Here is a 57,671-nt window from a genome sequence, read left to right as displayed (position 1 = left end):
TCGGCCCCTCCCGCATCCGCCGGCTCGGCGTCGTCTCGGGAGGCGGCTCGATGCTCCTCGAAGCGGCGTCCGCGGCCGGATGCGACGCTCTTCTCACCGGCGAACCGGCCCACAGCGCGTGGCACGTGGCGCGCGAGGCGCGGATCAACCTTCTCTGCGGCGGGCACTACGCCACCGAGACCCTCGGCGTCCGCGCGCTGGGGGATCGCATCGCCGCGTCCTTCGGCCTTCCCGTCTTTTTCATCGATGTCCCCACGGGGCTCTGAGCTGCCGCCCGCGCCAATGCGACGGCCGGCGCCCCGTTCGGGACGCCGGCCGTTTTCGTTCCCGGGATCTGTACCGGCTACTTCCGCTTCGGGTAGGGCGGATGCTCGGGCCACGGTCGCGGATCGTCCTCGATCTTCTTCATGAGGACCTCGACGGCCTTCATCAGCTGCGCGTCGTGCCCGTTCGACATCTCGACCGGGTCGAGATCGACGATGATGTCCGGGGTGACCCCCTCGTTCTCCACGACCCACGATCCGTCGGGGGAGTAGATGCGGTAGTCGGGGGCAGACAGCCCGCCGCCGTCGATCAGCGAGATCCACTGCGAGACGCCCACGAGACCGCCCCACGTACGGGTGCCGATGACGGGGCCGAGCTTCATCATCTGGAACTCCATCGGGAACATGTCGCCGCCCGAGCCGGCCTGGCGGTTGGTCAGGCAGGCGAGGTGCGCCATCGTGATCGTCGACGGGTTCGTCTGGTCGTGCGAGTAGCGCCGCGTCCAGAAGCCGAGCGGCTGCTTGGCGAGGCGGTTGAGGAAGATCGCCGGGTCGAGCCCGCCGCCGTTGAAGCGGGCGTCGACGACGAGCCCCTTCTTGCGCGTCTGGCCGTAGTAGTAGCGGGGGAACTCGCGGCAGGAGCCGAGATAGGTGTCGGGGAAGTACAGGTAGCCGATTTGGCCGTTCGACGCCTCGTCGACCACGGCGCGGTTGTGCTCGAGCCAGTCGTTGTAGCGGAAGACGTAGCCGTTGCCGGCCGGCTCGACGGTGTACTCGCGGGCCCCCTTCATCGCGGGCTTGTCGTTGACGAGGATCGTCACCTGCTTGCGGGCGAGCCCCTCGAACCAGCTGTAGAAATTGCGGTCGGTCGTGATCTCCTCGCCGTTCACGGCGAGCAGGTAGTCCCCCTCGCTCACGTCGACGCCCGGCACCGCCAGGGGCGGCACCGTCCCGCGCGTCCAGTCGGTCGCGCGGTAGATCTTCGTGATGCGGAACCGGCCGGCCTTCGCGTCGGCCTCCCAGTCGATGCCGAGGACGCCGACGCCCACGTGGTAGTCGTTCTCGCGGCGAACGTCGCCCCCGAAAACGTACGTGTGGGAGGTGGCCAGTTCGCCGATCAGCTCGCCGATGACGAACTGGACGTCCTGGCGGCAGGACGCGCTCTCGATGAGGGGCGCGTACTTCTCGCGCATCGCGTTCCAGTCGAGGCCGTGCATCGTCGGCTCGTAGTAGAAATCGCGCTCCATCCGCCAGGCCTCGTCGAAGATCTGGCGCCATTCGCGGATCGGATCGATCCGGAGCACGACGTCGTCGAGATCAAGCGCCTCGCCCTTCGTGTCCTTCGCCGTCGCGTCGGCGGTGGCGACGAAGCGGTGGCGGCCGAACATCACCTTCTTGCCGTCGGCGGAGATGCGGTAGTCGCGGACCCGCTCGGCCACCTTCACCGCCTCCTTCTTCTCGAAGTCGAAGCGGTAGAGGTCCATCGGGCCCGGATCGCGGAACTCGAAGCGGTTGAAGTCGCCCTCGTCCTTGTCGAGAAAGAAGAGGTTGCCGCCTGACGTCCTGAGCCAGCGATAGTTGCCGCGCTCGATCGGCAGGGCCTCGATGCGCGAAGCGATGCCGTCGAAATCGATTTCGACGACGACGCCACCCTCCTCCTTCTTCTCCTCCTTCTTCTCGTTCTTCTTCTCCTCCGGCTCGGCGACCGTCATGGCCGCCTCGTCGCTTTTCGGCGGGAAGAGGGAGCCGGCGCCCGGCGTGAGGGCCAGGGAGTAGATGCCGGCCATCTTCTTGTAGACCATCTCCCATTCGAAATCGCAGAGGGTGGGATCGAATCTGCGGTTGGAGACGAAGAAGAGCCGCTTCCCGTCGGTCGAGAAGGCCGGCATGAAGTCGTTGAAGAGCCCGTCGCTCACGCACGCGGTCTTCGCGGTCTCGAGCGAGTACACCCAGACCTGCGTGACGAGGTCGGCGTTCATCTTCGAGTAGGCGATCCAACGGCTGTCGGGCGACCACGCGAAGTCGTAGATCGGCTTCAGGTCGATCGCGACATCGATGTTCTCGTACTCGGCGCGGTCGACCTTCGTCAGCTTCTTCGATGCGACGTCGATGTACCACAGCGTCAGAGCCTGGTCGGTGAATGCGATGCGCTTCGAGTCGGGCGACCAGCGGAGCGTGTGGCGGTAGCCGCTCTCGAAGGAGGTGAGCTTGCGGGGCTCGCCCGTCCCCTTCGGGTCGACCACGTAGAGGTTGTACTCGCCGTCGCGGTCGGAGAAGAAGGCGATCAGGGCGCCGTCGGGCGACCAGGCGGGATCCTTGTCGTTCGCGCCGCAGTCGTTCGAGAGGTTGCGCGTGGGGCCTTCCTCCTTGGGCACGGTGAATATCTCGCCGCGCGCGGAGAGGACCACGCGGTTCCCCGAGGGCGAGATGTCGCCGCCGGAGATGTAGCCGTCGACCTTCTTGTAGTAGGGGCGCAGCTCGGGGGCGTCGGCGCGGATCTCGACCGGCACCTGCGCGGCCTGGCCCGATTCCGTGTCGAGCGTCCAGAGGGCGCCGCCCAGCTCGTAGACGATCCTCGTTCCGCCCTCGCTCGGCCGGCGGACGTCGTAGTCGGTGTGGTTCGTGTATTTCTTCACGTCGCCGGTCGCCGTGTCGTAGCCGAATATGTTGAGCGCGCCGTCGCGGTCGGAGGCGAAGAAGATCCGGTCGCCGATCCACATCGGCAGGCGGTCGGTCCCGTCGAAGGAGGTGATCCTCGTGTCCGCCATCTTCTCGAAGTCGAAGACGAAGAGGTCCTGCGCCGTCCCGCCGTAGTAGCGCTTCCACGTGCGGTCCTCGCGGGCGATGCGGTTGTAGGCGATCTTCGAGCCGTCAGGCGAGAAGCAGCCGCGGGCCGCCTCGTGCATGATCAGTTCCTCGAGCCCCGTGCCGTCGGGGTTGATCAGGTAGAGCCGTGAGAACCGGTTGAAGGACCTGCGGGCCGAGCTGAACATGATCTTGCCCGAGGTCGGGTGCCAGCCGATCACCTCGTCGCGGCCGGGATGCCAGGTGACGCGTGTGATGTCGCCGCCGTCGACGTTCATCAGGTAGACGTCGGTGTTGCCGTCGTACTCGCCGGTGAAGGCGATCCACTCGCCGTCGGGGGAGAATTTCGGGTACCGTTCCGCGCCGTCGTGGATCGTGAGGCGGGTGGCCGTTCCGCCGGAGGCGGGCACGGTCCAGATGTCCTCGCCGTAGACGAAGACGATGCGGTCGCCGTGGATGTCGGGAAAGCGCATGAGGGGGCGCTTCGCCGGCGCGGCCGCCGCGGGAAGGGCCGCCGCCGCGAGGACGGCCGCGCCGAGGACCGCCGCGAGGACGATCCGGAACGGATTCACGTGTCTGTGCGCCATGGGGCACTCCTTTCTGGTTTGTCTGCGTGTACGAGCTTCGCGGGCGCCGTGTTTCGCCGGCGGTGGGTGGCGGTGGCAGCGCGCGTGCCCGGCCCCGCGGCCGGGCCGGAGCATCATAGCAGAGCGGGCGGCCGGGCGGCAAGGGGCAGGATCCGCTATACGATCGGCGGAGAGGAGAGCACGCCGAATTCCCCGCCCGATTCGCGCTTTTTCCTCACGCTCCGCGCGACGCGCTCGTAGAGGGCCTGCGAGAGACTCGGGCTGTCCTTGTCGATCTCGTCCCACCGCATCCGGATATCGGCGAGATATCCCTCGGGCAGCACGGTCAGATCCGTGCATGTGTGGAGGACCTCCTCCAACTCGCGCCGGAGGGCCCCGTAGCGCTGGGCCGCCACCCGGTGGGTCTCGGCGCGATCGGCGTGCCCGAGAAAGGTCTGCAGGCCCGCCAACACTCCGGCGGTCACCGAAACGAGGCCGACGGCGATCCGTATGCGGACATCGGGCGAGCTCTCGATCGTCGCGAAGACCGACGCGCCCGTCACCGTCGAGAGGATGACCACTGGCACGCCGAACCGACGGTTGCTCCGGTGCAGGAAAGCGGCGGCCTTGATGTGGGCCTTGTGGCAGATGCGTATCGCCAGGTGCCAGTTCCACAGGAGCCGGCGGCACGTGTCGTCCGTATCGGGTACCGTGTACATCGCGCTGTCTCCTTCCGGGATGACGACACGCTCCGCCACGGCGCGCGTTCGGCGCCTGCGTCGGTGTCTCGCGAACAGGAGCAGTAGTTACCCGTGGATCCGTCGTGGTGCGTATCGATGCGCATCCATGCTACCACCAAGTCGCCATGAATGCAACAACAGATTGCATGTCAACATGTTATGACACTGTAGCGGCCTATTTACAGTCCGAACTCCGTCACCGCCTGCTCGAACGCGGATTCCGGTACATGGATGCGTGTCGGCGAGCATCAGATCGTCCCCGTCACGCGCGGCCCTGACGGCCAGACGACGCTGACGCCGCCGTCCGTTCGCATCTGCGGACCGGTCAGGCTGGAAGATCGAGCGATTCGAGGATCTTCGCGGGATCGGGATCCGACCGGATGAACGCGACGTCGCACCGATCGGCCGTGAGGGTCACCGCGGGCTCGATCGCTCCCCAGAAGAGCAGCTGCGCGCGGAGAGGATCCGCCTCCGACACCGGCATCGAGCCACGCATCCTTTCGTCCCACGCGGATAGCGCGGTCGCGGCTCCATCCATCCCGTCGAGGAGGTTCCAAACCTTCTTCACCGTCGTCTGAACGAACGGATGATCGTCGTTCAACCGCACCTCGACCTGCCTCGATGCGCGCAGGACGAGCATCCGCTCCGCCACCGCGGTCTCGAGTTCCCGGTGCCCGCGTTTCAGGAAATCGAAACGATAGCCGGACGGCCAGCTGATCCTGCTTAGGAACATCGTCGCCATGATAATTCTTTCGAGCCCCTTGGCACGTTGCGACCGCCTCCCCCGGAGCAGGGCACGCATCGCGTCGCCGACGTCGCGCGCGTTCCAGTGCCGGTCGAACCGCGCCATCGAGATGACGACCGACGGTGGCAGATCCTTCGCCCGCGCGCACACGCGATCGTACGGTCCGCTCCCCGGCCGTCCACGGAACCTCCTGTTCATGTCGTACAGTCCCGCGAGGACCTGTATCGGCATCTTCCCCTCGATCGCCGGATCGCGATCGTCCTCGTCCCCGAAGGTTGCGTCGACGTCGATCCCGCAGAGCGCCAGGGCCCCGAGCGCGACGTGCCGGTCGAACCCGTCGCCATCGCCGACGAGTTCGCGAAGCCGCTCGGCCGTGAATCCCCCGAGCACCCGCGCCAGCGAATCGCGCGCGAAGAGGGCGAGCGGGACGATGACGTCATCGATGCCCCGGCCGCCAGGACGCACGAGACCGTTTTCGAGACCCTTCTCGTCCTCGGCAACCCAGCGGTTCACGCAGCCCGGCTGCGCCTTCTCCATCGCGACGAGCATCCTGGCGCACGCGTCGGGAGCATCGGAGAAGAATTCCCCGAATCTCATCGCGCAGATGTAATCGACGATGTCCTCGGCGGCCTGCGGATCCGCGGAATAGGTGTTGTTGAGGAGATAGGACCATCCCTTCGCCCGTCCCCTGAATCCGAGCCTGGACAGCACCGTCGGCACGAATCCCGCGATCCGCCGCGCCTCGTCGGGAGACAGCCAGATCGCCGCCTGCATGAACTGCTGGAGCATCTGGGCCCGCTTGTTGCTCTTCTCCGCCAGTTCGACGAAATAGGACTCGTCGATCATGCGCAGCGACGCGATCTTCTCGTCGCGTGATCGACCCGTCGCGAGAACACCGTAGCGCAACCCCCCAACATATTCCTCGAATTCGCACTTTTTCTTGTCGTCGGGCTTGAGATGGACCCGTCGGCGGATCTCTTCGCAGAGATCGGGCTCGAAGTACTTCAGCAGATACAGCATGCGCCGCTGGCTTCTTCCGGACGACGCGGCGTCGATCCGATCGATCACATCCTGCGGGCCGTACCCGTCGATATAGCCGTGAATGAAGTCCTTGAACCGGTCTGCGCGCTTCCTGAAGAAGACCAGCATCCAGTACAGGATGAACAGTCCCCTCCCCCGGGCGCTCCGCCCCACCGGCAAGCCCAATTCCTTTGGAATAATCGCATTCAGGATGTCCAGGCGCCGATTCGCCGCCGCCTCGTCATCGGGAAAATCCCGCATGACCGCGTAGATGATACGGTACACGTCCGGGGCGCCGATCGAGCCGTTCTCCACGCCTTCCGCGACGGCATGCTTCACGTGGCCGATCGTGGCGTCGTCATGCAGCAGGGCGGTCACCAGTTCGGTCATCGCGGCCCATCGGGCCTGCCGGAGGATCGTCTCGACGACCGAATACACCCGGGCGGGATGACGACCCAGGTACCGGAGCAGCATGCGTTCGGTCGTTTGCAACCACTCGTTTCCGCTCTGGGAGAGGAGGAACAGGTACGCGTCGGTCGAATCCATCCGCCACGCCGTACCCTGCTCGACCGGCACGATCAGTCCCGCTCCCTCGAGGACATCGACGCCGTCCGGGGGATTCTCGCCCCCCACGCGCCGGAAGGGGATCTCCCACTGCGCGACGGATGCGATCTGCTCGATCGTCCCCAGGTGGGCGGCGTTCGGCCCGACCACCTCGCGCCTGAACGTCTCGATGACATCCTCGACGCATACGTCGCGCAGGTTCCCTTCGGCGGGATTCCACGAAGCGAGGCGCCAGCGGAGGAATCGCAGGTTGCCGCGGATCTTCTTGTGGGCGGAAGGGGCATTGAGGGCCTGTTCGTAATCCTCCTCCTCGACCGGCCGCACGGCGTCATGATCGCGATCCCCACCCGCGCCGCTCCCTCCCCGTCGGGACCGGGCGAAAAGCGTGTCGACCCGGCGGTCGATCATGCCCCTTGCGACCTCCGACTCGAATTCATCCGTATCGAGGACGGGGATCGACCTGGCCTGAGACCGGTAGACACGCGGCAGGTCGGTCGCCGAATCGTCCGCACCGAAGCGGGTGAAGCAATAGAGGACCCGCGCGCCGCGTTCCCACTCGGCATCGATCAGCCTGTCGAGATGGCCGTGCCATCCTGGCCGCGCGGCATGCCAGTTGTCCAGGATCAATAGCCAGTTCGAGGAAAAACAGGCCTCGGGAAAGAAGGTGATCTCATCCGACGAATCGTCGATGTTCGCGATGTCGAGATATCTCACCAGTTCGATGCCGGGCACCCTGCCGTTCAGGACGTCGTTCGCCACGCAGAACGCGACGGTCGTCTTGCCGCTTCTCGGCCTCCCGGCGAGCACGCAGATCCGATGCCTCGCAAGGTGATCGATGACCGTGTCGACGACCGACGGTTTCACCACCTCGTGCTCGAAGTCATCCCGGGAAGGAACGCCCTTCCCGTACATATCCTCGAAGGAGACGGAATGGTCGACCATCGAACGTACCTCACAAAACCAGTTTCAGGATCACGGCGAACAGTGCGACGATGATGACGGCGAGCCCCCGTGCAAGACGGCGATGAGACCACGAATCGAACTGCAGGGCCTTCTCGCCCCCGCTCTCCCGATCCTTCCCCCTCGATACGAGGAAATCGAGGAATCCCTGCGCGAGCCAGGCCAGCCCCGATATCAGCATCGAGGCGACGATGCACAAAATCCCGATCGTGTGCCGCCGTTCCCAGCCGGACGCGGGCCTGTCGATGACGCCGAGGACCAAACCGGTCCCCGCGGACAGGAGGATGCCGGATGCGGTGGCGTACAGAATCTGCGCCACCCGTGGCTCGAGAAAGGGAAGATTGCGGCCGACAGTATACATCCGCCGCGCCTTCATGCCGAACAACCGAAGAAATGGCCGTCCATTACTCATGATGGAACCCCCGGAATGAACGCGTTTCGGAACGGTTCACATTCGCCGCGCCTCCAGAGAAAACCGGGATCCCGTGCAGTATATATGAAGGTAACGCTTCGATAAAGGATAATCTCCTCCGGCGGCCCGGGGGAAGGAGGGGCACGATCGCATCGTGCGGGGGTTATTCAATCGACAACGATCCGCGGGATCTCCTCGGGGATGCGGGCGAGGACCTCGTAGTTGAGGAAGGGCGTGAGGTCGCTGAAGGAGCCGACGGTGATCTGCTGCTTCTTCTGCGTGCCGATGATGACCACCTCGTCGCCGACGGCCACCTGCGGAAAGTCGGTGACGTCCACGGTCATCATGTTCATGTTGACGATCCCCACCACCTGGGCGCGACGGCCGTTCACCAGCACGTAGCCGCGGTTGCTCAGCTGTCGCGCGAACCCGTGGTAGTAGCCGATCGGCACGGCGGCGATCTTCTGGTCGCGGCCGGTCATGTAGGTGTTGCCGTAGCCGACGAACTCGCCCCGCCGGACCGGCTTTATGTTCATGATGCGGCTCTTCCACGTCATCACGCGGCGCAGGGGATTCGTTTGCTTCTTCGCGGGGGCGCAGTTTTTCTCGCCCTGCATCATGAAGTGCATATGCGTTTCCTTGTTCGGCCAGAAACCGTACTGCGCGATGCCGAAACGCACCATGTCCATGATCGTCTCGGGATAGCGCAGGGCCGCGGCCGAACATGCGGAATGGCGCATCCGGAACTTCAGCCCGCGGCGGACGAGGTCGGCCGTGATCTCGTCGAACCGCCGGATCTGCTCCTGGACGCGCACGAAGTTGCTGATGCACTCGGCGCCCGCGTAGTGGGTGAAGACGCCGTCGACGACGAAAAGATCCGGATTGGCTTCGAGGATGTCGATCGCCGCGTCGAGGTCGGCGCCTTCGAGGCCGGTGCGATGCATCCCCGTTTCCACCTCGAGATGGACGCGGGCCGGCTTGCCGATCTTCCTGGCCTCGCCGAGCGTCTTGCGGAGCCAGTCGACGTTGAAGATGCTGAAGGAGACGCCCTTCTCGATCGCCCAGCCGATCGCGTCGCGGACGATGTCGCCCATGATCATGATGTGACTGTCCCCGGTGAGGCTGCGACTGGCGATGAGGGCCTCGTAGGCGCTGTAGACCGAGAAGTGCCGCACGCCGCAACGCTCGGCGAGGGGGACGAACGTGGCGATATTGTGACCGTATGCGTTCCCCTTGATCACCGAGGAGAAGACGGGCCCGGGACCGATCACCTCGCGGAGAAAACGGATATTACGTCGCAGGGCGGATTCGCTGAGCTCGATGTGCGCCGTGTGGAAGAGGTCCTGCCGGCGGCTGAATGTCCTTGTTCGTTCCCGTTCGTCGATAGGTATCACCCCGCCGTGATCGATTGGACGATTTCGCCGAAGATCGAGATTCCTGCTCGCAGGATCTCGTCGGGAAAATCGTACGTGGGATGGTGGAGCGCCGGGTGGTCGCGACCCGCGCCGAGGCCGAAGAGGGCGCCGGGGATCCGCCTCGTGACATTCCCGAAGTCCTCCGACCAGGGGAAGGGCGCCGGCGCCTCGATCGTCTCGAGGCCGAGTTCACCGGCCGCCCGAACGACGAGACGGACCGCCCCGGGATCGTTCTCCGTCGATGGAAAGACCTCGTCCCAGCGGATCTCCACCTCGAGGCCGTGGCTCCGTGCGATACCGATGGCGAGCTTTTCGCAACGCGCGGAGAGCTCGTCCATGACCGCCTGATCGTGGGCGCGAAGGGTGGCCATCACCGTCCCCTCGCCGGGGGAGGTGCCGAAGGCGATCTCGCCGACGCGCGCGTGGATGACGGTGACCTTCGCCGCCCTGTCGAGCGCCGTTCCAAATTGCGGCAGGGCGCTGAATGCGTTGATCAGCTCGGCGACGGCGAGGGCGGGGCTCCGGCCGTGCTGCGGCTCGGCGGCGTGGGCCGTCCTGCCGTGCAGATCGACGATGAGGCCGCTCGATGCCGCGGCGAAGACGCCGTTTCGCCAGACGACCGCCCGTCGCCGGTAGCCGGGGAGGTTGTGGAGGGCGAATGCCATGTCGGGGGCGAGCGACGCGAAGGCGCCGTCGGCGAGGACAAGGTCCGCTCCCGTGCCGGTCTCCTCTCCCGGCTGGAAGAGGAGGATGATCGCGCCGCGCGCGGGAGGCGACGCGCGAAGGAGCGGCGCGAGCCCCGAGACGATCGCCATGTGCCCATCGTGCCCGCACTTGTGGGAAACGCCGGGCGTGTCCGAGGCGTGCGGGATGTCGAGCGTCTCGGGGATCGGGAGGGCGTCGAGCTCGCAGCGGATGAGAACGCGCGGCCCCGGGGCCCCTCCCTCCCAGACGGCGGCGAGCCCATGGCCGCCGATGCCGTCGACGATGCGGTCCGGCGCGTAACCCTCGATCCACTCGCGGACGATCGCCGCGGTCCGCTTCTCGGCCCCCGAGGGTTCGGCGGCGCGGTGGAGCCTGTGGCGGAGATCGATGAGCGCCCTGTCGATGCGAGGCATGTCGTCCCCTCTGTCGCGGTGTCGTGCGGATACGTCCTCGGCGTCAAGGCATCGTAGCGCAGGCCGGCGCGGGAATCAACCACGTTCCCGGCGAGACCCGCCCGCGTGCCGCCCGATTCTTCGCCGAGGACCGTGTCGCGCCGTCCCGGTCAGATGTTCCGGAGACGGGCGGCAAACCACGGCGAGAGGAAGGTCGCGATGAGAACGAAGGACCAGACGCGCCCGCGCAGCACGTTGTAGTCGGCGAAAAGGCGCGACCACGGGTGGCCGAAGAGGTAGTGCCCGGCGAGGAATTCGAAGGCGACGGTGAAGGCGAGCCAGGCGAACCCGACGAAAAGCGCCCGCCGGGCTCTTCCCGGCGCGATCCAGCGTATCGTGAGGAGCGAGACGAGGAAGATCAGCCCGCAGAGGGTGATCGTGCTGACGACGTGCCCCGCGTGCTCACCAGCCAGGGGCGTGATCAACGCGTTCCGCGCGATCCCGTTCAGGACCGCCACGACGGACAAAAGAAGCCAGACGAGCAGCATCCTCCCGATCACCGGTTCTCCTTCCTGCAGTCGCGTTCCCCTCGTTTCCGCCATTCTCACGCGCCCGACACCGGCCTGTCAACGCGCATGTCCGCCGGAACCGGTGATCGGCCGTTCCCCGAAACACGGTCACGTGCGTGTCGACCGTCTTCCCCGTTGCCACGGTGCTGCCCGCCGTGAGACAATCCCCACGGCGCCGGGTGGGCCGGCGCCGTGACGAGGAGAGTCTCCCGGTGCCGAAAAAGGACCTCGAATCGATCCGCAAGGAGATCAGGGTCCGCCGCCTGACGGTGGACGACTACGACGAGATCGCCGCCCTGCAGAAGAAGTGCTTTCCCGGGATGCAGACCTGGCGCCGCGACGACATCCGCAGCCACGTGGAGCAGTTCCCCCAGGGACAACTCTGCGTCGAATACGAAGGAAAGATCATCGGCTCGTCGAGCAGCCTCATTATCGAGTTCGACGAGTTCAGCGTCGAGCACAGCTTCAGCGACGTCACCGGCGGCGGAGGGATCGCCACGCACGATCCCGAGGGAGACACCCTCTACGGGATCGAGGTGATGGTCGACCCCGACTTTCGCGGCATGAAAATCGGCCGCCGCATCTACGACGAACGCAAGGAGATCGCCCGGCAGCTCAACCTCAAGCGGATCGTCGTCGGCGGGCGCGTGCCCAACTATCACAAGTACCACGAGAACCACACGATCCAGGAGTACGTGGAGCAGGTGATGGCGAAGAATCTCTACGATCCGGTCCTCACCTTCCAGATCTCGAACGGGTTCGTCCTCAAGCGGATCCTCCCCGACTATCTCGAGCATGACGACGAGTCCCGCGGCTACGCGCTGCTCCTCGAATGGGTGAATCTCAACTATACTCCGAACCCCGCCACGCGCGCGCGCACCACCTTCCCCGTACGGATCTGCTCGGTGCAGTACCGGATGCGGAAGATCCACACCTTCGACGACTTCCGCAACCAGTGCGAATACTTCGTCGACGTCGCCTCGGGCTACAAGAGCGACTTCGTCGTCTTCCCCGAGATCCTCACCCTGCAGCTTCTCTCCTTCCTGCCGCAGGAGCGCCCGGGAAAATCGGTGCGAAAGCTGGCCGACTTCACCGACGACTACATCGACGCCTTCCAGGAAATGGCCATCCGCTATGCGATAAACATCATCGGCGGCTCGCACTACACCCTCGAGGACGACCGGATCTACAACGTCTCCTACCTCTTCCGCCGCGACGGGAGCATCGACCGCCAGTACAAGATACACATCACGCCGAACGAGCGGCACTGGTGGGGGGTGCAGGCGGGCGACCGCATCCGCGTCTTCGATACCGACCGCGGCCGCATCGCGATCATGGTCTGCTACGACGTGGAATTCCCCGAGCTGGGACGGATCGCGGTCGAGGAGGGAGCGCGTATCATCTTCGTGCCTTTCGCCACCGACACCCGGCAGAGCTACCTGCGGGTACGCTACTGCGCGCAGGCGCGGGCCGTCGAGAACCAGGTATTCGTCGTCACCTCGGGGTGCATCGGCAACCTGCCGTCGGTGGAGAACATGGACATCAATTACGCCCGCTCGGGCATCTTCACTCCGCTCGATTTCCCCTTCGCCCGCGACGGGATCGCCGGCGACTGCCAGCCGAACGTCGAAACGGTGGTGATCGCCGACGTCGACCTCGAGGTGCTGCGCCGCGCCCGCCATGCAGGCACGGTGGTCAACTGGAAGGACCGCCGCCTCGACCTCTACGAGACGCGGCTGAAGAATCAACCGGAGTGAGCGCGGACGATGCGTCGCCGCGGATCGCATCGGCGAAGCGATCCGCGACCGATCACTCGGAGAGGAAATCCGGCTTCGTGATGCCCGGGAGGTGATCCCTGTACTGCTTGTGACTCGCCTCGATCCGGAAACCGCGCCGCGTGGCCTCCGCCCGCTCCTCCTCCGGCATCCCTCCGAGCCAGGCGTCCAGCATCGCCCGCAGCCGGGGATGCCCCTCCTCCTCGAAAACGAACCGGAAGGACTCGAGCTCGCCGATCGGCACGCGCAACTCTTCGCCGCCGAAGAATTGGCCGCACGTGAAGGAGTCGGGGATCGCCAGGAGAACGGGGACGTGATCGAGCAGTTCGTAGCGGTCCCGAAGCTCGTAGGTGTACGTGCAGGTCGTGCTGACGCCGGCTTTGTCGATCGTCGTGGCGCGGCTCGCGCGGGGATCGCGTCTCTCGCAGTCGTGCGTGACGTCGCGCATGAACCAGACCCGCGTATCGTCGACCCACATGATCGCCGAAGGGGCGACATACTCCCGCGGCCTGTCCCGCAGGCCGAGCCACTCGACCACCTGCCCGCGCGAGAGTTCCTTCCCCGACGCGAGGCTCAGCCTCGTGTAGACGGGAACGGGTTCCCCGCCCGGCTCTCCCCGACGGTCGTTGACCAGAAGAAACCCGTTCGTGCAGGAGAGGTCGCCCTTCGCGTACCGGGTCGCGACGTGGACCAGGCCGAACAGGGTCCGTCCCGAAGTGTCCCGGATCTCGCAGAAGGCGAGAGAGGCCATGCCGTCATCGTCCGATGCCGCCGCCCGGGCCGGCGGCAGAACGAGAACGAGCGCCAGTATCGCGGCGATCCTCATGACGGTCTTTCTTCGCCCCCATCGTGCCACGCCGACGGCCAGAGCGCGATCCCTCCCGCCGTCCCGCCGGCGCTTACCTGAGCAGCACCATCTTCTTCGTGCCCCTGAAGCCGTTTGCGTCGAGCCTGTAGAAGTAGATCCCGCTCGCCGCCTCGCCGCCGGCATCGTTCAGGCCATCCCACCGGTCCCGGTGGAGGCCGGCCTCGCGCACCTCGTCGACGAGCGTGCGGATCCGCCGCCCGTCCACCGTGTAGATCGCGAGCCGCACCCGTCCCTTCTTCCTGATCGTGAACTCGATCGTGGTGACGGGATTGAAGGGGTTCGGGAAACACTGCGCGAGGCGGCTTTTGAGCGGCGGCGCATCCTCCCCGGTGACGTCCGCCTTGACCGCGTGCCCCATCCACGACAAAACGTCCCGCATGATGCCGTTGCGCGTCAGCATGCCGTCGATCTCCACGTCGACGATCTGCGGGAGGCTGAATCCGAGCCACATCGTCCGCATCTCGTATCCGTGCCCGTTGAGATCCGTACTCCACACGCCGGCGCAATGCTCGCCGGCCCCGAGATCGGGGTATTCGAGCGCCGGCTGGCCGATGACGCCGTCGGGATCGATGACATCGAACCAGTTGCGGGGTTGGAAGGACGGCTGGATGTGGAAGGTGCCGACGTCGACGATGCCGCCCGGCGTCGCAGCGAGCATCGGCGCCTGCACGCCGCCGGACAGCTCGTAGTAGCTGCTGTCCACGAGCGTGACGCCGCAGGCCTGGAGCAGCGCCTCCCCGTCCGGGGAATACGAGACGTCGGTCGCCGCCCCCGCCCCCATGACGAACAGCCCCGCGCCGGTCTCGCGGCCCTCGAGCCAGTCGAGGAGCAGGGCGCAGTCGTTGTCCGCCTCGATTCCCGGCACCCCGTCCGAAACGGTCTGGCGCAGGAGATTCCCCGAGTCCCACACGATCGTCCGGTAGGCCGCCGCCAGGTGCGCGAGGCGCGCGCGGCTCGACAGGCCGTTCGAGCATCTGTCGAGGGGCGCGAGCACGTCGTAGCGGTCGGGAAGATCCCCGGGGGCCAGGACGGCCTCGAAGGTCGCGTCCATGCACATCTGCTCGAAATCGTAGACGCCGTCGCAGTCGTCGACGTAGAGGATGTCGCTCGCGAGGGTGGGCAGGCAGGTCCACTCGAAGTATCCTTCGCCCTCGTCGCAGTTTGGAGGAAAGACGACGTGCCCGCCGAGCGTGTCGTAGGCCTCGAAGTAGTACTCGATGACGTAGCCCCGCGTGAAGAGCGAATCGTTGAGATCGAACATGTACCGGTCGGGGGCGGCCGGTCCCGAGCCGGCACGGGCCGAGTCCCCTTGGATGGCGGTCCACGTGCCGTCGGTGGAGTAGTAGCTGCCGTACGTCCCCTCGAGCTCGAGGCCGTAGAGGGGCGGTTTCGTGCCCGGCCCGGCGTACGTGCACTTCACGTTCATGAAGATCGCCGGGCGGCCGTCGAGCGTGGTCTCGAGGGCGCCTGCGTCGACCGCGACGCACTCGACGACGATCGAGTCCCCGGGCACGACAAGGTTGTTCTCCGGAGGCGCGATGGTTCCGGCCATGTCGGCGCGGACGTAGCTTTCCATGTCACTCGCAGAGGGGAAATTGTCCTGATACCTTTCCCACGGCGGCACGTTCACCGCGATCGGCTCGAACTCGCTGCGATAGAATGAACCGTTGTCCTCCAAGGTCTTCTTCTTCAGAGGATGCGGATACGGATCGTTCGGCGTGTACCATACATGCACGCTATAGGTGCCGATCACGTGATCGCCGGGGAAACTGACCTCTTTCGAGAAGTGACCGCTGTTGACGCTTGCCCATCTCGTGTACGGGGATCCGACCGGGGGAGTAACGGTGATGGTGACGGGCGGTCCCGGAATATCGGTGACGAGGGCGCCGCACCCCATGTCGATCACGAGCCCGCTTACGGTGAAGGTCTCGTCCTCGGTGGTCTTGTTGCTCAAAGAGTGACACATGAATTCGAAATCGCAGGGCGGTCTGCTCAGGTAGAAATTCTTCTCGCAAATCGAATAGTCGCATGAAAACCCGCTGCCGTTATCGACGTAGATGCCGATTTGCATGCGAAGCGTATCCAGACCGCGATCCACATGGAACGTCACCTCTTCCGAGAATTGGTCGAACCCGCTGCCCGAGCACTCCCATATATCCGGGGCGGCCACCAGCGAATCGTTGCAGTGCCACTTGAACATGACTCTCGCGTCGTCCGTCGAGTAGACATCCCACCTCACGGAGAGCGTCAGATTGCCGTAATAGTCTGTATCGTAGACACATACGTTCTCGAATCCGCAATCGGCGTTGCACCGGTCTCCGCTTTCCGTCCCTCCTTCCGCCCAACCGATCTGGATGCCCGCACGAACGACGACGGACGACACGCTCACCAGCAACGCCGCGGTCGCGCACGGAAACAAGACACGCATCGCCCGTTTTGCGGCTCGCGACAGACGTTTTACACGGAATCGCTCCATGCCTCGACCTCCGGTTCGATTTTGGTGGGATGGTTCCCCGTGCCGCACATTGTACAGGAGAATATCAGAACATTCAATTGAAATGCGGCGCATCGGGGAATCCGCCTGCTCTCGATCGCCGCGTCCGTCAGAACTCCCTGAGCGACTCCTGGATCCCCTTGTGCATCTCGTACCAGAAGTCCAGGCCGGCCTCCTGCTTGTTTTTCTCGAAGCGATCGAGCCAGTGGCCGAGCTCGGGGGCGGTCTCCCCGTCCACGTCGCGCTTGCGGCGCAGGAAGGAGTAAACGAAGTCGAGGCTGCGCTCGCTCTCCCAGTAGACGCCGGCGTTGCGGCTGTTGATGCGGCTCGCCGTCATCGCCACGTTCCCGAGGAACGCATCCTTCATTTCGAAGAGCCGCTCGACGATCTCGGGGAGCATCTCCTCGGCCCAGCCGCGATGGAAGCGGCAGATCCCGAGGTTGTCCATGACGAGCTCCGTGCGGAAACGTTCCGCGCAGATCCGTCCGAGGACGCGGGGCGGGGCGAAGTCGGCGCCGTAGTACATGTAATACTTTCCCATGATCGCCATCGGCGAGAGGGCCCCGGGGGTCCAGTACTGGTTGGGGACCATCCAGCCCCGCCGGCCGAAGGCCGTGTAGACGAACCGGTCGAGCACCCCCTGCCCCTTCACGCGCGAGAGGCGCCGCCCGAACTTGCGCGCCCCCTCGGAGAGGTCGAGGATGCCCCGCTTCCCGATGATGCCGTCCAGCAGGGCGACGCCGATCTCCGCGTTGCGCATCGAATCGGCGACGACGTCGAACCCGTCGGGCGAGAAGACCGGCGCCGCGGGAATCCCGAGCTCTTCGGGGGTGAAAAGCCCGTCGGCGCAGCACTCCATGAGCCATGAGACGACGCCGCCGGCCGAGATGGCGTCGAAGCCGTAGCTGTCGGCCCGGTGGTTGAGCATCTCGGCGGCGCGCTGGTCGAAGACGCCGGCCAGCGGCCCCATCGTCTGGTAGGGCTCGTAGTCCTTCTTGTAGATCCCGTGCATCTTCTTGCAGACCGCCGCGCAGGGCTCGCCGCAGGTCTTCTGCTCTTTCGGCTCGATCGTCTCCTGGTTGAACTGCGCGAGGTAGTGACCGAGGACAAGCCGCTCGTGGAGATCGACCCGCTCCTGTTCGCCCATGAACACGCTGCGGTAGTTGAAGGCGAGCATCCGCCCGCCGATCGTGGCGAAGTTCACCCCGAAGGTGCCCCCCGTTTTGAAGGACGGATCGAAGCGGTACTTCGTCGTCGACTCGAAATCCTTCGCGGCGAGCTTCTTCTCGTAGGCGTCGACGAACCACCTGTCGGCGACGGCGCGATCGCGGAAATCCTCCTCGATGTGGGTGCCCCCGTAGCAGACGGCCGCGATCCCGTGCCGTCGGTAGAGCTTCGTGCCGAGCCCGCCGCGCCCCGCCCAGGTGTCGACGTGGGTGAGCTCGCCCTTCACGATCGGCGCCGAGCAGATCGCGCCGAAGTCGGTGGCCGCGGCGGCCGGGCCGACGGCGAGGATGCGCGGATCGTTCTCGTAGCGATCGCCGAAGCGCTCGAAGACGTGGTCCATCATCGCGTAGACGCCCCCGCGTCCCCCTCCCCACACCGACGGGGCGTCGACCGGGTCGAACGTCACCTCGACCTCCTCGCCGTGCGAGCGGTTGAGCACGAGGACCGAGGGGCTGCAGGCCGTGCCGACGATCGCGAGGAGATCGATCCCGAGGTTGTGGAAGACGAGCCCCGCCCCGCCCATCGAGGAGACGAAGAACCCGCCCCAGCAGGGGGAGAACCCCGAGAAGACGAGACGGTTGGAGCCGGGGATGATCGAGCCGGCCAGGAGCCCCGTGCCGATGTTGAGGCTGTCGAGCCGGCCGGCGAGGTGCAGGCCGAGATCGACCGGGCCGAAGAAGTCCCCGAGCGGGTAGCGGTCGACCCGGTAGAATGACGACGACGCGTCGACGAGCAGCACTTTCAGGTGATGAGCCACGGAGAGACTATAGCAGGACCGGCGCGTCGGGGCAACGACTGGCCGGCGCGTCCCGCGGGAACCTTCCGGGCCTGTTACACATTCTTACAATTCCGGCGGGACGCCCCCGGCGGCAGGGGTGTATATTGACCCAGACGGGCCGCCGCGCGCGGCGGCCCGAACGACACACGGACACGACACGGGAGAAGAGAGCATGAGCAGACGCAACGCCGCCCTGGTCGCGGCACTGATCATCGTCGTGGGGATCGTCCTCGCCACCGTGCTGAAGAGCCAGCGTCAGCCGCCGCAACGGCGCGAGCGCCCGGCGACGGCGATGCGGATCGAGGCGCTCGCCGTCGATCCCGGCGAGGTCCGCACGACCCTGCTTCTGACGGGCCCGCTTCGCGCCCTCGACCGGGTCGACGTCTACGCCGAGGTCTCCGGCCTCCTCGTCGAGACGCCGATGCGTTTCCTGCCCGGCACGTATTTCAGGAAGGGCGAGACGCTCATCCGGATCGACGACGCCGTCTACCGCAACAACGTGCTCGCGCAGAAGAGCAGCCTCCTCAATACGCTCACATTGCTTTTGCCCGACCTCTCCATCGACTTCCCCGAAAGCGAGCCCCGCTGGCGCGACTACCTCGCCGGGTTCGTCCTCGATCGGCCCCTCGCCCCCCTCCCCGAGCCGGGAAGCGAGACCGAGCGCTACTACATCGCCTCGCGGAACATCTACACGCAGTTCTATACCGTGAAGAGCATGGAGGCCACGCTCGACAAGTACACGATCAACGCCCCCTACGACGGGATCGTGACGGATGCGGCGATCAACCCCGGCACCCTCGTCCGGCAGGGGCAGATGCTCGGCTCCTTCGTCTCCACGGCCGTCTACGAGATGGAGGCATTCGCCGACATCGACGAGGTGAGGCTTCTCGAGACGGGGATGCCCGTGGTTCTCACCACGCGGGACCTTCCCGGCGAGTTCGCAGGCTCGATCAGCCGCATCAACGAATCGATCGACGCCTCCACGCAGCTCATCGGGGTCTACGTCACGACCACCGACGGGCGACTCCGCGACGGCCTCTACATGACCGCCCGGATCGAGAGCATGCCGATCGCCGGGGCCGTCCGCATCCCGCGGAGCGCCCTCGTGGACGACCACACCGTCTGGGTCGCCCGCGACTCGGTCCTCTCGCGCGAGACGGTGGAGGTGGCGCTCCTGGAGGACAAGCACGCGATCGTGCGGGGCCTTGACGGCGACCTGCTCGTCGTCGACTCGCCTCCCGAGGAGATCGAGGAAGGCATGCGGATCCCCGCCCCGGCGCCGGCGCGGCAGCCCGCCGCGAAGGTGCGCGGATCGGGAGGACACTGACCCGGCGCCGGTGACGGACGCGTAACGATCTGAGAAAGCGAGCGAGCGTGAGAAACCTGATCCGACCCTTCATCAAGTACCCGCTCCTGGGGAACGTCATCATCGTCGCCCTCATCCTCTTCGGCTGGGTGGGATTCTCGAGCCTCAACACCACCTTCTTCCCGCCGCAGCCGAGCCGGACGATCATGGTCACCGCCTCCTACCCCGGGGCCTCCCCCGAGGAGATCGAGGAGGGGATCGTCACCAAGATCGAGGACAACCTGAAGGGCGTCACCGGCATCGAGCGGATCACGTCGGTGTCGAGCGAGAACGCCTGTTCGATCTCCATCCAGGTGCTGGCGAACTACGATGCCGCCTTCGTCCTCGACGACGTCAAGGACGCGGTCAACCAGATCTCATCCTTCCCCGTGGGGATGGAGCGGATCTCGGTCTATCGCCGCGAGCCGCGCACCTTCGCCATCGACATCATGGTCACCGGCGACGTCGACCTCAAGACCCTCAAGTGGCACGCCCGGCAGATCGAGCGCGACCTGCTCTCGGTGGACGGGATCTCCAAGGTCGATCTCTCCGGCTTTCCCGACGAGGAGATCGAGATCGCCATCCGGGAAAACGACCTGCGCGCCTACGGGATGACCTTCGCCGAGATCGTCTCGGCCGTCCAGGCGGCCAACATCCGCTCGACCGGCGGCACGATCAAGGGCGAGGAGGAGGAACTCCTCATCCGCGCCAACCTCAAGGGCTACTATGCCGAGGAGCTGGCCAACCACGTCCTCCGCTCGAGCCCGGACGGCGCCGTCGTGCGGCTCGGGGACGTGGCGACGCTCAGCGACCGCTGGTCGGAGGATCCGAACCGGATCTACTACAACGGCAAGCGGGCGGTCCGCGTCTCGGTGGACAACACGAACGAGGAGGACCTCTTCTTCATCGCGAAGAACGTCAAGGCCCACGCAGAGGAATACAACGCCGCGCACGACGACGTCGAGCTCGTCGTCTTCCGGGACGGCTCGGAGATCATCGGCGAGCGCGTCGACATCCTCGTCACCAACGGCCTGCTCGGCATCCTGCTCGTCGTGCTCCTGCTCGGGCTGTCCCTCAACCCGCAGATCTCCTTCTGGGTGGCGATCGGCATCCCGATCTCCTTCGCGGGGATGTTGATGCTCGCCCCCTTCTACGGCCTCACGATCAACGTGATGTCGCTTTTGGCGATGATCCTCATCCTCGGGATCCTCGTCGACGACGGGATCGTGATCGCCGAGAGCATCTACCAGCATCACGAACAGGGCGCCCGGCCGATCCAGGCGGCCATCGAGGGGACGATCGAGGTCCTCCCGTCGGTCATCGCCTCGGTCTTGACGACGGTGGTGATCTTCATCACCTTCTTCTTCCTGCAGGGGGGCATGGGGGACCATTCCCGCGACCTCGCCTTCGTCGTCATCGTCGTGCTCCTCGTCTCGCTGATCGAGGCCACCTTCGTCCTTCCGGCCCACATCGCCCACTCGCGGGCCCTGTGCAAGCGGAACAAGAACCGCCTGGAGAAGCGGAGCGAGGCGGTCCTCGGCTGGCTGCGCGACCGCGTCTACGCGCCCATCCTCCATTTCTCCGTGAGGCGGCCGCTCATCCCGATCGCCACGGTGATCGCCATCTTCATCGTCACGATCGGCGCGTTGCAGGGCGGCATCCTCCGCACCACATTCTTCCCCTACATCGAGGGACGCGCCGTCTCGATCACGCTGACCCTCCCGGCCGGCACGCCCGCGTCGATCACCGACAGCCTCACCGCCTTCATCGAGAGCAAGGTCTACGAGGTCGACGGACAGTACCGCCGGCAATACGACGGGAAGGAGCTCGTCACCAGCGTCTACCGCCGCGTCGGCAGGGGAACGAACAACGGACAGATCTACGCCCTGCTCATCAGCAGCGAGAAGCGCGAGTGGTCCAACCTCGAGGCGGCCGTCGCCTTCTCCAGGGCCGTCGGCCCGATCCCCGAGGCGGAGGAGCTCTCCTTCGCGGGCAGCCGCCGCTGGGGGATGCCGGTGACCGTCGCCCTCAAGAGCAACAACTTCGAGCAGCTCCGCGGGGCCACCGAGATGCTCAAGGCCGAGCTCGAGAAGATGGACGGGCTCAAGGACATCAGCGACGACGATCCCCCCGGCCTCCGGGAGGTGAACGTCACGCTGCGCGAGAAGGCATACGCCCTCGGGCTGACGACCATGGACGTTGTCAACCAGGTGCGCATGGGGTTCTTCGGCGGGCAGGCCCAGCGGATCCTCCGCGGGATCGACGAGGTGAAGATCTGGGTACGCTACGACCTCGAGGACCGCTCCACCCTCGCCAAGCTCGAGGACATGCGGATCCGCACGGCCGACGGCGGCGCCTTCCCCCTCGGCGAGATCGCCGACCTCGCGATCAGCCGCGGCGTGATGGCGGTCAACCACATCGACGGCCAGCGGGTGATCAACGTCGTCGCCGACCTCACCAGCGAGAAGGCCTCGGTGCCCGACATCCTCGCCGACATCGGGGCGAACATCATGCCCGGGGTGCGCGAACGCTTCCCCGAGGTGCGCTTCTCCTTCGAGGGGGAGAGCTACGAGAACCAGAAGACGATGGACGCGATGAAGCGTGTCGTGCCCGCGATCCTCATCCTGATGTTCCTCATCATCGCCGTGACCTTCCGCTCGTTCGGACAGGCGATCATCGTCTTCCTGCTGATCCCCTTCAGCCTCGTCGGGGTGCTCTGGGGGCATTACATCCAGGGGTACATCACGAGCATCCTATCGCTTTTCGGCGCCATCGCGCTGATGGGGATCGTGGTGAACGACTCCCTCGTCCTCGTGAGCGCCTTCAACAACCGTCTCAAGCGGGGGATGGCCTTCCGCGAGGCCCTCTACGACGCGGGACTCTCCCGTTTCCGGCCGGTCCTGCTGACATCGCTGACGACGATCGGGGGACTCGGGCCCCTCGTCTTCGAGCGGAGCCGCCAGGCGCAGTTCCTCTCGCCGATGGCGATCTCGATCGCATACGGGCTCCTCTTCGGGACGATCCTGACCCTGATCATGCTTCCCTCGATGCTCGTTCTGCTCAACCGGGCGAAGTTGTACCTCTACCGGGCGATTCTGCGCAAAAAGCTGAGCGCAGAGGAGATCGAGCCCGCCGTGCGCGAGGAGGAGTTCGTGCGGCGCGAGAACGAACCCGATTCCTCCGACGAAGGATGCAACCGATGAAACGACTGACGATCGCAGGAACCCTGCTGGTGCTGGCCGCCGCCTCCGCCGCGGCCGAGACGCTGACCTTCGAGGAGGCGGTGGCGCTCGCCATCGCGCGCAACCCGCTCATCGCCGTGGCGCGGAACAGCGCCGAGATCGCGGACAACAGCGCGCATATCGGGGGAGCGGGCCTTCTGCCGAGGATCGATCTCACCGGCTCGTCGAACTACATCGACACCGACCCGGCCGCGGGGCCGGAGTCGCGGATGACGATGAACAGCGCCGACGTGACGGCCTCCTGGACCCTCTTCGACGGTTTCGGCAACGTCTACCGCTACCGGCGCCTCGCCTCCGCCGGACGGCAGGGGGAGCTCGACGCGCGCGACCAGATCGAACGGATTCTCGTCCAGGTCGCCGGCGCCTACTACGGCGCCGCCGCCGCGCGGGAGAACCTCCGGATCGCCGAGCAACTCCTCGGGATCTCGAGCGAGCGCGTGGAGCGCGCCCGCAAGCGCGCCGACTACGGCCAGGGTGGCACGATCGACGTTCTCGCCGCCGAGGTCGACTTCAACAGCGATACCGTCACGGTCGTCCAGGCCGCCTACGCCTGGGACGAGGCGAAACGGCGCCTCAACGTCCTCCTCGACCGCGACGTCCACGCCGACGTCGAGATCGACACCGCCGTCGAGTTCGCCGAACCGGCCGACTACGAGACGCTGCGCGCCGAGGCGACGGAACGCAACGCCGCCTACCTCTCGAGCATCGAATCCCTCGATCAGGCGAGACACGGCAAGGCGATCGCGCGAGCCGCCTGGCTGCCGCGGCTCGACCTCTCCGCCTCGTACGGTTACGATCGCACGGCGCCGGACTACGATGTGACGCTCGACGAGAACGACCGGAGCTGGAACGTGCGCGCCGCGGTGAGTCTCAACCTCTTCGACGGCTTCCAGAAGCGCGTGGACTCGAAGAACGCCTCGCTCCTCGTCCGCACGGGCGAACTTCTCGAGAAGCAGGCGCGCCTCGAGCTCGAGGAGGCCCTCGCGGGCGCGTACGAGTCGTACCGGAACAGCCGGACGGTGCTCGCCCTCGAGAAACGCAACCTCGAGTCGGCCCGTGTGAACTTCTCGCAGACGAGCAAGCTCTACGACCTTGGCCAGGTGACCTCCACGCAGTTCCGCGAGGCCCAGCTCAACCTCATACGCGCCGAAACGAACGTCTCGACGGCTCGCTACGACGCGCGGCTCGGCGAGATCGAGCTCGACCGCATCGCCGGCCGGCTCGTCACCACGGCCAAAGCGGCCTCGAACTGACGGGGGAAAAGCGGTACGCGATGGATGCGACGATCCTCATCATCGACGACGACGCGAAGCTGAACGAACGCCTCGGGCGGTACCTCGACGCGTTCGGCCTCGCCGTCGTCTCGGCGACGCGGCCGACAGAGGGGCTGCGCCTGCTCGAGACAGAACGACCCGACCTCGTCATCCTCGACGTGATGATGCCGGAAATGGACGGCTTCGAGGCCCTTCGCGAGATGCGCGGCCGGGGCGACGTCCCCGTCATCATGCTCACCGCGCGCGGGGACGTCGACGACCGGATCGCCGGCCTCGAGCTCGGCGCCGACGACTACCTTCCCAAGCCCTTCGATCCCCGCGAGCTCGTCGCCCGCATCCAGACCGTCCTGCGGCGCCACCGGGCCGTCCCCGGCGAGGGCACCGGCGGCGTGCGGCGGTTCGGCGACCTCGCCGTCGACACGGACCGCGGCTCGGTCGAGCTCGCCGGCGAACCGGTCGCCCTCACCGACCTCGAGTTCGGCATCCTCGCCGCGCTCGTCAGCCGCGCCGGCGAGGCCGTCGGCCGCGACACGCTGGCTGGCGAGATCAGGGGGATCGAGCGGAGCGCCGTCGACCGATCCCTCGACGTCGCCGTCTCCCGGCTGCGCCAGAAGCTCGGCGACGACCCGAAGCGGCCGCGGTTCATCAAGACGGCATGGGGCACCGGCTACTCGTTCATCGGGGAGGAGTCGCCGTGATCCGCCACCCGCTCGACTGGATCCGCCGCTCCCTCAACGCCAAGATCCTCATCATCATCCTGGCGAGCTACATCCTCGTCTCCTGGGCAACGGTCGAGACGCACATGCGCATCCTCCATCCCCACCGGCACGGGCGGAAGACCGACAACATCGTCAACCTCTGCAACTACGTCATCGACGACATCGGCTCGCCCCCCGACACGCTCCGCGCTGCGACGATCGCCGACCGGCTCGGATTCGGAATCCGCATCGTCACCGGCGGCTACACGTGGGAGAGCGCGGCCGGCATCCCGCGGCTCGTCGACGATGAGCTCGAGCAGCACGGCCTGCCGAACGTCCGGGTCGGCTTCGACCGCGGCCTGCAGGTGGCCGTTCTCCGCGAGGGCGTCCGCTACGAGTTCCTCCTGCAGCGCCGGGAGGAGAGCATCCCGTACATCGGCGAGCTCCTGCTCGCCTTCCAGCTCCTCTACACGACGCTCATGCTGGTCGTCATCTACCTGGGGTTGCGCTGGCAGCAGCGTCCCCTCGCCGTGCTGCACGACGCCGTCACCCGGGTGGCCGCCGGGGAGCTCGATTTCGAGATCGACTCGCGCCGCCATGACGAGCTCGGCTTGATGGTCCGCTCCTTCAACGGGATGCGCCAGGCGATCGCCGGGATGATCGAGAGCCGCGACCAGCTCCTGCTCGACGTGAGCCACGAGTTCCGCTCGCCGCTCACCAGGATGCGCGTGTCGCTCGAGATGATGGAGGAGAGCGGGGAACGGAACAACCTCATCGCCGACATCGGCGAACTCGAGGCGATGGTCACCGAGATCCTCGAGAGCGCCCGCCTCCAGAGCGCCCACGGCGCGCTCGATCTGCGCGAGACGGATCTCCGCGATCTGCTCGAAAACGTCGTCGCCGGGTACGCGGAGCGGGCACCCGGCATAAGGCTCGACCTGCCCGACGCCGCGGCGGTCGTTACCGCCGACGCGGCGCGCGTGCGGATGGTTCTCGCCAACATCGTCGCCAACGCGATCAAGTACTCACCCGCGGAGAACCGGCCTGTCGAGGTGGGTCTCGCCGATACCCCAAACGGCTGGACCGTCACCGTCCGCGACCACGGCTGCGGGATCCCCGAGAAGGAGCTCTCCTTCGTTTTCGAGCCGTTCTACCGGGTGGACAAGTCGCGCACGAAGGGCACGGGGGGCTACGGGCTCGGCCTGCACCTCGCCCGCCGGATCATGGAGGCCCACGGCGGCTCGATCGAGATGGAGAGCCGCGAGGGCGAGGGAACGACGGTGACGCTGCGGTTCGACCGACAGGCGGACTGAGCCCGGAGGGTGGATAACTCCGGTTGTACGCCTATCCCCGTTGTTCTGCCGGTTTGTGACCTACACGGTCATGGCACATTGGATATCTTCCTGAATACCGATCGATTACGTGCAGGGGGCTCGCCCTCAGGGACTAGCTCTTTTTTCATTCCTGTGGGCGATTTTCCGGTGAATGCTTTGTGCGTATATTTATTACGAGGGTAACTTCACCGGACAAATATCACATTCTCCTCTGCACGTGGTGCTGCACGGTGAAAGCAGTTTCTAAAGAACACATGGTTCTCTGGAGGGATGGAGGGACAGGGAATGAAAAAGCTGTTAATCAGTATTATGATCCTTCTGTTTTCGGCCTCAGCCGACGCAGGCACGATCATCGATCACAGGCACACGAATCTGGATATAAACCTGGAAAAGGTGCACGCCGCAGCGAACAGCGTAAAATGGCTCTATATCAGGCTTTCCCATGGCAGGCAGCTCAATGTCGGGCTCGGGAGGATTGAGGACAGTGACTTCGCCGTCTGTATGACTTACCTCTACCTGTGCGAAGAAGACGAGGCGCTCTGCTCTTCCAACGGGCTTACCGAACCGTACGCTTTCTGGAAGCTGGGAGGGGCAGATATAGTACGTGCCAAACTCGATGCCGATCCACGCTTCAACTTGTTCATGTTCTGCTGGTGCACGCATCTCAACGCATATACGACGGCAGACGTCGATGTGTACCTGAGTGAGATGGAACAGCTGGAACAAGAATATCCGGACGTGACCTTTGTCTACGCCACCGGGACGGCGGAGGAGCAGGGATCCTACGGATTCAACAGATACATGCGGAACCTCCAGATACGGGACTATTGCACCGTTCACGGAAAGGCGCTCTACGATTTTGCCGACATAGAAAGCTGGTACGCGGGAAACCAGGCGACTTACCTGTACGACGGAATTCAGGTTCCCTACCTTCATCCGGAACTTTACGGAAACGACGCCGAGCACGCATCGTATCTCAACTGCGAATACAAGGGGATGGCTTTCTGGAACCTGGCGGTCCAGGACGTTGTCATTACCGGCAATGATCACGTTCCAGCAGCTACGGGTCTCGGAGAGATTTATCCGAATCCCTTCAATCCAAGCACGACCATATCGTTCAGCCTTGACGCCCGGATGCGTGTCGCCCTCCGCATCTACGACGTCTCGGGCAGGCTTGCCCGGGAGCTGTTGAATGAAGATCGCGAAGCGGGGGCACACAGAGAACACTGGGATGGCCGAGATTCTTCCGGCCGTGAAGCTGCCAGCGGCATGTATTTCTGCTGCTTCGACGCCGGCAACCTGCACCAGACGAAGAAGATCGTCCTGATAAGATAATTGACGAATCATGAATCGGCCGCTATAATCTCCAATCGAACCCATTACGGTGGAACAGCGTCATAGCTCCGTGATGCGGTTTAAAGCGAACCCTTTAGCAAATCTCCTACGGCATACGAATAATCCTTCACTGAGGGGGGGATTACATTGGCAAAAATTCGAATCCTGCTTATCGAAGACAACCGTCTCCTGAGGGAAGGCATCGCCGCGATGCTCGAAAGCCAGAGCGATTTCCAAGTCATCGCGCGATCTGAAGACGGCAATGTGCTGAACCAGTTGAAAACGACCGATTCCCTCCCCGACGTCATTCTTCTGGATCTGGGGCTGGAAAAAGCGGACAGCCTGGGGTTGATGAAAACGCTGATTGCGGAAGTTCCGACCGCAAAGCTCATCGCAATGGATATATTTCCTGAACAGCTCGATATAGTCGAGTTCGTGAAAGCCGGCGGAAGCGGCTTCATCCTCAAGAGCGCCACGCCGGAAGATTACATTGATACCATCAGGGCCGTTCTGGCGGGTTCAAAAGTGCTTCCACCGGGTTTGACCAATTCACTCTTCGCGCAGATCGTCGAATCCGCGCTCAAAACCGGCACCCACTTCTCTGACAATTCAATAAAGTTGACCAGCCGTGAACGAGATGTCATCGCCCTGATTTACGAGGGCATGAGCAACAAGGAAATCGCCGAGAGCCTGCATATCGCCACCTATACCGTCAAAAGCCATGTACACAATATATTGGAAAAACTGTCGCTCAATACACGCCTGCAAATAGCAGCCTACCCCCGCAAGGACAGACCATAGATCCGATTTGGCGGATTCAGATTTCTATTCCCCGCTCGAACATGAAAAGACTCGTGCCTAGGAACTAGCTCCTTTTTCATCCCCTTGGCCGATTTACGCTTACGCAATCTACAGGTATATTTCATACAAAGGGCATCCAAATAAACAATGTCGTGAAAGGAGGGTGGACAGGCCGTTGAGGTAGAGCAGGTAAATCCTTTCCATATTGTATTTCGAAAGGGGTCATGATGTTCAAACGAATGGTTTTGGGAGTATTTGTACTCACATTTGTCCTGGCTTACGCGGGAATCGCGATGGGACAGGAAAGAGTGCAGGGATATTTCAACGACACCGTCTGCAAAGTGAAAGCGACAGACGATCCATCACAGAAGCGTGAGATTCTCAACATCGAACTGCAGAGAATGTCCAAGGCGCTGGAAAGGGTCGAGAACTCATCCCTTGTTTCCGAGGCCGATCGCGAAAACATGGGTCACTTCAGGACCTCGATCCAGGAGAAAACAGACGAGCTCGCGGGCAACAACGGGTATGAACGTGTTCCCGATGACCAACTCGACACTTTCTCCGATTACGTCATGCAGGATATGGAACAGGCCGACAAGACGATTACCATGGGTGTCGTCACGGCACTCCTGATAGTCATCCTGATAATTCTTGTTACTTGATAGTCGTCAAAATGGTCGTTGTTGCGGGCTAGTCGCACATCGAGGGCAAATCAGGAACTTTGCATGAGAAGCCAATCCTATAAACCTTTCGCGAGCACCACGCATACATACTCATGCGCCATGAAGAACATCACATGCGTGGCGCTCGCGTTGATCCTCTTTTCGTGCAGCTCCATTCCTCCAGCTCAACGCCCCAGCCTGACGGGCGATGATGGCAGTCTTCCTCCACGCTATTCAATTGTATTCATAATCCACGGGGACGGCAGCTACCTCTATCATGATTCAGACGGCAACGCGCACAGAGCAGACGAGGTGACACTCGCGAAGGCGAAAGCGGTTGCGGAAAAGAACAAACAAGCCGAGGTGTTCATTTTTCACGAGAAACACAGGAGACATTTCCTGATTTTCTTCCCCCGACGTGACGGAAATCTGTACTACTACCGGAATGGCCGCCTTCTCGCAGAAGAATCCTACTGGCGCGACCAGGGACAATCTCGTTTCGCCCCCGAGATAGAACTATATAACAGTTTTCACGCGAAGGAATCGCCTGATCTGGTGAGATTGTTCCTGTACTTCGGGCACGAGATCCCCGAATTCAGCGTGGCCGGATACGACGCGTCCTACAGGAAAAAGATGTTTACGGTGGATGATCTTGCGGAGGGGCTCGATCGCATCACGAATGATTCAGGGAAAGTCGATCTCGTTGTTCTTTCCACTTGTTTCGGCGGCACTCCTCATACTATCGGCGCGCTTGCTCCTTACGCTCGCTACATCGTCGCTTCGCCTGACAATCTTCACCTGTCGTACTTCGATCTCCACTCTTTTGAGCAATTGGATATCGGCCTTGATGAAGGAGATGTCCTCTCGTTCGCGAACACCTTCGCACAAGATGCGTTCGGCAGGCTGGCTGAAAAGATTCAGACCGCCGTTACCGTGGCAGTTTACGATGTGGATCGCGTCGAGCGATATTTGAGCGCCGTCGACAGTATCTATGATCGTTCGTTGACTGCATTGAAAGATAAGCCACAGTCATCCATTGAACACTGTGATTGCGCCGACGATCCTGCCTATGCCCTGCAGGACATGAACACAGGAATGACGGTGCTCTATCGTCCGCCGCGTTTCGGGCGTTCAAAGCACAAAACAAGTCATTCCGGCTGGGAATGCTTGAGGCTATTGAAGCGGTAAGTCGTTACGCGAATTATTCGCGCAACCTCTTGATATATTACCGGTAAGGGAATGGATCATGAGACTGTCCACACATTATTACGTCCTCTCCTTGAGCGGTTCTGCCAGCAGGCTTTATGAGGCTTTTCGTGACGGTCTCACCGATATCCAGAACGAGCTGTTCCCTATCAGTTCCTCGCCGGGCATAAAGGACGACGCGGCTCCGCCTGTTACAGACAGCGAATTGAAGGAATTTATCACGAAGGCGGATCAGCACTTTGATCACTATCTATTGCAAGACCCTCTTCAATTCATCGTTGTCGGAAGCAGGAGCGACCTTTCCATCTTTGACGAGGTGACATCTCATCGGGACGTTTTACTGGGCAGGGTCGAAGGAGATTATATCGCGGCTTCTCCATCCGATCTGGGGAAGATCACATGGGCTATCGTCAAGAGGGCAATGGCAGGTTCGCGGGCACAATCAGCATACAACCTGGAGACTGCGGAAAGGGCAAAGAACGTCGTTTCCGGTATCAATGCGGTGGCAAAATCAATCAGATCAACGGCTGGAGACACCTTGTTCGTAGAAGAAGATTATTCTTTGAAGGGCGCTATCCGTAAAGCGGGTTCATATTTTTTCGTCTCAGAAGAGTTGGATATTCAGGATGAATTCGATGATGCGGTCGATTCAGTTGTAGAAAAGGTGCTGGAAAATGACGGCAGAGTAGTGTTCCTGAAAAACGGTTCGTTGGAAAGGTTCAAGAAGATCGTTCTCGTCAAGGGTAGCTGAGCGACACTCTCATGAATACGAGGTCACGGATTCGCAGGCTTCGGAGGAAAGAGGGAGTTCAATTCATGATGCACTCATGCGGCAGAAGGAGGTGATTCCGAAATGCTTTGGACTATAGGGATAATTCTGTTGATCCTTTGGCTGGTCGGATTGCTCACAGCGCATACTTTTGGGGGAGTTCTTCACGTTCTCCTGGCTATCGCGCTTGTGGTGATAATCATACGACTCATCCAGGGAAGGCGAGTATAGCCTCCCCGTGATGTTTCTGCGGGAAGAGGTATCGGGGTCGTACGCGCCGTATTCTACGGGGTGTATCGATAACGCTGAACCCGGCCGCGCGACTCGTATCGGCGAACACGGTGGTATTTTCAGAGGAGGTGATATTGTGAGCGCTTTCAAGATTCTGGCGATAGTGCTGATCATAGCAGGTGTCTTAGGCCTCGTTTATGGCAAATTCGTCTATGCCGGGGATACGCATGAAGCCAAATTGGGTTCGCTCGAGCTGTCGGTTCAGGAAAAGCACACAGTCAATGTACCCCTCTGGGCAGGAGTGGCATCGATACTGGTTGGCGGCATTCTTTTCTTTGTGCCGTCGTTCAAGAAGAGTTGATTCTTCTTTTCCTGATGATGCTTCGATTGACTGGAAACTTGTCCCATGGGTTCTATTGGAAAGAGTAGAACGAGGAGGGCGCCGGATGAAATTACCACACAGTCTGTTCAACGTGATGTTTGTTTTTATATTATTATTCTTGCCGGTCAATCCGCTTCAAGGAGCGGATACGGACGGGAAAATCGGAATAGGTCTCCATGGAGGAGGCTACAAGCTCGTTCTTACTGACCACTCCGATATGTGGACGCCGGGATGGTTCCTCAATGCCGACCTCAAGTACCGATTGACTCCCAGATTCGCGATTGGCGTCGAGGGCAGCTGGATGCAGACCTACCTGGCCGATTTGAGCGTGGGTACCAGGCAGAATGATGGAGCGAGACTGACATTTGACAACGTGGCTGACGGCCCGCGGCAGCGAGCCTATGTGGCAGGAATGTTTGCGGAATATCATTTTCTCCCCGACAGCAGATGGTCACCTTACGTTTCTGCCGGCTCCGGGATTTATATCTGGAAATGGACCGATAAGGATTGGAACACCTTGTCTTCCGACGATCCGGCTCTGGCGGACATAAATTACCCCAAGGTCGATATGGTCGGAGCCCCGTATGATCTTAAAGACCAGGAACTGTATATGATGGCCGGATTGGGGCTGGAAGTCTTCGCCACCCCGTCACTTTCTTTTGAACTGGGAGCCAAGTTTCGCTATCTGACACATCTTCTGACCAGCTTTAAAGGCGATCAGGACATCGTTGGATCAGATCCTGGTCAATTGGACTTGCCCAAGGGCATTGCCGAATTGTACGCCGGCCTGACCTTCCATTTCGGCGGGAAGAAGTGTCCGCCATTGACCAGTACCATATCCGGAGATCCCATGAGCGGGCCCGCTCCGTTGATGGTGCAGTTTGCCGGTACCAGCGCTGGAGGGTGTCCGGACTATACGTACGTATGGAATTTCGGTGACGGGGGCACGAGCAGCGAGAAGGATCCCTACCATACCTATCAGACAGATGGAGACTATCAAGCCTCCCTGATAGTCAGCGATTCCAAGGGGACCATCTCTGAGAACAGCTTATTCATAAAGGTCAAATGTCCGAAGTTGACCGGAATCGTTTCGGCAGATCCCGCGAGCGGGACCGTTCCGTTGACAGTGAAGTTCTCGGGTTCCGCCACCGGAGGATGTCCGGGCTACACGTACATGTGGAATTTCGGTGACGGTGGCACGAGCAGCGAGAATATCGCGAGCCATACATATCAGACCGAGGGAGAATATTCAGTCTCTCTGACCGTCACTGATTCAAAAGGAAACAAGGCCCAGAAAATGATTTCCATAGTCAGTTCGGCCGAGAAATACATCCCGACACCGGAAAAGCCGATAATACTCCACGGCGTAAATTTTGGATTCGACAAATCCAAGCTTACGATTGCAGCCGATGATATCCTCGACCAGGTGGCGGCCAGCTTGAAAATAAGGCCGGATGTCAAGGTGGATGTTGTCGGACATTGCGACTGGACCGGGACGGAAGCATACAACCAGAAGCTCTCCGTCCGTAGAGCCGAGGCGGTGCGGGACTACCTGATCAGCAAGGGCGTCAAGGCCGAGAACCTGACCTTCAAGGGTTACGGCGAGACCAAGCCGATGGCTGACAACAATACCGCGGAGGGCAGAGCCCTGAACCGGAGGGTGGAATTGATAAGGATCAAGTAACGTTTAAAATCAGGGAAGAGGTGTTCCGCCGACTTGTACGCTCATCTTCGGGGCATCAAGCCGGCGGATGGATCCTCTCATCCCAAGCCTCAATACTTGTAGACCTTGAAAGAATGATCGGATGATGAAAATAACGCAGCGTTTCAGTTCGACAGTGCTTGCCTTCATGGGAGCGGATATTTGGCGGATAATCGCCGGTGCTGGACAAGCCCGATTCGGCGTTGAACATCCTTCGCTTTCAATCGGCCCGATGATCATGTGACTTTAACTCCAAAACAAGGAGCAAATCATATTGAACAAAAACACGTTTGTAAATCAGTTGGGGGTTCGTCAAGTATCCTGATCCAAGGAGGGATCTCCGTGAAGAAGATATTGATTCTGATGTTAAGCCTGGTTCTTCTCTTCACGATCTACGCCGGGTGCGCCTGGAATAGAAAAGCAACGGGCGGCGTGATCGGCGGAGCCACCGGAGGAGCTGTTGGAGGCATTATCGGGCACGCGGCTGGAAACACGGCCCTTGGCGCCATAATCGGTGCGACGGTCGGAGGAGCGGCGGGTGTCATTATCGGCAATGAGATGGACAAGCGAGCCGAGGAGATGAGGGCGGACCTGCAGGGAGCACGAATCGAGCGGATCGGCGAAGGGATCAAGATCACGTTCGATTCGGGTCTTCTGTTCGATGTGGCTAAATCGGACTTGCGAGCGCAGGCTAAAACAAACATCGAGAGTCTGGCCAGGATCCTGAACAAGTACCCCGACACGAACATCCTTGTCGAAGGAGACACGGACAATACGGGCACCGAAGAATATAACTTGGGATTGTCAGAACGCCGCGCTCAATCTGTATCGAACTATTTGATGGGCCTAGGCGTTCCCAGTTCAAGGATCTCCATGGTGGGATTGGGCGAGTCGAACCCGATCGCCTCGAACGATTCGGATTCTGGTCGTCAGATGAACCGGCGGGTCGAAGTCGCCATCTTTGCCAACGACAAGCTGAAGAAGGCGGCGGAAAATCAGGCGGGGTTGTAAGGTCCAAAAAATCCTTGCTGGACGACATTATATAGTCCGTTTGCAAGAGAAACGCTGCCAAAGGGTTAATATTAGACAGGGAGCACATGATGGATGAACATACCGTAAAAAGACCGATGATTATAAAATGGGCCATATTGGTCGGCCTGTTTGTGCTTGCGCTGGGTATCGCGGCTTGCGGTGATAAGACGCCATCGGAACAAGCCAAGGCCACAGGCGAAGCCGTGGGTGATGCCATGAAGACCGCGGGCGATGCCGCGGGCGATGCCGCGAAAACCTCGGGAGATGCCGTAGGTGGAGCCATTCAGGCCACGAGCGACTACCTGACGCAGTCGAAGGACGAAGGCGTAAAGGCCGCCCAGGAGGAACTCGACGAGATCGAGAAGAATTGGCAGGACTTGCTTGCCAGGGCCGATCCGGCCACAAGCGAGGCCAAGGTAGAACTGCAGGAAGCCAGGGAACAGATGGCCATGGCCCTCGCCGATGCCAAGGTAAAGCTCATGAAGGCGAAAGCCGCCAGCGAGGAAAGCTGGAAGCAGGACGCCAAGCCAGCGCTCGAAGACGCCCTGCAGAAGATCAAGAAACTCTATGAGGATACTTCAGCCAGGTTCGGCGGCAAGTAGGCTGGGTCACAAAGGCTGTATTTCGGCATCAAAGATGCGGCCGGCGGCAGATATATTACGATATGCCGATCGATTGCATGCAGGGAGCTCTCCCTTTGGGACGAGCTCCTTCTCTTCGATCCCAGGTCAGATCGCCTCGATCGTCGACGGCGGCTTGGCGGCGATGTTGTAGGTCACGCTCACCACACCCGGCACCTCGCGCGTGATCTCCTCACCGAGCGCCTCGAGGGTATCGAAGGAGAGCCGCGTCGGGGTCGCAGTCCGCGCATCGACGCTGTCCCAGCAGCGGACCTCGATCTGCATGCCGAATTCCCGCCTGCCGCCCCGCATGCCGGTCACCCGGTCCTCGTGCAGGATCGCCAGGTACTGGAAAGCTTTCGATTCCCCCAGTAGGCGTTCCACGATCACCGTGGCTTTGCGAACCGTCTCTATCCGCTCCGGGGTCACCGCCCCGATCACTCGGGCTGCGAGCGCGGGGCCCGGGAAGGGGATGCGGTCGAAGAGTTCGCCGGGGAGACCGAGCGCCTTGCCCACCTTCCGCACGCCGTCCTTGCGGAGCTGGATCAGCGGCTCGATGATGTTGTAGCCGAAGACTTCTTTCGGATCGATGCCGAGCTGCTCGAATACGTTGTGCTGGCGCTTGATGCCGGCGACCGTCTCGTCGACGTCGGTCAGTATCGTTCCCTGCAGCAGATGCTTCGCGCCGCTCTCCTTGACGAGGCGGCCGAACACATGCTTGTAGAAAGTCTGCGTGATCGCCTCGCGCTTCTCCTCGGGATCCGTGACGCCGCTCAGGGCGGCGAAGAACTCGTCCCGCGCGTCGATCAGCTCCACCGTCACGCCGAGGTCGCGGAACAGCGCCACGACGTGCTCCGGCTCCCCCTCGCGCATGAGACCGTTCTCGATGATGACCGTCCGCAGACGGTCGCCGAGGGCACGGTGCCCCAGCATGGTGACGACCGAGGAATCGACGCCTCCCGAGAGCGCGTTGATCGCCGTGTTGTCGCCGACGGCCTCCCTGATCTCCTCTACCTTCTCATCGATGAACAGTGTCGCGTCGAGATCGCGAGCGGACATCCCGGTGGTCATTCCAAAGCCTCCTCGAACAGAGATCGTGTTTCGGGAAACAACCCGGGATCGAGTATACACGCCCCGGGCGGGCGGAAGAAGGAATGATTGCGTTTCGTGGAGGGGGACCCGGCGGACAGTTCCCGGCGAGCCGATCGACGGCGGTGCATGCCGGGACACGGCGCGGCTCGCGAAAAACCCGCCCGGTCGGCCGGGCGGGTCGGATCGTCATGACTGGTGGGAGCTACAGGATTTGAACCTGTGACTTCTACCGTGTGAAGGTAGCACTCTGACCACTGAGTTAAGCTCCCACTCCGTGGCAGGCATCTATAATAATCGGCCCCGCGGCGCCATGCAAGGGTTTCGTGGCACCGAAGACGCCGCGCCGCTCACTCCTCCCCCGCCTCGTATTCCCGGAGAGCGACCCGCGCGGCGACGAGGTCGCCGCGGCGGACGTAAATCCGCACCTCGCCCATCCCGTCGACGGTGAAGGGAAGCGCGCCGCCGGCCATCTGGTCCTTGACGAGCGTCTCTATCCCCTCGCTCTCGAGAACACCGGTGATGATCTTAGCGAACTCGGCACCCTGCGCGGAGGTCAGCTCGACGAGTTCCTCGTTCCGTTCCGTCATATTTTCACCTCGTTCCGGAGACCGATCCTTGATTATAATACCCCACCAGGGCTGCGCGGGAAAGCGAAAGGATGATTTGGTGAATCTCGGCGCGCACATGTCGACGGCAGGCGGCGTCCACCTCGCCCTCGAGCGGGGACGCTCGATCGGGTGCAACGCCGTCCAGCTCTTCGTCAAGAGCAACACGCAGTGGTCGGCGCGCCCCCTCGAGGACGGCGAGATCGCCGCCTTCCGCGCGCTGCGCCGCACCTTCCGCGCCGGCCACGTCATCGCCCACACGAGCTATCTCATCAACATCGCCTCGCCCGTTTCCGCGCTCCTCGAGAAGTCGCGCGAGAGCCTCGCGCTCGAGATCGAGCGGTGCGCGGCGCTCGGGATTCCATCGCTCGTCCTCCATCCCGGCAGCCACCGCGGCGAGGGGCTCGGGGAAGGGATCGAGCGCGCGGCGGAAAGCCTGAACGCCGTCTTCGCCGCCACGCCGAAGGCGAAGGTCGCCGTGCTCCTCGAGAACACGGCCGGGGCGGGCCACACGATCGGGAGCCGCTTCGCCGATATCGCCGCCATCATCCGCGGCGTGCGCCGGAAGAGCCGCGTCGGCGTCCTCTACGACACATGCCACGGCTTCGCCGCCGGCTACGACATCCGAACGACCCGCGCGTACGACCGCACCTTCGCCGAATTCGACGCCCTGATCGGACTCGATTGGCTGAAGGCCTTCCATCTCAACGATTCCCTGCGCGGGCTCGGCGAGCACCTCGACCGGCACGTGCACATCGGCGCGGGCGAGATCGGCCTCGCCGGTTTCCGGCGCCTCGTCAACGACCCGCGCTTCTTCGACCGCCCGATGATCCTCGAGACCCCGAAGGGGGAGGACATGGCAGAGGATGTCGAGAACCTCGCCCGGTTGCGGGGCCTGCGACGGGGCGAGGCCCGGCACATGAATCCGCCCGGCTGATCGCCGCGCCCGGGCGGGGCGGCCGGCCCCGGGACCGCGCCGTACGCCGCCGTCGCGGGGCGCCCGCGCCGCGACCCGCGGAAAAATCGTTGCGCCGCCTCCCTCGCTGCGGGATAATGTCCTTCCCGGGAACATCCTCGCTCTTTCGGGGTTTTCCGTCTACAGGCGACGATCACGACCAGGAGGAACACATGCACGACGTCATCATCATCGGATCGGGACCGGCCGGCCTGACCGCGGCGATCTACACGGCCCGCGCGGGGCTCGACACCGTCGTCGTCGAGGGGATGTCGGCCGGCGGCCAGCTCACGATCACCTCCGAGGTGGAGAACTTCCCCGGCTTCCCCGACGGCATCCAGGGCCCCGAGCTGATGCAGCGGATGAGGCGGCAGGCCGAGAAGTTCGGCGCGGCCATCACGGCGGGCGAGGTCACCGCCGTCTCCTTCACGGCTGAGACGCGATCGGTGACGATCGGGAGCGAAACGATCGAGGCGAAGGCGGTCATCATCGCCACCGGCTCCTCCTCGCGCTGGCTCGGCCTCGAATCGGAGACGGCCCTGCGCGGCCGCGGGGTTTCCGGCTGCGCCACCTGCGACGGATTCTTCTTCACCGGCAAGGAGATCGCCGTGATCGGGGGCGGGGACGCCGCGATCGAGGAAGCGACATTCCTCACCCGCTTCGCGAGCAAGGTGACCGTCATCCATCGCCGCGACGAGCTCAGGGCCTCGAAGGCGATGCAGGACAAGGTCTTCGCCATGGAGAAGATCGTCTTCGAGTGGGACTCGGTCGTCGAGGACATCCTCGGCGTCGACGAGGGGAAGGTCACGGGGATCCTCCTCAGGAACGTCAAGACCGGCGAGACGAAGACGCTCGCCGTGGAGGGGGTCTTCGTCGCCATCGGCCACGAGCCGGCGACCGCCGCCTTCGCCGGGGCGCTCGATCTCGACGAGAAGGGCTACGTCGTCGTCACGAACGGCACGCGCACGTCCGCTCCCGGCGTCTTCGCCGCCGGCGACGTGAAGGACACGCGGTACAAGCAGGCCATCTCGGCCGCCGGCAGCGGCTGCATGGCCGCCATCGACGCCTTCAAGTTCATCGAGGGCGAACAGGCCTCGGTCGGCTGGTGACCGCAAAGGAGACGGGATGACGGGGATGAACCGCTTCGAGGGAAAACGGGCGCTCGTCACGGGGGGCTCGCGGGGAATCGGCCGGGCGATCTCGCTGCGGCTCGCCGCCGAGGGCGCCGACGTCGCGATCAACTTCGTCAAGGACGAGACGGCCGCGGCGGAGACGGCCGCCGAGGTGGAGAAGCTCGGCCGCCGCGCCGTGACGATCAGGGCGGACGTCTCCGAGCCGAAGGAGGTCAAGCGCCTCTTCGCGGAAACGAACGACGCGCTCGGCGGGCTCGATCTCTTCGTCTCCAACGCCGTCTCGGGCGTTGTCGGCCCGGCGACGAGGATCGGGCGGTTCGGCTTCGACCGGGCGATGAACACCAACGCGCGGGCCTTCATGCTCTGCGCGCAGCAGGCCGCGAAGCTCTTCGGCGCGAAGGGCGGACGGATCGTCGCCGTCACCTCGATCGGCAGCGTCCGGGTGCTTCCCGGCTACGCGGCCGTCGGGGCGAGCAAGGCGGCGCTCGAGGCGATCGTCCGGTACTTCGCCAGCGAACTGGCTCCGTCGGGAATCGCGGTGAACGCCGTCTCGGGCGGACCGGTCGACACGGCCTCCCTCGACTTCTTCCCCGACAGGGAGGCCCTCGTCGCCGAATGGACGCGGCGCACCCCGGCGGGCCGCATCGCGCGCCCCGAGGAGATCGCCGCCGTCGCCCTCTTCCTTCTCTCAGAGGACGCCGGATGGATCACCGGGCAGACGGTCGTCGCCGACGGCGGGCTGACACTGTGACCGCGGCGCCTTGACACGGCCGTGAGCGCGGCGTATCGTATGACCTGTAACGATTATCATCTGAACGAGGGGGCGCAAGACGGCCGCCCCGCTGTTTCCGACGACGAAAGGTGCATGCGATGAATCGCGAACGCGACCTGACGACACTCGAGCTGATCAGCATCGGGATCAAGGCCGAGAGCTCGGCGGTGGAACTGTACGAGCGCATGAAGGGGATGTGTTTCTCGGCGAAGGACGTCTGCGCCAAGTTCGATTTCCTCATCGGACAGGAACAGATGCACGAGCGGATCCTCCGCGCGGCCTTCGAGAAGAAGTTCCCCGGGCAGGAGATCATGCTCCCGCCGAAGAACCTCGTGCCGATGATCAGCGGCGAGATCCCCGAGGAAGCCAGCCTCAAGGAACTCTTCGCCGAGGCGATGAAGGCCGAGGAGATCGCCGAGAAATTCTACAACGACCTCGCCGACAAGACCCGCGACGGCAGCGCCAAGAGCCTGCTCCACTACCTCGCCAGCATGGAGCGGAGCCACTACGGGCTCCTGAAGGTCGAGTACGACGCGATGGAGGCGGGCGCCTACATGGACTCCGAGGACGCCCTCGAGGGCCAGCACCTGATGAACCTCGGGCCCTAGGCCCGGCAGGCCGGCACGGACACGAAGCGGGCCGTTCCCAGGGGGAACGGCCCGTTTCCTTTTCCAATTCCCGCCGCGGCTTGCCGCGCCATGCAGGCGCGGCGCACGGTCACTTCGTGTGGAAATCGATCATCCGCTCGATCGCCCGCCGGCAGACGGGGCAGAAGGGCGTGAGACCCTTCGAGAACATCCGGCAGTCGAGACAGGGCCGGTAGAGCCCCTTCGCGGAGTACCCCGCTCCCTCGAAGGCGCCCACGACGCCGACGAGCGTGGAATCCGCCGGCGTGGGGATCGCCGCGCCCGGCGTCGCGAGATCGCGCCACTTGAGCTGCCCGGGATCGAGCAGCGCCGTGATGTTGGGCTCCCACGGCTCGACGCCGCGCGGATACATCTCGTTGTAGGTGACCTGCGAGGAATAGTACTCGTCGGCGAGCCCCGCGAAGGCGTGTCCGAACTCGTGGACGAAGACGTACACGTCCCACTCGTTGTCCGAGATGCAGTTGGAGTAGAGGCGGAAGATACCCCCTCCCCCGTACTTCTCCTCGTTCGCGAGGAGCATGACGAGATCGTAGGGAGCGGCGGCGGCGATGTCGCGGATCGTCCGGTTGTGCGTCGAGATCATGTAGCGGTCGATCCCGAGGGAATTGAAGGAGAGCCCGAGGATGTTGCTCACGTACTTCCCCGCGCGCGGATCGTCGACCCCGCTGTCCTCCGAGACGCACTCGACGTACCGGACGTTGAAATCCTTGCGGCGGCTCCTGAAGGGCTCGGTGTCGAAAAAGGCGCCCACGAAACGCTCGACGTCGCCCCGGAGCTTGTGCAGCTGGTCGCGCCGGTACCCATCGCCGAGGATGAGCAGGTCGACGCGGCTCCCCGGGGGGCCGGTCTCCTGGACGGTACGCACCTTGAAATCGCGGAACCGCCGGTCGTTCCTGATCGAGACGTCCGACGGGTCGACGACGATATCCCAGACAGTGCGAAAGACGTTTTCCCGGTCGCGCCGGTCGATGCGCACCTGGATGCGACCCTTCGGGAAGGGGACGATCACCGACTCGTGGAAGGTCCGGGTGAAGCCCGCGTCCGCCTCGTCGGTGGTCACCCACTCGCCGAAGACCGTGCAGTAGCCCCGCGAGAAGATCTGCCGGTTCGTTTCGACGTCGAGAACCCGGACGAGATAGCCGCCGAGGTTCATCGTGTCGACGAGGGCGCGGGGATTCCCCGCCCAGACCGCCTCGCGCACGAGTTCGTCGAGCGAGAAGATCTCGGTGTCGGCCGTGCCGGTGTGGTAGAAGTCGATCCGGAGCGCCTCGCCGGTGAAGAACCGGTCGTAGCCGGAGCCGGCGGCGGCCGGAACGGCGAAGGTCAGCATGAGTGCGGCCAAGAGCAGGCGGCGCATCTGTTCTCCTCTCGTGGGACGGTGTCCGTGTGCGTTCATCGCAATATAACCGTTCCTGCCGGACCGGGGCAACGGCTCCGGTCAACGCGAGCGCGTCACGCCGACGCGGCCGCAGAAGGCGGCGAGCCCGCAGATCGAGCAGCGCGGCGAAACCGGCGCGCAGACGGCCTTGCCGAACATCACGAGCAGGTCGTTGATCTCGATCCAGTGCCGCCGGGGAAGCGCCCGCCTGAGCGCGTACTCCGTCTCGGCCGGGTTCCTCGTGCGCACCGCCCCGAGACGGTTCGAGACCCGGTGGACGTGCGTGTCCACGCAGATTCCGGGCAGCTTGAATCCCTGCGTGAGGACGAGGTTGGCCGTCTTGCGTCCCACGCCGGGGAGACGGACGAGTTCCTCGATCGTGCGCGGCACATCGCCGCCGTACTCGTCGACGAGCATCCGGGCGAGGGCGCGGATCGCGCGGGCCTTCGTGCGGTAGAACCCGGCGGGGTAGATCAGCTGCCCGATCCTCGACTCGGGCAGCGCGGCGAGGGAGACGGGATCGGCCGCCTCGGCGAAGAGCCGTTCGCTCGCCGCGCCGGTCACCTCGTCCTTCGTGCGGGCGCTGATCACCGTGCCGACGAGCACGCGGAAGGGCGAGCGGGACCGCTTGGCGATCTTCGTCACCGACGGATCCTCGTGGCCCCGGACCGCCTCGCGCACGATAGGCACGGCGCGGGACAGGAGGGCGCGCGCGCGCTTCTCGCCCTCGGGAAACCACTCGTTGTTCACGGGATAGTTCGTCATGACGCGGTCCTCCGCTCGCGCGGAGGCGGCGTCCTCCGGCGACGAAGGGCTACGGTAGCACACGCGGCCCAGCCGAACAAGCTTTCCCTTGACAGGGCGGCAAAGCGCTTCCTATTCTTCTCCGTCCGCGGCGACCGGCCGGTTGCCGCGGCATCGACCCGGAATCACACAATCCCCGATAACTACACGGGAACCGGCGGGCAGACCGGAGAGAGAGGAGTTTTCATGGACTGGACGTTCACCGACGAGCAGGAGATGCTCCGTGAGATGGTCCGCAAGTTCGTCGACAACGAACTCAAGCCGCGCGCGGAGGAGATCGACCGCGAGAAGCGCATCCCCCGGGAACTGATCGACAAGATGGCCGAACTCGGCTTTCTCGGCATCTCCTTCCCGCCCGAGTACGGCGGCGCGGGGATGGGCGAGATGGGCTACTGCATCATGCAGGAGGAGATCGGCCGCGGCTGCGCGTCGACGGCCACGTTCATCGGCGCCCACCAATCGATCGGCGCCTCGGGCATCTACATGTTCGGCACCGAGGAGCAGAAGCAGAAGTACCTCGTTCCCCTCGCCGAGGGCCGGAAGATCGCGGCGTACGCGCTGACCGAGCCGAACGCCGGGTCCGACGCGTTCAACTCGGAAACGACCGCCGAGGAGAAGGAGGATCACTGGCTGCTCAACGGCCGGAAGATCTTCATCACGAACGGCTCCTTCGCCGACGTCATCTCGCTCTTCGCCAAGGTCAAGGGTGGGCCGGCCGACGGCAAGTCGACCGCCTTCATCGTCGAGAAGGAATTCGACGGTTTCAGCGTCGGCAAGATCGAGGACAAGATGGGCATCCGCGGCTCGGAGACGGCCGAGCTGATCCTCGAGGACGTCAAGGTGCCCAAGGAGAACGTCCTCGGCCGCATCGGTCGCGGGGTCATGGTCGGCATGAAGGTTCTCATGACGGGGCGCCTCGGTCTCGGAGCGGCCGCCCTCGGATCGGCCAAGGAAGCCCTCAGGCTCTCCTCGGAATACGCCAAGGAGCGGAAGCAGTTCGGGAAGAAGATATCCCAGAACCAGGCCATCCAGTGGATGCTGGCCGACATGGCCACCGAGATCTACAACATGGAGTCGATCCTCTACCGCACCGCCTGGCTCTACGACCAGGGCAAGAACGTCACGAAGGAATCCTCCATCGTGAAGCTCTACTGTTCGGAAGCCCTCGACCGGATCGTCGACAGGGCCATGCAGATCTACGGCGGCTACGGCTTCATCAACGACTTCCCCATCGAGCGGATGTACCGCGATTCGCGGATCAACCGGATCTTCGAGGGGACGAACGAGATCCAGCGCATGATCCTCGCGCGCGACGTCCTGCACGACCGCAACCTGTAGCGGCGGCCGGCATCGTTCTCTCGCATCGCACGGGCGGGGCCGCGATCGGCCCCGCCCGTTCCTCGTTCGCTGGGCGTCCCGCGGCGGGGTTCTTCCTCGAGCGTCCCGCGGCGCGACTCGTTCCCCGTTTCTTTTCCGGCGGCGCTCACGTTCCGGGCGCGAGAGACATCCGGTACTGTACCGCCTCGCCGACATGCCGGGCCCCGATCAATTCGGCCTCGTCGAGGTCGGCGATGGTGCGCGCCACCCGGAGGATGTGGGCCACGCTCCTCGCCGACAGGGACAGATGGCGGGACGCCTCCTCGACGAGCCGCGATGCCGCGGGCTCCATCGCGCAGGTTTGCGCGAGCGCCGCCGCCGGGATGTCGGCGTTCCGCCGCGTTCTTTCCGCGTCCCGGAACCGACGCTTCTGCCGCTCGTATGCCGAAAGAACGAGAGCGGCCATACGTGCCGAGCCAACACCCGGTCTCGCGCCGGCCAACCGCATGTCGACGGCCCGCACCCGGACGTGGATCGCGATCCGGTCGAGCAGCGGACCGGATATGCGGGAGCGGTACCGCTTCGCCTGGAGCGGCGTGCACGTGCAGGGCCGGCGCCCGTCGCCGTCGTACCCGCACGGACAGGGATTCATCGCGGCCACGAGCTGGAACCTCGCCGGGTAGGTGCAGACAGCCCGTGCGCGGGAGATCGTGATCCGCCCCTCCTCGAGAGGCTGGCGGAGCGTCTCGAGCACGTTCCGCCGGAACTCGGTCAGCTCGTCGAGAAAGAGAACGCCGTTGTGCGCGAGCGTGATCTCCCCCGGCGAGGCGAGCCGGCCGCCGCCGACGAGCCCGGCGTCGCTGGCCGAGTGGTGCGGCGCCCGGAAGGGCCGACGACGGGGGAGTTCCCTGAGCCTGCCGCCGGCGGTCACGCTCCTGATCTTCGCGTTCTCGAGCGCCTCGCTCTTTTCGAGCGCCGGCAGGATGGACGGGATCCGCCGGGCGAGCATCGTCTTGCCGGCGCCGGGCGGACCGACCATCAGCAGGTGATGCCCACCCGCTGCCGCGACGAGAACGGCCCGTGTCGCCGCCTCCTGCCCGCGCACCTGCGAGAAATCGAGCCCGTCGTCGGTCTCGTCGGCGGAGGGCGCCGGGTCGACGCTCCGCGGCCGGAGACGCCCCTCGATGACGCCGATCGCCTCGCGGAGATCGCGGCACGCGGCGATCTCCACGCCGCCGACCGCCGCGGCCTCCGCCGCGTTCCCCTCGGGAATGACCAGCCTGTCGCATCCATCGTCGCGGGCGAAGCAGGCGACCGGCAGCGCCCCGCGCACGGGCGCGAGAGTCCCGTCCAGGGCGAGTTCCCCGAGAACGAGCGTTCCGGCGGGAACGGACCGCGACACCTGGCCGCCCGCCGCGAGTATGCCGACGGCGATCGGCAGATCGAAGGCCGCCCCCTCCTTGCGTACGTCCGCCGGCGCGAGGTTGACCGTGATCTTTTTGAGCGGGAATTCGAAACCGCTGTTGCGTATCGCGGCGGCAACGCGTTCGCGGCTTTCGCGCACGGCGGCGTTAGGCAGCCCGACGATCGTGAACGCGGGAAGCCCGCGCGCGAGATCGACCTCGACGCGGACGGCGTACCCGTCGATCCCGACGACGGCGCCAGAACGGATCCCGGCGATCATCGCCTCCTCCCTTCATCCCCCCGTCACCGGAACGCGGACGGGCGCCGGGGAACGCGCCCCCCGACGCCCGTCTCGCATATCCGCCATTCTTCCCGCGCCGGCGTCTACCGGCCGGGCCGTTTCCTTCCCTGCCGCCTCGTCAGCACGGCCGTCGCCACGATCGGCAGGGCGATCGTCGCGTCGCACAGAACGTTCACCATGCGCGCGTCGACGGCGATCTTGCCCCAGGAGATCGCCTCCTCGAAGGTGCAGCCGCTGAGCCCTCCCCACTGCGGCGCGTCGACGACGAACTGGATCGCGTACTTGTGACCCTCGACGTCGATACCCTGGACGATGTTGGTGACCTCGGTCTGCTGGATGAAGTTCTTTGGTGTGCCTCCGCCGACATAGATCACCATCGACGTCTTGCGGGCCGCGATATCCGCCGTCTCTCGCACATCCTCGATCACGTCGAAGAGGACCGGCTTGCGATCCTTCTCCGCGAGACCGATGCCGATCGAGGAGTCGCCGATCGCCGGGCAGTAGATCGGCTTGCCGAGCCGGGCCGCCGTCGACAGGATCCCTTCCTCGCCCGTCGATCGCCTCCCCGCCTCCTCGCCGAGCAGATGCAGGAACTCGCGGGTCGTGTAGGGACGGTCCTCGAGCGACTCGTGCGCCCACGCGCCGATGATCTTGTCGACGTTGAAGAAGAGATCCTCGTCGGCGTACGTGTCGTAGACGCGGTCGATCCGCTCGTCGCGCAGCTGGCAGTCGTCGACAACCGGGGAACCGATGTAGTGCGCGTGGCCGACCGTCTCGAAGAAATCGTGGTAGAGGTTCGCGCCGGTCGAGACGATGACGTCGACGAGATCCTCCTCGAGGAGCGTCGTGACGACCTTGCGCATGCCGGCGGGCACCATCGCGCCTGCCAGGCCGAGCCAGACGGTGACGTCGTCATCGAGACCCTCCGTCCAGACCCTCGCGGCGCGCGCGAGCTGCCGCCCCTGGAAACTGCACCCCTCGAGGCGTTCGAGCAGTTCGCTGCAGCTCATGCCCGGCTCGGGCACGAGCGGCCGCGTGGGCGTGTGCAGCAGTTTCTTATGCATCCGTCCCCTCCTTCCGTAGATATCTGGAGATCGCTTCGTAGACCGTCCGGGCGGCGGCGAAGTTCGACGCCTCGTCGTGCGGATCGGGGCACAGCTCGACCGCGTCCATCGCGACGACCGTCTTCTCAGCGAAAACGAGATCCAGGACGGAGAGGACCTCCCGCCAGTTGAGTCCGCCGGGTTCGGGCGTGCCGAGCGCGCGGACGACCGACGGATCGAACGCGTCGAAATCGAACGAGAGGTAGATCCTCTCCGGCAGGCGACGGATCGCGTCCGCCGCCTCCCCGCACCACCGGGGAAACACCTCGACGTCTTTCGACGCCGCGATGAAGTCGTGCTCCCCTCGCGAACAGCTCCGCACGCCGATCTCGACGATGGGTCCGAAGGGAAGCGTGTTGCGCGCGGCGCAGGCGTGGCTGTGAGGATCGCCCTCGTAGGATTCCCGCATGTCGGCGTGGGCGTCGAGCCAGACGAACCCCGCGTCCCCGATTCCCAGGCCCTCGACGATCCACGGCGTGATCGAGTGCTCGCCCCCGAGGAAGACGGGAAAGGATTCCAGGAGCGCGCTCCGCTCGCGATCGAGGAATGCGCGAAGCGCCTCGCGGGAGTCGGGACGCTCGCCGGAGGTGACGATCCCCGCGTTCTCGAGGTCGACGCCGAGACCGGCGTTGAAGAGCTCGATCTGCATCGAGGCCTCGAGGATCGCTGCCGGCGCGCCGGCCGTCCCCTGGATGTACGAGGTGCTCCGTTCGATCGGCACCGGGACGACGACGACCCGGTCGCGCGAAGCGGACGCTTCCTCGCCGAGGAAATCGTATCGCCTGATCATAGGTTATATTTCGTAACTGCAGAAGACGGCGACCGCGATCACCGTCGTCCAGACGTTCGCCTGGCCGAGAGCGGTCTGCGTACTGTTCCGGGAGCGGACGATCCTGCCGCCGATCTTGTACTCCTGCTTCCGTTCGTCCCACGCCCGGTCGAGATCGATCTCGATGCCGAGAGTCGACGCGAGCATCGTGGCGGCGAGGTCCTCGGCGTGATCGCCGAGGGGCTTCTGCCTGATGCCGAAATCGTGATGCTCCGAGATGTACCCGTACCGGGCTCGATTCTTCGGAACGGCGACACCGATCGAGGCGCCGATGAGCCGCCGCGGCTCGTTCGTCTCGTTGGTGCTGAGCACGCAGTGCGTGATCGCGCCCGCGTCGAGCATGGCGATGCCGCGCTCGCGCGAAACGAGTTTGCATTGCGGCGGAAAGATGCTCGAGACGCGAACGAGGTTGAGTTGCGCGATTCCCGCGTTCCGCAGGGCGAGCTCGAAGCTGGTGAGCTTGTGCCGGTGACGACCGACACCGCGAGTCAGGAAGACCTTGCTTGGCACGTTCCCGTCCATCCGTTCCCTCTCCATTCCAGAGCCGTGGTACCCGACGTCCCTCGAGCCCGCCCGGGGCGGGATCTCGCTGACCCGATTATCCGCAGCCCGGCCATGAAAAGTCAACACACAAAAACGGGAAGGGGCCATCCCCTTCCCGTGGAATCGTCGGAAGATTCGATATGTCGACAGGTGAGCGGACTACTTCCGCTTCGCCTTGGTCTTGACCTTCTTCTTGGTCTTGGCCTTCGCCTTGGTCTTGACCTTCTTCTTGGCCTTCGCCTTGGTCTTGGCCTTCGCCTTGACCTTCTTCTTCGCCTTGGCCTTGACCTTCTTCTTGGCCTTCGCCTTGACCTTCTTCTTCGCCTTGGCCTTCACCTTCTTCTTGGCCTTCGCCTTGACCGTGCGTTTGGTCTTGGCCTTGACCTTCCGCTTGGCTTTCGCCTTGGTCTTGGCTTTGACCTTGCGCTTGGCCTTCGCCTTGGTCTTGGCCTTGACCTTCCGTTTCGTCTTGGCCTTAGCCTTTACTGCCATCGTGCCCACCCCTTTGAAAAGGTTGAAAGCCGACGAGGCGTTTCCGCTCCCCGCCCGATGTCGTCCCCCGGTCGATGTCATGCAGCGGTGAAAGCGCACTATTGAAATTCACAGCATGGTATGCACTTGCAAAAAATCGTGTCAAGAATATTTTATCGTTTCGATGCACATTGATGCACACTTTCTTCGACGCGTTCTTCGGCGGTCGCCGGTTCGTTGACACGCGACGGCCGCATTGCTATCATCGATCACGCACCGACCGGCCCGCGCCTGCCGTGATCGCGCGGGAACGGGCGCGTTGGAAACGCTGCCCCGCATTGCATTCATCCGCAGAACGGAGACGGAAGGACGATGAAAAAGCACACCGCGTACTTCACTCCCGACGAGACGGTGCTTTCCTATTATCTGACGCGCCGCATGCGGGACGTCTTCTCGGAAGGCGACCGCGTCATCGTCAAGCTGCACATGGGAGAACCGGGAAACAGGCATCACATCGCGTCCGGGTTCGCCGCGCGCGTCGTCGCCGCGCTGACCGGCGCGGGATGCGAAGCGGTCGTCTTCGACACGCCCGTCGTCTACCGGAGTCCGCGGAGCGAGACCGCAAGCTATCTCGCCGCCGCGGCGGAACACGGCTTCACGCGCGAGGCGATCGGCGCGCCGATCGTCGTGTCCGACCGGAGCGAAGCGGTCGACGGAACGCACATGACCTACGAGCTCGCGCTCGATCCGATCGAGGCCGACGGCGTTCTGCTGCTCACGCACGTGAAGGGACACATGTGCTGCGGCATGGGCGGCGCGATAAAGAACGTCGGGATGGGCTGCATGTCGAAGAAAACGAAGGGCGCGATCCACGCGGGAGCCGAGCCGTCCTACACCGGCGGCTGCACGTCGTGCGGAACGTGCGTGGAGAACTGCCCCACCGGCAACATACGTCTCGTCGACGGGGAGCCGCGATTCGACGTCACATGGTGCCCCGGCTGCAGCAACTGCGTCAATGTCTGCCCGGCCGCCTGCATCGAGGCGAAGACCGCCGAGTTCAACACGCTTCTCGCCGAGGCGGCCGTACTCGCCCACCGGCGCTACCGGAAGACCTTCGCGCTGAACGTCATCCGGGGCATCACGAAACTCTGCGATTGCGTCGCCGACGCCGGCCCCCTCCTCGCCGACGACGTCGGGTACGTGTGCGCGGACGACATGCTCACCGCCGACGTCGCCTCTCTCGCGTTGATACGGGAACACACCGGACGAAACGACCTCTTCCTCGAACACAACCTGATCTCGCCGTGGCGGCACGTCGAGGCCGCGGCGCGGATGATGGGCAGGACGACCGATGTCGATGTCGAGACGATCGACTGATCGCGCATGGCTCTCCCTCTCCCTCGCCGCCGTTTTCGCCGCGGCGATGCTGCTGACGGCGACCGCCGCGAGCGCGAGAACGGTGGTGCTCTCCGGCCTTCCCCGTCGTATCGAGGTGCCGGACACGTGCGCGTCGTGCGCCGTCGAGATCGCGCTCGACAACCGGCTGCTCTTCGCGGGCGACGCGGCCGACCTTCCCGCCGGCGGATTCGAGACGGCGATCCCGGCGGGTCGCCACGTCGTCACCGTCACCGCGGGACGGTGGATCGGGCGCACCGAGTTCCTCGCCATTCCCGGCGTTCTCTCCCTTCTTCCCCCCGTCGTCGCGATCCTCTTCGCCCTCATCTTCCGCCAGGTCGTCGTCGCCCTGCTCGTCGGCATCTGGCTCGGCTCCTTCCTCGTGACGGGATTCAGTCCGGTCGCATCGATCCTCCGCATCGCCGACCACTACGTCATAGGCACGCTCGCCCGCCAGGGGAGCGACCACGCCTCGATCGTCGTCTTCACGCTGCTCCTCGGGGGCATGGTCGGCATCACCTCGCGAATGGGGGGGATGAAGGGCATCGTCGACCGCGTCTCGCGCATCGCGACGACACCGCGCCGCGGGCAGCTCGCCGTCTGGCTGATGGGCGTTTTGATCTTCTTCGATGATTACACCAACACGCTGATCGTGGGGAATGCCACCCGCCCCCTCACCGACCGCCTCCGCATCTCCCGCGAGAAGCTCTCCTACATCGTCGATTCGACGGCGGCGCCGATAACCGTCCTGGCCGTCGTGACGAGCTGGATCGGATTCGAGATCTCCCTCATCGCGCAGTCATTCGACTCCCTCGGGATCGACCGCAACCCGCTGGCGACCTTCGTCGCCTCGATCCCCTACAGCTTCTACCCGATCTTCGCGATCCTCTTCGTTCTCTTCGTCATCCTCACCGGCCGCGACTTCTCGCTGATGCTCGCCGCGGAGCGCAGGGCGAGAACGACCGGCAAGGTGTCGAGCGACCACGCCCTGCCCCTCTCCAACATCGACGGGCTGGCCGTCGCGCCCGCGCCGAACGTCCGGCCACGATTCGTCAACGGCATCCTGCCCATCGCCGTCGTCGTTCTCGCGAGCTTCGTCGGGCTCGTCGCGACCGGGCGCGCGTCGCTCGCCGGGGCGGGCGTCGTCGGGGGCGGTTTTCTCGATGCCCTGAAGGAATCCGATTCCTTCCGCGCGCTGCTCTGGGGTTCGTCCGCCGGCTGCATCGTCGCGGCGGTCCTCGCCCTTTCCCAGCGGCTGCTCGATCTCCGCGGCACGATCGAGGCGTGGATGAACGGCATCAAGTCGATGATGACCGCGATCGTGATACTCGTGCTCGCCTGGTGCATCGGCCAGGTCTGTGTCGAGCTGCAGACCGCCGACTACCTGGTGCACCACCTCGCCGGCGTCCTCTCGCCCGGCATCCTGCCGACGATCGTCTTCCTCCTCGCGATGGGGATCTCGTTCTCGACGGGAACCTCCTGGGGAACGATGTCGATCCTCATCCCGATCGTCATCCCCCTCGTCGTGGGCACGACGCGCGCGGCGGGCCTCGACGCGGCGGCCTCCGAGCCGGTGCTGCTCGGATCGATCGCCTCGATCCTCTCCGGGGCGGTCTTCGGCGACCACTGCTCGCCGATATCGGACACGACGATCATGTCGTCGATGGCTTCGGCCGCCGACCACGTCGACCACGTCCGGACGCAGCTCCCCTACGCGCTCGTCGTGGGAGCCGCGGCGCTCCTCCTCGGCTGCGTGCCGACCGCGCTCGGTGTCCATCCCGCCGCCGCGCTCGCCGCCGGATGCGGCGCGCTCCTCCTCGTGCTCCGCTTCGCCGGCACGCCCGTCGATCGCCACCCGGACGGGGCGTATTGACCCCCCGCGCGGCGATGTGCTATCATCGGGCGGTATCCGGACGTGCATGAGAGGGGTACCCGTGTTCCGCGTCGCCTGTATCCTCGTAGCGCTTCTTCTGCCGGCCTCATCGTCCCCCGTGTCGGCGAAGGACGTCCTCGTCCAGTCGGAGAACTTCGAACACTCCCTCAACATCGCCTTCCTGAATTTCGTCACGGTGAACGGATGGCTGCAGGGCCTCGACTACCCGGGGGAATGGCTCACCTATTCGTTCGAGACCGACGAGTACGGCTCGGTCGCCGCCGAGCTCCACTGCATGGGCGAGGAGAACGTCGACTATCACCTCCGCCTCACCTTGACGCCGGTCGATTTCGTCGGCCAGCAGACGATCGACTTCGTCTTCACGGGGCACGGCTGCTCGGGGTGAGGCGCCGACCTCTACGCCGCCGGGAGCGGCGAGCTCAACGTCTACATGCCGGCTTACACGATCCAGATCGCCTTCGTGGAGGGAGGAGCGGGACTCCAGCTCGACTGGCTCACGCTCAGCAACGTCACCGCCGCCGGCGAATCCACCTGGGGCGAAATCAAGTCCTTCTACCGGAAATAGGAAGGGCGGGATCGAACGACCCCGCCCGGAGACCCCGTGACGCGACCGGCCGAGCCGGTTCGCTTTCCGCTAGAACCTCGACACGAGATAGAAACTGAAGAGCGACGTGACCGCATCGAGGAAATCGGGCACGTCCGTCTCGTACTCGATCCGCTGGTACTGCGCCTGCACGCTCGTCATGCGATCGAACCGGTATCTCACGCTCGCCGTCAGCGCGGTCCGCGACTCGTCGTAGCCCGCGCCGGGATCGTCGTTCCACGAGCCTCGGTCGAGCCAGCCGATCCCGCCGCCGAGACCGCTCTCGAGATCGACGTCGGCCGCGGCGCCGAAAAAGGAGACCTCGTCGGGCCAGGACGTGTCCGCGTGGCTCTCCAGGCGTTTCCAGAAGAGGGAGAGCGCGGAGAAACCGCCGGGAAGCACGGCCCTCGCCGAGACGCGCCACCCCTTGCGGTCCTGCTCCCATGAGACCGCGGCGAAGGGGGAATCGAACCCGTCGTCGATCGAGATGTAATCGACGGCCACGTCGAGGCGGCCCGGCAGGTCGACGACGAGCCCGCCGTATCCCCCCGCCCCATCCGTGTCGGCCGTCTCGCCCTCGACGCGGCCGGCGTTGTGCACGGAGACGTCGTTGAGCGCGATCAGTTCGCCGCGCAGACGCGCCCAGGGAAGGATCGGCGCCTCGCCGGTCGCCGTGAGCATCGAGGTTTCCGTCCATTCGAAGGGGACGAAATAGCCGAGACGCGGTCCGTCGAGCGACCGCTCGTCCTCCCAGGTGCCGATGTAGTGCAGCCCGGCACGCCAGTGCCCGCCGGTGCGCGCGTCGAACCGGCGCCAGGCGGCCTCGGCGCCCCAGATCTCCAGCGAGAGGTCGGCCGGCTCGCCGAGCCCCATGCTCGATGCGATCGATCCGGTCTCGATCGCGCGCCGCGGGATCGCGTAGAAGGCGACGCATTCGAATCCGCGTCCGTTCCACGCCAGTCGACCGCCCTCGACGGTGAGATCGGGGCCGAGCTCCTCGAGGCTCTCGAGGAGCAGGACGCCCGCCGCGTTTCCGCAGCCGCATCCCGCGTCGCCGCCCGTGCGCGGATTGTCGTCCCAGTCCCAGCGCATCATCGTGAGCGGCGTCATGTGCATCGTGTAGTACCCGACGCGGAGCGACGCGCCGGCGGCGTGGATATCGGCGAAAGCGCTTCCCCGTTCGTTGTCGAGATACTGCGGGCCCGACCGGAGGACCTCGATACTCTCGTTCCCCGCGCGGACAAGCCCTCCCACGGTGAGGTGGCGCCCGATGGGTTTGATTGCCTCGAGTTCGAAGCGCATGAGCAGGTCGTTCCCCGGGGTGACCGCCTCGCCGTAGGGGCCGACGGCCCGGCTGCCCCGCGAATCGATCGAGAAGAACCGCATGCGCGCGTCGCCGTGCAACGCGATGCCGGCGGTCGTCTCCAGCAGCCCCGGGAGATCGGGCGTCGAGTGGATAGACTTCCCTTCCGCTTCGATCGGTTCCGGCGCCCCGCCCCCGGCGAGCATCCGCTCCATGAGCTCCGCCACGTCTCCCGCCGGATCGACGCGCATCGACAGGATGCTGCCGCCGGCGTCGACGAGGACGACGGCGAAGGCCTCGAGGGGCACGCCGTAGGCCGCCGCCGCCGCGCCGTCCCTGTCGAGGAGCTGCAGGAAGCCGATTTCCTCCGCCTCGACGCGATCGAGGGCGCGCCCCGGCTCGCTCCAGTCGCCGTTGACGCCGACGACGGCGACGCCGGACCCGGCGTAGTCCTCAGCGAAACGCTGGCTCGCCCGGAGCCCCTCGACGCAGCGGGGACAGCCGCTTTCCCAGAAGACGAGGAAGAGCGCATCCCGGCCCTCGAGGAGTTCGTCGAGGCGATGGTATGCACCGCCGCCAAGGAGCGGGAGATCGAACGACGGAGCGTTCCGGGCTTCCGCGCTCGTTCCCGCGAGGAGGATCACGACGGCCAGACACGAGAGCAGACGGCGGCAGGACATCATCTCGGCACCCCTTTTCCCCGGCTTTTCCGCGTTGAACGAAATTCAGCCGTCCATTATATTAGATTCTTTCCTCATGGCCAGGGACTTTTTTACGAATGATCAGGGCTGACCGAATGAACCGCGAGATCATACGGCTCTCCTCGCCGGTGATCGTCGGCATGATCTCGACGACGATCCTGAACATCGTCGACACGGCGATGGTCGGACGCCTCGGCGACGCGCCCCTCGCGGCCGTCGGCCTCGGCTCCTTCATCACGCTCGTCGCGGTCCTCATCTTCGGCTCCCTGCACGTGGGCACGCAGGCGATCGTCTCGCGCCGCCTCGGCGAGGGCCGCACCGGCGAATACGCCCGCATCCTCGCGAACACCTTCTTTCTCGCCTCGATCGTGGGCATCGTCGTCTCCGCGCTCGGCTACCGGTTCTCCGGGGGCATCTTCTCGCTCCTCTCCGATCGTCCGGAGATCGCCGCCGACGGGGTCCCCTACCTGCGCATCCGCATGGCCGGCGTCTTCGCCGTCATCGTGATGTATACCCTTCGGGGGTATGCCTTCGGTCTCGCCCGCGTGCGGATCGACATGATCGTCTCGCTCATCGTGAACGTGCTGAACATCCTCCTCAACTGGTTCCTCATCTTCGGCCACTGGACCTTCCCCCGTCTCGAGACGCGCGGCGCGGCGATCGCGTCGGTGATCAGCACGGCCGCGGGCCTTGTCGTCTACCTTCTCTTCATCGAGTTCCGCATCATCCGCCGCCTCCCGCGGGCCGAGCGCCGCTCGGGGCTCGACGCGCGGATGATGGCGCTCATCATCCGCATCTCCGCGCCGCGTGCCGTCCAGAGCCTCTCCACCGTCGGATTCGTCGTCTTTCTCGGGCTTGTCGGGCGGATCGGCATCGCCGAGCTGGCCATCAGCAACATCATCTTCAAGGCCTTCAACGTCACGTTCATGATCGGGATGGCAATCGGCACGGCGGCCGCCACCCTCGTCGGCAGGAGCCTCGGCGAGAAGGATCCGGACAAGGCCGCGCGCTACGGCTGGCGTTCCGCGCTGCTCGGCGCCTCGCTGATGGGCGCGATCGGCGCCTGCTTCATGTTCTTCCCGAGACAGATCATGGGGGTCTTCACGCGCGAGCCGGCGACGGTCGAGCTGGGAGTCGTGCCGTTCAGGCTGCTCGGCGCGTTCCAGTTCATCGACGGCTTCGGAATCGTCCTCTCCCGCGTCCTCCAGGGAGCGGGAAGCACCATGTACGTGATGATCTCCGAGATCATCTGCGTCTGGGGCATCCTCATCCCCTACTCCAACTTCGCCGTCGCCGCCCTCGGCGGCGGGCTCGTCGCCGCATGGTGGGGCGTCTACCTCTATTTCAGCATCTTCGCGTGCCTCATGGCGTGGAAGTTCCGCGAGGGCGGCTGGCGCCACATCCGCATCTGACCGATCGCCGGCCTCCGAGCCGATCAAGCTTGACATATTATCCTATACGTATATAATTATGCATCATGACGCCGGACACCGACGGGAACGGGGCCGCCTGCGAGATGGTGGCCGAATGTCTCCGGGCGATGGGCGATCCCTCGCGGTTGCGCATCCTTGGCGAGCTCTGCGGCGGGGAACAGAGCGTCACCTCGCTCACCGCCGCGACGGGGCTGAGCCAGGCCAACGTCTCCCGGCATCTCGGCGTCCTCAGGCGAGCGGCCCTCGTCGAGTTCCGAAGGGAAGGCCGGCACGTCTTCTACCGGCTGACGAACGACCTGCCGCGGACGATCTGCGGTCTCGTCTGCTTTTCGCTCGAGCAGCGGACCACCGCGGGCCGGAGCGCGCTCAGGACGTTCAGGAAAGAGTTCCATGAATGACCTCATCGGTATCCTCGGCTTCATCGTCGTCTGGATCGCGATCTCGCGGTTCATCCTTCCCCGTCTCGGCGTGCCCACCTGAATGAGCGACACGTGCGATGTCGGGGACCGACACGAAAAGAAGACGGAAACGGGCGACGAGACGCAAAGCGGGAAAAAGGAGTAGCGATCATGCCGATCTTCGAGTATCGATGCGAGCGGTGCGGCCGCGTCTTCGACGCGCTCGTCCGCCGGGAGGACGAGGAGATCGAATGCCCGGCATGCGGCGGGACGGCGCTCGAGAAGCTCATCAGCGGTTTCTCGAGCTCCTCCTCGTCTTCCGGCGGCTGCGCGCCGTCGGGCGGCGGGTGACGTCCCTTCTGAGGATCGCGGCCGGTCGGCCGCCGGAAACGCGTACGGCCCGGAAGAAGACATCCTTCCGGGCCGTTACCGTATCATGGTAGCCCCTAGGGGAGTCGAACCCCTGATTCATGGCTGAGAACCATGCGTCCTGACCACTAGACTAAGGGGCCATTGAAATCAATGGCTGGAGGGGGAGGATTCGAACCTCCATCGGCTGATCCAGAGTCAGCTGTCCTGCCGTTGGACGACCCTCCAAAGCGTACGCAACAAGGTAAGAAAATCAGGGTCGAAAAGCAACCCCCTTTTTACCGCTCCCTCGCGGCTTCCCGCAGCCGTTCGACCGACTTCTCCTTGCCGATGAGAAGGATCACCTGGAAGATGTCGGGAGAGACCGTCCGGCCGGTGAGCGCCACCCTGCAGGGATGGATCAACTCGCCCGCCTGCAGTTCCATCTCGTCGGCGAGGGAACGCAGGGTCTCCTCGATGCGCTCCAGTTCGAAGTATTGCAGCCCCTCGAGGGCGTCGGCGAGGCGCTCGAGCCGCGCAGGCACCTCGGGACGGAGCAGGTGGGATGCCACCGCGTCCCGATCGCGCGGGAAATCGTCCTTGAAATAGGGACGGAGCATGTCGGGCGCGTCCTTGAGAAGCTTCAGCCGGTTGCCCATCGCCCTGACGAGCAGTGCGAGCCGGCGGAAATCCTCCATCATGAAGGAGTTTCGTCCGTCGCCGCCGCGGTCCGCGAGGGGCTCGGTGCCGGGAACGAGCTTCAGATCGACCTTCCGGGAAAGATCGACCGCGAAATCGGGAGGAAGAATCCCCTCCTCCTCCAGCACGCCGTAGACGAGCATCGTCTTGCCCGGCAGTTCGAGCATCTTGAAGTGCTCCCCGTTTACCCATTCCATCTTGTCGATATCGAACTGGGCGGGGTTCTTCGACACCTTCTTCAGGGAGAACTTCTCGATGAGGGCCTTGCGCGTGAAGAGCTCCCGCTTGCCGTCGAACGACCACCCGAGCAAAGCCAGGTAGTTGACGAGGGCATCGGGCAGGTACCGACGCTCGCGGTACCAGTCGACGGACGTGGCCCCGTGCCGCTTGCTGAGACGCGTGCCGTCGGAGCCGAGTATCATCGGCAGGTGTGCGAACTTCGGTATCGGGTAGCCCAGCGCCCGGTAGAGATGGACCTGGCGGGGCGTGTTGGATATGTGGTCGTCACCGCGGATGACGTGCGTGATCTTCATCTTCGCGTCGTCGACGACCACGGCGAAGTTGTAGGTCGGCCGCCCGTCCGACTTGATGAGGACGAAATCGTCCAGATCGGCGTTCGTGAAGGTCAACTC

Annotated in this window: 50 protein-coding genes and 3 tRNA genes (2 of these 53 cut by a window edge); 29 read left to right on the top strand and 24 right to left on the bottom strand. The window is 64.2% G+C overall.

The window, feature by feature from the left end; genetic code table 11:
- Positions 1-266, top strand: part of the annotated coding region (locus tag JW876_05040) for a Nif3-like dinuclear metal center hexameric protein (protein MBN1884869.1) (this coding region is incomplete at its 5' end). The annotated region extends 216 nt beyond the left edge of the window; 266 of its 482 annotated nt are in view.
- 77 nt (positions 267-343) lie between these two features.
- Here JW876_05040 and JW876_05035 read toward each other — a convergent pair.
- From JW876_05035 to JW876_05005, 7 genes are all read right to left on the bottom strand, one after another.
- The gene (locus JW876_05035) at positions 344-3,655 is read right to left on the bottom strand and encodes a PD40 domain-containing protein (GenBank protein ID MBN1884868.1); all 3,312 of its coding nucleotides are present in this window, start codon (positions 3,653-3,655) and stop codon (positions 344-346) included.
- Positions 3,656-3,810: 155 nt separating this feature from the next.
- On the bottom strand, positions 3,811-4,353 hold the full coding sequence (locus JW876_05030; GenBank protein ID MBN1884867.1) for an SLATT domain-containing protein: 543 nt from the start codon (positions 4,351-4,353) through the stop codon (positions 3,811-3,813).
- A 346-nt stretch (positions 4,354-4,699) separates the two neighbouring features.
- Entirely contained in the window at positions 4,700-7,645 is a 2,946-nt protein-coding gene (locus JW876_05025; protein ID MBN1884866.1) for a hypothetical protein, read from the bottom strand.
- Between the two features lie 10 nt (positions 7,646-7,655).
- The gene (locus JW876_05020; GenBank protein MBN1884865.1) at positions 7,656-8,024 is read right to left on the bottom strand and encodes a hypothetical protein; all 369 of its coding nucleotides are present in this window, start codon (positions 8,022-8,024) and stop codon (positions 7,656-7,658) included.
- Between the two features lie 218 nt (positions 8,025-8,242).
- Complete coding sequence (alr, locus tag JW876_05015) at positions 8,243-9,460, bottom strand: alanine racemase (GenBank protein ID MBN1884864.1); 1,218 nt, start codon at positions 9,458-9,460, stop codon at positions 8,243-8,245.
- A gap of 5 nt (positions 9,461-9,465) precedes the next feature.
- On the bottom strand, positions 9,466-10,608 hold the full coding sequence (locus JW876_05010) for an amidohydrolase (GenBank protein MBN1884863.1): 1,143 nt from the start codon (positions 10,606-10,608) through the stop codon (positions 9,466-9,468).
- 149 nt (positions 10,609-10,757) lie between these two features.
- Positions 10,758-11,147, bottom strand: a complete 390-nt coding sequence (locus tag JW876_05005) for a hypothetical protein (protein MBN1884862.1) — start codon at positions 11,145-11,147, stop codon at positions 10,758-10,760.
- A gap of 221 nt (positions 11,148-11,368) precedes the next feature.
- Here JW876_05005 and JW876_05000 point away from each other — a divergent pair, with 221 nt between their 5' ends.
- Complete coding sequence (locus JW876_05000; GenBank protein MBN1884861.1) at positions 11,369-12,913, top strand: GNAT family N-acetyltransferase; 1,545 nt, start codon at positions 11,369-11,371, stop codon at positions 12,911-12,913.
- 52 nt (positions 12,914-12,965) lie between these two features.
- On the opposite strand, the gene JW876_04995 is transcribed toward JW876_05000, so the two are convergent.
- The 3 genes from JW876_04995 to JW876_04985 form a co-directional block, all read right to left on the bottom strand.
- Complete coding sequence (locus JW876_04995) at positions 12,966-13,757, bottom strand: hypothetical protein (protein ID MBN1884860.1); 792 nt, start codon at positions 13,755-13,757, stop codon at positions 12,966-12,968.
- A 73-nt stretch (positions 13,758-13,830) separates the two neighbouring features.
- A complete protein-coding gene (locus JW876_04990) occupies positions 13,831-16,227 on the bottom strand; it encodes a T9SS type A sorting domain-containing protein (GenBank protein MBN1884859.1) in 2,397 nt (798 codons plus the stop codon).
- A gap of 175 nt (positions 16,228-16,402) precedes the next feature.
- A complete protein-coding gene (locus tag JW876_04985) occupies positions 16,403-18,277 on the bottom strand; it encodes an aldehyde ferredoxin oxidoreductase (protein ID MBN1884858.1) in 1,875 nt (624 codons plus the stop codon).
- A gap of 193 nt (positions 18,278-18,470) precedes the next feature.
- On the opposite strand from JW876_04985, the gene JW876_04980 reads away from it, so the two are divergent.
- From JW876_04980 to JW876_04905, 16 genes are all read left to right on the top strand, one after another.
- On the top strand, positions 18,471-19,625 hold the full coding sequence (locus tag JW876_04980) for an HlyD family efflux transporter periplasmic adaptor subunit (protein MBN1884857.1): 1,155 nt from the start codon (positions 18,471-18,473) through the stop codon (positions 19,623-19,625).
- A gap of 47 nt (positions 19,626-19,672) precedes the next feature.
- Positions 19,673-22,846, top strand: a complete 3,174-nt coding sequence (locus tag JW876_04975) for an efflux RND transporter permease subunit (protein MBN1884856.1) — start codon at positions 19,673-19,675, stop codon at positions 22,844-22,846.
- Positions 22,843-24,138 (top strand): TolC family protein, encoded by a 1,296-nt coding sequence (locus tag JW876_04970; protein MBN1884855.1) that lies wholly within the window; start codon positions 22,843-22,845, stop codon positions 24,136-24,138. The genes JW876_04975 and JW876_04970 overlap by 4 nt, the downstream gene beginning before the upstream one ends.
- A 20-nt stretch (positions 24,139-24,158) precedes the next feature.
- Positions 24,159-24,857: a response regulator transcription factor gene (locus JW876_04965; GenBank protein MBN1884854.1), complete on the top strand. Its 699-nt coding sequence runs from the start codon at positions 24,159-24,161 to the stop codon at positions 24,855-24,857.
- A complete protein-coding gene (locus tag JW876_04960) occupies positions 24,854-26,170 on the top strand; it encodes a HAMP domain-containing histidine kinase (GenBank protein MBN1884853.1) in 1,317 nt (438 codons plus the stop codon). Before JW876_04965 ends, JW876_04960 begins: the two co-directional genes overlap by 4 nt.
- Positions 26,171-26,476: 306 nt before the next feature.
- Complete coding sequence (locus JW876_04955; protein ID MBN1884852.1) at positions 26,477-27,526, top strand: T9SS type A sorting domain-containing protein; 1,050 nt, start codon at positions 26,477-26,479, stop codon at positions 27,524-27,526.
- Between the two features lie 147 nt (positions 27,527-27,673).
- Positions 27,674-28,327, top strand: coding sequence for a response regulator transcription factor (locus tag JW876_04950; GenBank protein MBN1884851.1), 654 nt, complete (start codon positions 27,674-27,676; stop codon positions 28,325-28,327).
- Positions 28,328-28,551: 224 nt separating this feature from the next.
- A complete protein-coding gene (locus JW876_04945) occupies positions 28,552-28,989 on the top strand; it encodes a hypothetical protein (GenBank protein MBN1884850.1) in 438 nt (145 codons plus the stop codon).
- Between the two features lie 138 nt (positions 28,990-29,127).
- On the top strand, positions 29,128-30,177 hold the full coding sequence (locus JW876_04940) for a hypothetical protein (GenBank protein ID MBN1884849.1): 1,050 nt from the start codon (positions 29,128-29,130) through the stop codon (positions 30,175-30,177).
- Between the two features lie 58 nt (positions 30,178-30,235).
- Entirely contained in the window at positions 30,236-30,946 is a 711-nt protein-coding gene (locus JW876_04935) for a hypothetical protein (protein ID MBN1884848.1), read from the top strand.
- A 102-nt stretch (positions 30,947-31,048) separates the two neighbouring features.
- Entirely contained in the window at positions 31,049-31,195 is a 147-nt protein-coding gene (locus JW876_04930) for a lmo0937 family membrane protein (protein MBN1884847.1), read from the top strand.
- Positions 31,196-31,331: 136 nt separating this feature from the next.
- Complete coding sequence (locus JW876_04925) at positions 31,332-31,556, top strand: hypothetical protein (protein MBN1884846.1); 225 nt, start codon at positions 31,332-31,334, stop codon at positions 31,554-31,556.
- A gap of 85 nt (positions 31,557-31,641) precedes the next feature.
- Positions 31,642-33,261 (top strand): PKD domain-containing protein, encoded by a 1,620-nt coding sequence (locus JW876_04920; GenBank protein ID MBN1884845.1) that lies wholly within the window; start codon positions 31,642-31,644, stop codon positions 33,259-33,261.
- Positions 33,262-33,382: 121 nt separating this feature from the next.
- A complete protein-coding gene (locus tag JW876_04915; protein ID MBN1884844.1) occupies positions 33,383-33,523 on the top strand; it encodes a hypothetical protein in 141 nt (46 codons plus the stop codon).
- 119 nt (positions 33,524-33,642) lie between these two features.
- Entirely contained in the window at positions 33,643-34,290 is a 648-nt protein-coding gene (locus JW876_04910) for an OmpA family protein (protein MBN1884843.1), read from the top strand.
- Between the two features lie 86 nt (positions 34,291-34,376).
- Positions 34,377-34,913 carry a hypothetical protein gene (locus JW876_04905; protein MBN1884842.1) on the top strand — a complete coding sequence of 179 codons (537 nt, stop codon included), beginning with the start codon at positions 34,377-34,379 and terminating at the stop codon, positions 34,911-34,913.
- A gap of 126 nt (positions 34,914-35,039) precedes the next feature.
- On the opposite strand, the gene JW876_04900 is transcribed toward JW876_04905, so the two are convergent.
- The 3 genes from JW876_04900 to JW876_04890 form a co-directional block, all read right to left on the bottom strand.
- Entirely contained in the window at positions 35,040-36,002 is a 963-nt protein-coding gene (locus JW876_04900) for an ExsB family transcriptional regulator (protein MBN1884841.1), read from the bottom strand.
- A gap of 214 nt (positions 36,003-36,216) precedes the next feature.
- Positions 36,217-36,292 (bottom strand) — tRNA-Val (locus tag JW876_04895).
- A gap of 78 nt (positions 36,293-36,370) precedes the next feature.
- Entirely contained in the window at positions 36,371-36,610 is a 240-nt protein-coding gene (locus JW876_04890) for a DUF2007 domain-containing protein (protein ID MBN1884840.1), read from the bottom strand.
- 97 nt (positions 36,611-36,707) lie between these two features.
- Here JW876_04890 and JW876_04885 point away from each other — a divergent pair, with 97 nt between their 5' ends.
- The 4 genes from JW876_04885 to JW876_04870 all read left to right on the top strand — a co-directional run bounded on the left by JW876_04885 (position 36,708) and on the right by JW876_04870 (position 40,096).
- A complete protein-coding gene (locus JW876_04885) occupies positions 36,708-37,565 on the top strand; it encodes a deoxyribonuclease IV (GenBank protein ID MBN1884839.1) in 858 nt (285 codons plus the stop codon).
- A 116-nt stretch (positions 37,566-37,681) separates the two neighbouring features.
- The gene (trxB, locus tag JW876_04880; protein ID MBN1884838.1) at positions 37,682-38,692 is read left to right on the top strand and encodes a thioredoxin-disulfide reductase; all 1,011 of its coding nucleotides are present in this window, start codon (positions 37,682-37,684) and stop codon (positions 38,690-38,692) included.
- Between the two features lie 25 nt (positions 38,693-38,717).
- On the top strand, positions 38,718-39,467 hold the full coding sequence (locus JW876_04875; GenBank protein ID MBN1884837.1) for an SDR family oxidoreductase: 750 nt from the start codon (positions 38,718-38,720) through the stop codon (positions 39,465-39,467).
- A 119-nt stretch (positions 39,468-39,586) separates the two neighbouring features.
- Positions 39,587-40,096, top strand: a complete 510-nt coding sequence (locus JW876_04870) for a ferritin family protein (protein MBN1884836.1) — start codon at positions 39,587-39,589, stop codon at positions 40,094-40,096.
- Between the two features lie 109 nt (positions 40,097-40,205).
- Here JW876_04870 and JW876_04865 read toward each other — a convergent pair whose 3' ends face one another.
- Positions 40,206-41,492, bottom strand: a complete 1,287-nt coding sequence (locus JW876_04865) for a peptidase M64 (protein MBN1884835.1) — start codon at positions 41,490-41,492, stop codon at positions 40,206-40,208.
- A gap of 81 nt (positions 41,493-41,573) precedes the next feature.
- Positions 41,574-42,278 (bottom strand): endonuclease III, encoded by a 705-nt coding sequence (locus tag JW876_04860; GenBank protein MBN1884834.1) that lies wholly within the window; start codon positions 42,276-42,278, stop codon positions 41,574-41,576.
- 225 nt (positions 42,279-42,503) lie between these two features.
- Here JW876_04860 and JW876_04855 point away from each other — a divergent pair, with 225 nt between their 5' ends.
- Positions 42,504-43,655, top strand: a complete 1,152-nt coding sequence (locus JW876_04855; protein MBN1884833.1) for an acyl-CoA dehydrogenase family protein — start codon at positions 42,504-42,506, stop codon at positions 43,653-43,655.
- 145 nt (positions 43,656-43,800) lie between these two features.
- Here the strand turns inward: JW876_04855 and JW876_04850 are convergent, their stop codons facing one another.
- From JW876_04850 to JW876_04830, 5 genes are all read right to left on the bottom strand, one after another.
- Positions 43,801-45,318 carry a YifB family Mg chelatase-like AAA ATPase gene (locus tag JW876_04850; GenBank protein ID MBN1884832.1) on the bottom strand — a complete coding sequence of 506 codons (1,518 nt, stop codon included), beginning with the start codon at positions 45,316-45,318 and terminating at the stop codon, positions 43,801-43,803.
- Positions 45,319-45,422: 104 nt separating this feature from the next.
- Complete coding sequence (locus tag JW876_04845; GenBank protein MBN1884831.1) at positions 45,423-46,403, bottom strand: deoxyhypusine synthase family protein; 981 nt, start codon at positions 46,401-46,403, stop codon at positions 45,423-45,425.
- Positions 46,396-47,232, bottom strand: a complete 837-nt coding sequence (locus JW876_04840) for an arginase family protein (GenBank protein MBN1884830.1) — start codon at positions 47,230-47,232, stop codon at positions 46,396-46,398. The genes JW876_04845 and JW876_04840 overlap by 8 nt, the downstream gene beginning before the upstream one ends.
- Positions 47,233-47,235: 3 nt before the next feature.
- Positions 47,236-47,793: an arginine decarboxylase, pyruvoyl-dependent gene (locus JW876_04835; GenBank protein ID MBN1884829.1), complete on the bottom strand. Its 558-nt coding sequence runs from the start codon at positions 47,791-47,793 to the stop codon at positions 47,236-47,238.
- Between the two features lie 180 nt (positions 47,794-47,973).
- On the bottom strand, positions 47,974-48,306 hold the full coding sequence (locus JW876_04830) for a hypothetical protein (protein ID MBN1884828.1): 333 nt from the start codon (positions 48,304-48,306) through the stop codon (positions 47,974-47,976).
- A gap of 351 nt (positions 48,307-48,657) precedes the next feature.
- Between JW876_04830 and JW876_04825 the strand changes: the two genes are divergently transcribed.
- The 3 genes from JW876_04825 to JW876_04815 are packed head-to-tail and all read left to right on the top strand — an operon-like array spanning position 48,658 to position 51,959.
- Positions 48,658-49,662, top strand: coding sequence for a DUF362 domain-containing protein (locus tag JW876_04825; protein ID MBN1884827.1), 1,005 nt, complete (start codon positions 48,658-48,660; stop codon positions 49,660-49,662).
- Positions 49,643-51,553, top strand: coding sequence for a Na+/H+ antiporter NhaC family protein (locus tag JW876_04820; protein ID MBN1884826.1), 1,911 nt, complete (start codon positions 49,643-49,645; stop codon positions 51,551-51,553). Before JW876_04825 ends, JW876_04820 begins: the two co-directional genes overlap by 20 nt.
- A gap of 46 nt (positions 51,554-51,599) precedes the next feature.
- Positions 51,600-51,959: a hypothetical protein gene (locus JW876_04815; GenBank protein ID MBN1884825.1), complete on the top strand. Its 360-nt coding sequence runs from the start codon at positions 51,600-51,602 to the stop codon at positions 51,957-51,959.
- Between the two features lie 249 nt (positions 51,960-52,208).
- Here the strand turns inward: JW876_04815 and JW876_04810 are convergent, their stop codons facing one another.
- Complete coding sequence (locus JW876_04810) at positions 52,209-54,143, bottom strand: TlpA family protein disulfide reductase (GenBank protein MBN1884824.1); 1,935 nt, start codon at positions 54,141-54,143, stop codon at positions 52,209-52,211.
- Positions 54,144-54,256: 113 nt separating this feature from the next.
- On the opposite strand from JW876_04810, the gene JW876_04805 reads away from it, so the two are divergent.
- The 3 genes from JW876_04805 (at position 54,257) to JW876_04795 (ending at position 56,343) form a co-directional block, all read left to right on the top strand.
- A complete protein-coding gene (locus JW876_04805) occupies positions 54,257-55,573 on the top strand; it encodes an MATE family efflux transporter (protein MBN1884823.1) in 1,317 nt (438 codons plus the stop codon).
- Positions 55,574-55,677: 104 nt separating this feature from the next.
- On the top strand, positions 55,678-55,992 hold the full coding sequence (locus JW876_04800; GenBank protein ID MBN1884822.1) for a winged helix-turn-helix transcriptional regulator: 315 nt from the start codon (positions 55,678-55,680) through the stop codon (positions 55,990-55,992).
- A gap of 171 nt (positions 55,993-56,163) precedes the next feature.
- Positions 56,164-56,343: a zinc ribbon domain-containing protein gene (locus tag JW876_04795; protein MBN1884821.1), complete on the top strand. Its 180-nt coding sequence runs from the start codon at positions 56,164-56,166 to the stop codon at positions 56,341-56,343.
- 86 nt (positions 56,344-56,429) lie between these two features.
- Here the strand turns inward: JW876_04795 and JW876_04790 are convergent.
- The 3 genes from JW876_04790 to JW876_04780 all read right to left on the bottom strand — a co-directional run.
- A tRNA-Glu gene (locus JW876_04790) sits at positions 56,430-56,504 on the bottom strand.
- Positions 56,505-56,515: 11 nt separating this feature from the next.
- Positions 56,516-56,589, bottom strand: a tRNA-Gln gene (locus JW876_04785).
- Between the two features lie 50 nt (positions 56,590-56,639).
- Positions 56,640-57,671, bottom strand: partial view of a glutamate--tRNA ligase gene (locus JW876_04780; GenBank protein ID MBN1884820.1) — the 3' portion only. Its footprint extends 525 nt past the window's final position; 1,032 of the gene's 1,557 nt are visible here — the last part of the coding sequence; its start codon lies beyond the right edge, outside the window — the gene reads right to left on this strand; its stop codon occupies positions 56,640-56,642.

It is taken from the genome of Candidatus Krumholzibacteriota bacterium (assembly GCA_016931295.1).
Classification (GTDB): domain Bacteria; phylum Krumholzibacteriota; class Krumholzibacteriia; order Krumholzibacteriales; family Krumholzibacteriaceae; genus JAFGEZ01.
Note: the sequence above shows the minus strand (reverse complement) of the source record. Positions and strands in the feature narration are given on the sequence as shown.

Bases quoted from the DNA above. Each gene is read 5' to 3' on its own strand.
- JW876_04810 (MBN1884824.1), bottom strand. From the start codon at position 54,143: ATGATGTCCTGCCGCCGTCTGCTCTCGTGTCTGGCCGTCGTGATCCTC.
- JW876_04860 (MBN1884834.1), bottom strand. From the start codon at position 42,278: ATGACGAACTATCCCGTGAACAACGAGTGGTTTCCCGAGGGCGAGAAG.
- JW876_04890 (MBN1884840.1), bottom strand. From the start codon at position 36,610: ATGACGGAACGGAACGAGGAACTCGTCGAGCTGACCTCCGCGCAGGGT.
- JW876_05020 (MBN1884865.1), bottom strand. From the start codon at position 8,024: ATGTATACTGTCGGCCGCAATCTTCCCTTTCTCGAGCCACGGGTGGCG.
- JW876_04800 (MBN1884822.1), top strand. From the start codon at position 55,678: ATGGTGGCCGAATGTCTCCGGGCGATGGGCGATCCCTCGCGGTTGCGC.
- JW876_04905 (MBN1884842.1), top strand. From the start codon at position 34,377: ATGATGGATGAACATACCGTAAAAAGACCGATGATTATAAAATGGGCC.
- JW876_04875 (MBN1884837.1), top strand. From the start codon at position 38,718: ATGAACCGCTTCGAGGGAAAACGGGCGCTCGTCACGGGGGGCTCGCGG.
- JW876_05010 (MBN1884863.1), bottom strand. From the start codon at position 10,608: ATGCCTCGCATCGACAGGGCGCTCATCGATCTCCGCCACAGGCTCCAC.
- JW876_04910 (MBN1884843.1), top strand. From the start codon at position 33,643: ATGTTAAGCCTGGTTCTTCTCTTCACGATCTACGCCGGGTGCGCCTGG.
- JW876_04980 (MBN1884857.1), top strand. From the start codon at position 18,471: ATGAGCAGACGCAACGCCGCCCTGGTCGCGGCACTGATCATCGTCGTG.
- JW876_04990 (MBN1884859.1), bottom strand. From the start codon at position 16,227: ATGCGTGTCTTGTTTCCGTGCGCGACCGCGGCGTTGCTGGTGAGCGTG.
- JW876_04970 (MBN1884855.1), top strand. From the start codon at position 22,843: ATGAAACGACTGACGATCGCAGGAACCCTGCTGGTGCTGGCCGCCGCC.
- JW876_05035 (MBN1884868.1), bottom strand. From the start codon at position 3,655: ATGGCGCACAGACACGTGAATCCGTTCCGGATCGTCCTCGCGGCGGTC.
- JW876_04995 (MBN1884860.1), bottom strand. From the start codon at position 13,757: ATGAGGATCGCCGCGATACTGGCGCTCGTTCTCGTTCTGCCGCCGGCC.
- JW876_04955 (MBN1884852.1), top strand. From the start codon at position 26,477: ATGAAAAAGCTGTTAATCAGTATTATGATCCTTCTGTTTTCGGCCTCA.
- JW876_05030 (MBN1884867.1), bottom strand. From the start codon at position 4,353: ATGTACACGGTACCCGATACGGACGACACGTGCCGCCGGCTCCTGTGG.
- JW876_05025 (MBN1884866.1), bottom strand. From the start codon at position 7,645: ATGGTCGACCATTCCGTCTCCTTCGAGGATATGTACGGGAAGGGCGTT.
- JW876_04945 (MBN1884850.1), top strand. From the start codon at position 28,552: ATGATGTTCAAACGAATGGTTTTGGGAGTATTTGTACTCACATTTGTC.
- JW876_04930 (MBN1884847.1), top strand. From the start codon at position 31,049: ATGCTTTGGACTATAGGGATAATTCTGTTGATCCTTTGGCTGGTCGGA.
- JW876_04965 (MBN1884854.1), top strand. From the start codon at position 24,159: ATGGATGCGACGATCCTCATCATCGACGACGACGCGAAGCTGAACGAA.
- trxB (MBN1884838.1), top strand. From the start codon at position 37,682: ATGTCCTTCCCGGGAACATCCTCGCTCTTTCGGGGTTTTCCGTCTACA.
- JW876_04835 (MBN1884829.1), bottom strand. From the start codon at position 47,793: ATGGACGGGAACGTGCCAAGCAAGGTCTTCCTGACTCGCGGTGTCGGT.
- JW876_04870 (MBN1884836.1), top strand. From the start codon at position 39,587: ATGAATCGCGAACGCGACCTGACGACACTCGAGCTGATCAGCATCGGG.
- JW876_04900 (MBN1884841.1), bottom strand. From the start codon at position 36,002: ATGACCACCGGGATGTCCGCTCGCGATCTCGACGCGACACTGTTCATC.
- JW876_04840 (MBN1884830.1), bottom strand. From the start codon at position 47,232: ATGATCAGGCGATACGATTTCCTCGGCGAGGAAGCGTCCGCTTCGCGC.
- JW876_04935 (MBN1884848.1), top strand. From the start codon at position 30,236: ATGAGACTGTCCACACATTATTACGTCCTCTCCTTGAGCGGTTCTGCC.
- JW876_04865 (MBN1884835.1), bottom strand. From the start codon at position 41,492: ATGCGCCGCCTGCTCTTGGCCGCACTCATGCTGACCTTCGCCGTTCCG.
- JW876_04825 (MBN1884827.1), top strand. From the start codon at position 48,658: ATGAAAAAGCACACCGCGTACTTCACTCCCGACGAGACGGTGCTTTCC.
- JW876_04815 (MBN1884825.1), top strand. From the start codon at position 51,600: ATGAGAGGGGTACCCGTGTTCCGCGTCGCCTGTATCCTCGTAGCGCTT.
- JW876_04915 (MBN1884844.1), top strand. From the start codon at position 33,383: ATGATGAAAATAACGCAGCGTTTCAGTTCGACAGTGCTTGCCTTCATG.
- JW876_04920 (MBN1884845.1), top strand. From the start codon at position 31,642: ATGAAATTACCACACAGTCTGTTCAACGTGATGTTTGTTTTTATATTA.
- JW876_04885 (MBN1884839.1), top strand. From the start codon at position 36,708: ATGTCGACGGCAGGCGGCGTCCACCTCGCCCTCGAGCGGGGACGCTCG.
- JW876_04845 (MBN1884831.1), bottom strand. From the start codon at position 46,403: ATGCATAAGAAACTGCTGCACACGCCCACGCGGCCGCTCGTGCCCGAG.
- JW876_04855 (MBN1884833.1), top strand. From the start codon at position 42,504: ATGGACTGGACGTTCACCGACGAGCAGGAGATGCTCCGTGAGATGGTC.
- JW876_04805 (MBN1884823.1), top strand. From the start codon at position 54,257: ATGAACCGCGAGATCATACGGCTCTCCTCGCCGGTGATCGTCGGCATG.
- JW876_04795 (MBN1884821.1), top strand. From the start codon at position 56,164: ATGCCGATCTTCGAGTATCGATGCGAGCGGTGCGGCCGCGTCTTCGAC.
- JW876_04830 (MBN1884828.1), bottom strand. From the start codon at position 48,306: ATGGCAGTAAAGGCTAAGGCCAAGACGAAACGGAAGGTCAAGGCCAAG.
- JW876_04850 (MBN1884832.1), bottom strand. From the start codon at position 45,318: ATGATCGCCGGGATCCGTTCTGGCGCCGTCGTCGGGATCGACGGGTAC.
- JW876_04820 (MBN1884826.1), top strand. From the start codon at position 49,643: ATGTCGAGACGATCGACTGATCGCGCATGGCTCTCCCTCTCCCTCGCC.